This is a genomic window from Kangiella taiwanensis, from assembly GCF_020005165.1.
GTDB lineage: Bacteria > Pseudomonadota > Gammaproteobacteria > Enterobacterales > Kangiellaceae > Kangiella > Kangiella taiwanensis.
Genome location: NZ_JAHCLT010000001.1, coordinates 114,439 through 172,109, shown reverse-complemented (window position 1 = coordinate 172,109; position 57,671 = coordinate 114,439). Strand labels below are relative to the sequence as shown.

The window sequence follows — 57,671 nt, the reverse complement described above, 5'->3', positions numbered from 1 at the left end:
TAATTGAGCAGAACGTTAATCAAGAAGGTGAAAGAAAACTTCTGGCTAACATGCTGTTTTATATAGCACAGCTGGACAGCGAGGATGAAGCGGTAAGAGAAGTACAATCACGCTTTAAACTCAATCAGTTGCTAGAATCGCTTGGTGACTTTGAGGCAGAAACTGAGCAGCTACAAGCGCCAGGTGCGGAAAGTTTGCGAATTGCGCTAGGCGTTATCAGCCAAGACTTATCAGAAATTAAAGAGTCACTGGATCTGTACATTCGTACAAAGTCCCAAGACGATGAACCACTTGAAGAAATGTTGCCTGTTATGCGGAAAATTTCCGATACGCTAGCAATGTTAGGCTTAAATGAGTCGCGCGAAATCGTCGAGCAAAAGATGAAAGCGGTTTCTGACTTAGTCGACGGTACCCAAACCGATCGTCATCAAGGTTTAGTTTCGATCGCAGAGACGGTGCTTAAACTTGAAGATTATATCCAGCGTGCCCAATCGATGGATAGCCATCAGCTTGCCCGTGAAACCAAGGGTTCTGATATTGATGATTCGCTGCAATTAGTCAATGCGCGTTATCAGCTGGTACAGGAAAGCCGAGGCAACCTGTATAAAGTGAAAGATTCGATTACTGACTATCTTGACGAAAGTCACAACATTCGACGTTTGGAGCGTGTACCTGAGTTGTTATCTGACGTTGAGGGAGCGCTTAGCTTTGCTCAGCTAGATAGCTTGTTAGAAGTGGTGCAAAAAACCAACCGCTTTATTAGCAAGTACTTGATTAGTGAGAAAGTTGTATTAAGTGATCGCGAAGTAGAAACTCTGGCGGATGCCTTGAGTTCCGTAGATTATTACCTTGAAGGGTTAATGTCTTCCGGTTTACACGGATTGCCTATTGTCTTGCAGCGCGCTGTGGATAGTATTGAAGAGCTAGAAAATCATTATGGAAGTTTAGAGTCAGACTCACTGCCAGTGCTGGAAGATTCGTTGGATATGCCGGACATTGAAATGGTCGGCACCAAAGAGCCTGAAGAAGACTTGATTGATGATAATTATGGCTCAGGCGATGCAGCAACAGACGACACTGAAAAAACAGTAACAACTTCTGAAGTCGACGACGATGATGATTTAATCGACGATGAAGTTCGTGAGATCTTCATCGAAGAGGCTGATGAAGTACTAGAAGAGATGCACAGCTTATTGCCTGTGTGGAAAAACGATCAGACTAACGAAGATGCGTTGACGACAATTCGCCGAAACTTCCATACCCTGAAAGGTAGCGGAAGGATGGTTGGTGCGACTGACATTGGTGAGTTGAGTTGGTCTGTAGAGAATATGCTTAACCGATTAATCGACAATAGCATTGATTACAGTACACAGTTGATGGACACGGTTGAGTCTGTGGCTAATATTTTACCTGGCATGGTGAAAGATTTTGCTGAAGGGACAACATCTGCATACCCACAAGAGTTAGCGGATAAAGCCGACAAGATTAGTAAAGGTGAGCTGGTTGATACAAGTGAAGCTAGTGAGCCTGTTGAGCAAGAGCAAGAAGAACCCGCTGAGAAGGATGTTGAGGAAACTGTCGCCAGTGAAGACATCGAAGCTGATGAACAAACACCTGAGCAAGAGTTGTTTGAAGTCTTTAAGCAAGAAGCTGACGATCACATTGCCAACCTTGATGCCTTTGCAAGACAGCTTGATCAAGGAATTACACAAAGCCATATCAACGATAACTTATTGCGCTCGCTTCATACTTTAAAAGGCGTGGCGCATATTGCAGACCTTAAGTCGTTAGCAAACGTCATTGATCCTGTAGAAAGCTATTTCCAAGAGCTTAATGCGCGTGGAATTATGGCTGAAAAGGAAGACATGGCTTTGGTCGCACACACCAAAGAATTGCTGCAGCACATTATAGATGCACCAGAAGATGATTCTGTAATTGAAGCTCATGAAGCTGCTTTACTTGAACAGCTTGCGAAGGCAAGAAGCCGATTTGATAGTCGTGAGGATGCTTCCGATGAAGGCCGTGACCCAGAGCTTCTCAAGGATGTATTTAATATTGCAGCGGATGTACTCGCTGATATTGACGCAACTAACTTACATGAAACACCGAAAGAAGAGCGTTCTGATACGGTTGCTAATATTTTAGCCTCCGTTGATCGACTTTCAGGGATTTTAATGGAGTTAGACATTGATGAAATTCAAACTGTAGTTGATAGTTTGAGTGGTGCTTTACAGCGCAATATGGCAGCCCCAGAAATTGATACATCACTGGGGGTGTTACTATCTGAAAGCTACACACAACTAGAAAGTCAGTTTGATTGCCTAGCCGCAAATTTATCAATTCCGGCAGCTAAAGATTTAGTACAAGCCTTAGACACTTGGACTCCAGAGGTTACTTCAGAAGAATCAGAATTTGATTTCCTAGATTTAGAGCTGGATGATCTGGATGCAGATGACGCTTCTGAAGCGACGGAAGAAACAAATGAGTCGGTGGAGCTAGAGAGTGCGGAAGAGTCAAAAGATGAAGAAGTGGAAGATACTGACTCTGGTTTAGAGTTACTTGATGACGCTATATTCGGAGAATCTGAGTCGGATGATATTGATAAAGTTGAGGCTGATGACGCGGAAACAACTGACTCTAAAGATGATGAAGATAGTTCACAAGATCTCGAAACCGAGCTTGATGGGCTTGGACTCGTTGATTGGTCTGATGATACTGCATCAGAAGTTGAAGAAGATACAGTAGATTCTACAGATGAGCTTCACGACCTAGATTGGGAGCTTGATTTAGCAGGGATTGATGTCGAGGATGCTGCGGATAAGCCAGTAACTGAAGAAACTTCTGCAGTAGAGGAAGCTCAAGAAGAAACACCAGAAATTGAACTTACAGATGTGTCGTTGGAAGACGAGGCTATTGAAGTCGACGAGACTGAAGAAACAAGCCTATCAGAAGAGACTGTTACTGAAGATACTGAGCAGTTGGCAAGCGAAGAAGAACTAAGTACTGATGGCGATAATTCGGATGATGAGGTTGCGGACGCTGAAATTGACACAACAGAAGATGATGTTTCAGAGCTCGAAGAGCCGGTAGAGCAAGAAGATGAAGCAGATGTCGAAGAGATTGAGCCACAGGAAGAGCCCGAAGAAGAACTAGAGCAAACTGCCGCTAAACAAACGGCTGATACGGTGAGTCTTGATTTTGAGATGGACGACGAGTTACTAGAAATCTTTACCGAAGAAGCTGAAGAGTTGTTTGACAATGATGCTCAGCTTCTAGAGCAGTGGAAAGATAGACCTTCTGATATTTCACCAATTGGTGAGCTTCAGCGTAACTTGCACACCTTGAAAGGTAGTGCTCGTATGGCAGGCTTTACCCCGATTGGCGACTTAGCTCATGGCTTGGAAGATCTTTACACTGCGATTATGGAGAAGCGAATTACCGCTTCGCCTCAAGCGATTCAGTTAGCGACCAAAGCTGAAGATAAGCTGATGCAGATTTTTGCTGCTAGGAATACTCCTGAGAGTATACCTTCTCCTCAGGATATGCTTGCTGAAATTGATCGCTTTATTGAGATTGAAAAATCGGGTGGCACTGCTACGGTTGAGACAGAAAGTGCCGTTGAGGCCCCTGAAGAACCTGTTGAGGAAGCTTCAAAAACTGAGCCAGCAGAAGTAGCAGAACCAGAACAAACTGAGCAAAAACAAGAAGATGAAATTTGGGAGCAAGAGCTAGTTGACTTGTTCCTCGGAGAAGCACCAGAGTTACTCAGCGGTCTTTATACTGCGGTCGAAAATTGGTCGAGCAACTTCTCCAAAACAGAACCGCTACGAGAGGCTCACCGAAGTCTACATACTCTGAAAGGTGGGGCTAAGCTGGCTCTCATCAAGCCGATTGCTAACATTGCAGACTCTTTAGAAGACTGCGTTGAGCTCTTACAACGTGATGCTCGTGCAGGGGATCAGCGTTGGGCTGAACTATTGAAGACAGGCCATGAGCAGTTAAGTGATATGGTTGAGGCTGTGAAAGATGGCCGAATGCCAGCCACCCCGTATGATTTTGAGCGTCGTCTATCGAACGATCATGATGCGATTAGAGCGCAACTTGATCGCTTAGACAAACGAGATCTTGCAGAGTCTGATGAGCAGGCCGATGTAAATGTAGTATCATTACTTGATCGTCAAAAAGAAAAAGAAGAAGCCGCTAAAGATGCTGCAAGCCGCGATGTTATTCGTGTTCGCTCAGAAATCCTAGATAACCTAGTGAATTTGTCAGGTGAGAGTTCGATTTTCCGCTCACGCCTAGAGCAGCAAGTTGCTGACCTTAATTTCAACTTAGGTGAGATGTCATCGACTGTTGATCGTTTGAGAGATCAGTTGCGTAACTTAGAAATCGAAACGGAAGCGCAAGTCTTATATCGTCGAGAAATTTCAGGTGAATTTGATGACTTCGACCCACTGGAAATGGACCGATATACACGTCAGCAGGAATTAACACGAAGCTTACTAGAAGCCGCGAGTGACTTATTGTCGATTCAAGAAACACTTGAAACGAAAGTTGGTGATGCGGAAGCGACGCTTTTAGCGCAGGGCCGAGTCAATACCGAGTTACAGGATCGTTTGATTCGAACTCGAATGGTTCCGTTCAACAGTATTGAAAGCCGATTACGTCGAATGGTTCGCCAAATTTCGAGCGAGCTTAATAAAGATGTCGATTTGATTCTTACCTCTGAAGGTGAGATGGACCGTACGGTAATTGAGCGTATGGTTGCACCGCTTGACCATATGTTGCGAAACGCAATTGACCACGGTATTGAAAGCAAAGAAGAGCGCAAACGTGCCGGTAAGCCTGCCAAAGGGCAGGTGAAATTGAACCTAAGCCGTCGTGGTAATGAAGTTTATATCGAAATCCAAGACGATGGCGCAGGTATCCGCAAAGATAAAGTTAAAGCACGTGCTGTGGCGCAAGGGATGATCGATGAATCTTACCAGCCTTCTGATCGTGAATTGTATCGTTTGATTTTACAGCCTGGTTTCTCTACCGCTGACAAAGTGACACAGATTTCAGGTCGTGGTGTCGGTATGGACGTGGTCCATAGTGAGATTCTACAGTTGGGTGGTTCATTAAACGTGAACTCAGAAGACGGTCAGGGTACGACTTTAACCGTGCGCCTACCGTTCACTCTATCCTCTAACCAAGCCTTGATGGTAAAAGTGAAAGGTGAGCCTTATGCGATTCCATTGTCGAATATCACAACAGTAGCGCGAGTTAAGGCTGATGAGCTTCTAGAGATTTATCAGAGTAAGAAAGACACATTTGAGCACTTAGGTGAAGAGTTTGAGCTGCGCTACTTGGGCCAAATCTTAGAGCGTAACTCTGAAATCGTTCCACCAGTTGATGACTATGTGCCTGTACTTATTATTCATGGTGAAGGTAAGCCTATTGCTGTGCATGTAGATGAGTTACTGGGTTCTCGTGAGATTATCGTTAAGAACGTTGGTCGTCAGATTTCGACTGTTCCTGGCATTTCTGGAGCGTCGATTACTGGTGACGGTACGGTCGTATTAATCCTTGATATGCAGACTCTAGTTGACCGCTTCCATGAGTGGGATTTTGCTCACGAAGCAGGTCTGGTAGAAGAAGTGATTCAAGAAGACCGCATCCCAACAGTTATGGTTGTGGATGACTCGATTACAGTACGTAAAGTAACAGCACGTCTATTGCAACGTCACCAGTATCAAGTGATGACAGCAAAAGATGGTGTCGATGCGATTACACAGTTGCACGATGATATCCCAGATGTGATGTTGCTGGATATTGAGATGCCTCGCATGGATGGTTTCGAGCTAGCAACTATTATTCGACATGATGACCGTTTGAAACATATTCCTATCATCATGATTACGTCACGCACAGGTGAAAAACACCGTGAGCGTGCTCAGGAAATTGGTGTGAACCAATACTTGGGTAAGCCGTATAATGAAGAAAAGCTGCTTTCGACAATTGAGGAAATGCTGGAACTAGAAGACTAGTTCAGAAGGGACGCCGATGAATACAGTGTTAGTGTTATTAGCAGGCTCGACAGGAGGCCCTGCGGCAGTCAAAGAGTTTATTGATGCCTTGCCGCATGAGTCGCTACCGGTTTGCTTTGTGCTTGGAAATCATATTACTCAAGAGTTTTTACCAAGTCTTGAGTCTATGCTTAATGAGCACCCTTTCATTAACGCTGAGATTATTGACGGTAATAAGCCGATTCTTCCAGGTAAGCTTTATATAGCGCCAATCGACAAGAAGATTAGCTTTAACCCTGAAGGTAGAATTTACCTTTCGGAACAGCCGTGGGATGCGCCGTATGCGCCCAACATCAATCAGATGTTTGAGTCATCACTAGATTTAGCCAACGTGCAAAAGCTAGCGATTGTATTCAGTGGCATGGATGATGATGGCGCTGCCAGTGCAGACAGTCTTGACGACAGCGACGTTGAGATATGGTGCCAGACGCTAGAAACTTGTGTTCAAGCTTCGATGCCTCTGAACATGATGCGCACCGGAAAAGTCATTTATAAAGACAGCCCCAAAGGATTGGCGCGACAATTGTGTGACTTTTTAGAGAGTCACCGTTCACTTGATCAATATGCGTGAGAGATTGCATGACTGAGACAGTTAAAGATGTATACAGCTTTTTAGTACCAATGCTTGAAGATAGCTTGTTGCTACCAAACACCGTGATTGCAGAGATCGTTCCATTTATGAACGTATCGCTGGACGACAATATTGAGACAAGCGATCAGTGGAAAGTCGGTACGGTTGTTTGGCGCAATCAGACTATTCCAGTAATTGCTCTTGAGCGGTTACAAGGCAAGAAAGATTTAGGCGATATTAAGCGTTCACGAATTGCTATCTGCTACACGTTAAACGGTAATGAAGACGTGCCATTTGTCGCCCTGATGGTGCGCGGTATTCCACGTTTGGTACCGGTTGATGACGATAACTCAGAGTTTATTGCTGATGAGATTCAAGGACGAGACGATGGAGTTAAAGCTTGGGTTAATGTCGACGGAAAGAAAGCTTTGATTCCTGATCTAGACTTTATTGAGTCAAAGTTAGTGTCGGCCTAATACTGAAATAACTTACTTAATAAAAAAGCAGCGTTAAAGCTGCTTTTTTACTTTATAGACAAAGAAAAGTGTCTTTATTTGAAGTCACCCCAAAGGGTATTCATTACAGAGACAGCTGCCAAAGCCGAGGTCTCGGTTCTTAACACTCGAGGCCCCAATTGGACGGGGGTAATATTGTTATTCAGCACCTGCTCAATTTCTTTATCACTAAAGCCCCCTTCAGGGCCAACCCACAACCCAATAGAGCCGCTAGGGACTTCTTTAGAGTAGCTTATAAATGATTGCTCTGCTTCAGGGTGAAGAAAAAAGTGTTGTGAGCTATCTGTGTTTGATAGGGCTGAAGTTATATCAATGACCGGATTTAATATAGGTAATGTCGCGCGCCCACATTGTTCACAAGCACTTTGAATCACTTTTTCCCAGTGCTGTACCTTCTTTTCCCAGCGTTTCTGATCGAGCTTAACGCCACAGCGTTCGGTCAATAGCGGTGTAAACTCCTTAATACCGAGCTCTACACCTTTCTGAAGCGTTAAATCCATTTTATCGCCACGAGAGACACCTTGATAGAGATGAATATGCAGCGGAGACTCGACATCTACCGTTGATTGATCCTTAAGGTGAACACCGACTTGGTTACGGTCGATGGTTTCGATGACGCCATGATAATCGGCGCCATCACCATTAAACAGTACAACAGGGTTACCGACTTTTAAGCGCAATACGCGACTTAAATGATTACTCGCTTCGCGATCAAGCTGAAGCAACTGACCCACGTTTAATTCTTCAGCAGTGTAAATACGGGAAACGCGCACGGTAAGCCCTTACTGTTAATTAGTCTTTAGTAGCCAACTGAATGCCTTTCCAAGCGATGTCAGCCAGTTTATCAATTTCTTCCGGCGTAATAACGTATGGTGGCATAAAGTAAACCACGTTACCCAGCGGACGCAATAAAGCACCACGTGACAAAGCATACTCATAAACGCGCATGCCGCGACGCTCTTTCCAGTCGTAACCTTGACGAGTCTTTTTATCTTGAACCATTTCAGCCGCAAGAATCATGCCCGTCTGACGCACTTCAGCGACGTTTGGATGATCCGCGAAGTGAGCGGTTGCTTGCGCCATGTGCTTAGCAAGTTCTTGGTTATTCTCAATAATCGGCTGCTCGCGGAAAATTTTCAGCGTTGCATTAGCGACCGCACAACCAGTGGCATAACCTGTATAGCTGTGAGAGTGTAAGAAAGCTTTCAAGGTTTCATAATCATCGTAAAAAGCCTCGAAAATTTCTTCGCGAGTCATCATCACCGATAAAGGCAAGAAGCCAGCGGTTAAGCCTTTCGATAGACACATAAAGTCAGGTGAGATATCCGCTTGCTCACAAGCGAACAAAGTACCCGTACGACCAAAACCAACCGCAATCTCGTCGGCAATTAAATGCACACCATACTCATCACACAATTTGCGTAATTCGGTTAAGTAGACTGGGTGGTACATACGCATGCCGGTAGCGCACTGAACCAAAGGCTCAAGAATCACCGCGGCAACGGTTTCATGCTTTTCCTCGATTAACTTGCGCATGTGCACAAACTGACGGCGTGAATAATCTTCCCAGCTTTCGCCTTCTTCGCGATAGAAGCAGTCAGGCGAAGGTACCGTCATCACGTCAAACATCATGGTTTCGTAAGGCTCTTTGTAAAGCCCCACGTCTGAAACCGCTAGCGCGCCAGTGGTCTCGCCGTGATAACCGTTTTCTAAGGTCACGAACTGAGTCTTTTCTGGTTTACCTTTAAGTTGCCAGTAGTGAATGCTCATCTTCAGAGCGATTTCGACCGCTGACGAGCCATTTTCACCATAAAACACGCGGTCTAAGCCAGGTGGTGTGATTTTGACGAGATTCTCTGCGAGCTCAATCGCAGGCTCGTGTGTAAAGCCAGAGAAAATAACGTGTTCGAGCTGATCGACTTGATCTTTCATCGCCTGCGCAATGGTTGGATTGGCATGACCAAAGATATTGACCCACCAAGAACTCACCGCATCGATATAACGATTACCATCAAAATCCTCGAGATAAACACCATCGCCTTTCTTGATCGGCGTCATAGGGTATTTCTCGTAGTCTTTCATCTGACTACATGGATGCCATAAAACGGCCAGATCGCGCTCTTTCAGACTTGCGTTATTCATAAAGTAAATCTTGTGATTGAATCAATCGTGGCGCTATTATCGCGTATTTGAGAGGAAGTCTCAAAGGCTGAGGGTAGTTCGTGGTGTTCATTTCTTTGTCCGAACAAAGAAACGAACCAAAGAAAGTCGCCCCCAATATTTAGGCCAAGCAAGCTTGGCTTCCCTTTCAGTTCCTAAGCCATTATACGCACCGTGAAATACAGTCCATCCTTGGCCTGAATTTCACTATTCAAATCATCCACGATTTGAATTGCTTTGTCTTAGTCACTGAAGGCTAAATATTACGGGGTATTTGGTGCAAGTATGTTGAGTTACGTGGCCTCGAGTAGCCCTAAGGCGTATTCGAGGGAAATTAACCTCGAAATCACATACGTTCTTTCGAGGCTACGCTTGCTTTATATATTGAATAAACAAGTTGTAAAATACATATGCTCCAACGATTAGAAAAAGAAATGCATATATAAATTTTGAACCCCTGTATAAACTTAGACAAAAATTAAGTAATTTAGTAAGCACTTTGTAATACTTTCGGTGCTCAGGATGTTTATCTAATTTGGTTTGAATTTTAGATCGCCTTTCCTTCCATTTTTCTACATACTCTTTTAAGGACATCCTCCGTACGCCAACGTCGAAAAACGCAAAAAATCCACGCGGGACTTTAGGAGTTTTTTTCCATGTGTAGTGGAAAGAATCTAGGGCTACTTGAGCGAATCGGACAAATAAGGCTATAAAGTAATAACCTACAATAGGAGCGATTACAACTATTAATGCTCCGCCTACTAATTTTGCCCAATCTAGTTCTGTTAAAGATTTTGGGTCGCCGCCAAAATACAGGATAGAAACAGCAAACACTGCAATTAAAATAAGTATTAGATCCCTACCAAGGGAGACGACAGTTTGTACAAAAGCAATATTTTTTCTAAATTCTTCGTTCATTGGTTTATATCCTTAACACCAACATAAAGGGCAGACTGGAGCAACGCGTAAGGAGGTCCAGCGGAACGTAGTGGAGCAATTTTTGATGTCCTTGTTATGCATATTCTTGGCGTAATTCATTAATTACGGATTTTAACTGCCCACCATTAAAGCTTGCAGTGCAACCGCAAGAGGCGCACACGAATGGCAAACAGCTTTCTAGCGCAAACATGCCTCCATTGCATTTTAAGCAATATACAGCATCTTCAAATTTACCAGAGGGCATCCGTTTAAATTTAGCACCCTTATAATCTATGAATTCTGATTTTACTATTTGTGCTTCCACTTGCTTTTTTAAGGACTCTACTTTCTTACGAAGAAATTCGTTCTCTTTTTCAGAATTAATGAGCTTTGCTTCTAGGGCTTCGTATTTATCATTAACAAGCTCAAGCCTCTCCTTAAGAATCGTCGATGACCCATGTTCGTTAATTAGCTTTTCAATAATTGATAGCACCAAGATCTCCTTATGCATAAAATTTTATTATACGAATTCGCTCGTAACACTTTATTGTTATTGATGTTTTTTTACAAGTGCCTATTTCTAGACAGTTAGAGGGTTATCGAACCTTCAGACCGCTATATCCAGTATATTTTAGCCGTAAAAAAGCCGGCGAATGCCGGCTTTCTTACATCACAGAACTGTGATTAATAACGATAGTGTTCAGGCTTGTATGGGCCTTCGACTTCAACGTTGATGTAAGCTGCTTGCTTGTCGGTTAGCGTGGTTAAACGCGCGCCGATACGCTCTAGGTGTAGCTTGGCAACTTTTTCATCTAGGTGTTTCGGTAGGATGTAAACGTCGTTGTCGTATTTGTCACCATTTTTCCAAAGTTCGATTTGCGCTAGAACTTGGTTAGTGAAGGAGTTCGACATTACGAAGCTTGGGTGGCCTGTGGCACAACCAAGGTTTACCAGACGACCTTTTGCTAACAAGGTAATACGCTTACCGTCAGGGAATACGACTTGGTCAACTTGGTCTTTAATGTTGATCCATTCGTAGTCTTCTAAACTCGCGATATTGATTTCGTTATCGAAGTGACCAATGTTACAAACGATCGCTTGGTCTTTCATGCGCTCCATGTGCTCATGGCGGATGATGTCGTAGTTACCTGTTGCTGTTACGAAAATATCTGCTTGCTCAACAATGTTTGGATCTTCTAGGTCTACCACACGGTAGCCTTCCATCGCTGCTTGAAGCGCACAAATCGGGTCGATTTCAGTGACCCAAACGGTTGCGCCAAGGCCTCGAAGCGATTGCGCAGAACCTTTACCCACGTCACCGTAACCACAAACGATAGCGACTTTACCTGCGATCATCACGTCAGTTGCACGCTTGATACCGTCAACCAACGATTCGCGGCAGCCGTACAAGTTATCGAACTTAGATTTAGTCACTGAGTCGTTAACGTTAATAGCTGGGAACGGTAGCTCGCCTGATTTTTTCATTTGGTAAAGACGCGCTACGCCAGTAGTCGTTTCTTCAGTCACGCCTTGAATTTCAGCAAGCGTGCGCGAGTAGAAAGTATCGTCTTCGGCAAGCTTAGCTTTAATTGACTTAAATAAAGCAACTTCTTCTTCGCTACCTGGGTTATCCAATACGCTGATGTCTTTTTCAGCACGGCTACCTAGGATAAGAAGCATGGTCGCATCGCCACCATCATCTAGGATCATGTTTGGAGAACCGCCGTCACCCCATTTCATGATGCGGTGCGTGTAGTCCCAGTATTCGTCTAGCGTTTCGCCTTTATATGCGAACACAGGAATACCTTGGTCAGCCATCGCTGCTGCAGCGTGATCTTGCGTTGAGTAGATATTACAAGAAACCCAACGTACCTCGGCTCCAAGCGCGATGAGTGTTTCCATTAACATGGCGGTTTGAATCGTCATGTGCAATGAACCAGCGATACGCGCGCCTTTCAGTGGCTGCTCGCCTTCGTATTCTTCACGAATTTGCATCAAGCCTGGCATTTCGCTTTTTGCCATTTCGATTTCTTTGTGGCCCCATGAAGCGAGGCTAATATCTTTTACAATGTAATCTGTCATGTTGTTCCCAATAATTGGTTACGTGTATTTAAAAATAAAATCTATAGACCAGCGGCAGCTTTAAGCGCTTCGGCTTTGTCAGTGCGTTCCCACGTGAAAGTGTCTTCAGTGCGACCGAAGTGACCGTAAGCTGCTGTTGGTTTGTAAATAGGGTGCAATAAATCCAGCATTTGGATTAAGCCGCGTGGACGTAAGTCGAAGTGCTCACGAACCAGCTGAACTAATTTGTCTTCGCTGATTTTGCCTGTGCCAAATGTGTTGACGCTGATCGACGTTGGCTCGGCAACACCAATCGCGTAAGACACTTGAATCTCACATCGTTCTGCTAGACCTGCGGCAACAATGTTTTTCGCGACGTAACGGCCAGCGTATGCTGCGCTACGGTCTACTTTTGAAGGGTCTTTACCTGAGAAAGCACCTCCACCGTGACGTGCCATACCGCCATAAGTATCGACGATAATTTTACGGCCAGTTAAACCACAATCGCCCATTGGGCCACCGATTTCGAATTTACCGGTTGGATTAACGAAGTATTTCGTGTCGCCAGTCACCCACTCAGCAGGTAATACCGGTTTGATGATTTCTTCGATTACCGCTTCCTGTAAGTCTTTCTGTGTAATGTCTGGCGTGTGCTGTGTTGATAAAACAACGGCATCAATGCCTACAGGCTTGTCGTCTTCATAGCGGAAGGTCAGCTGACTTTTGGCATCTGGGCGTAGCCACTTTAAGCTCCCGTTCTTACGCAATTGCGCTTGGCGCTCTACTAAGCGGTGTGAGTATGTGATTGGAGCTGGCATTAAAACGTCAGTTTCATTGCTGGCGTAACCAAACATTAAACCTTGGTCTCCCGCGCCTTGAGCGTCTGGATCGTCGCGATCAACGCCTTGCGCGATATCTGGGCTTTGTTTACCAATAGCGTTCAATACGGCACATGAGCTAAAGTCGAAGCCCATATCGGAACCTGTGTAACCGATATCTTCAATGGTTTTACGGGCGATTCCTTCGATATCGACCCAAGCAGTGGTTGCGACTTCGCCAGCGACGATTACCATGCCGGTTTTGACCATTGTCTCAACGGCAACACGCGCATTTGTGTCTTGCTCAAGAATGGCATCAAGCACAGCGTCAGAAATTTGGTCAGCGATTTTATCTGGATGGCCTTCTGAAACAGACTCAGAAGTAAAGACGGAATAATTGCTCATTGTGTAACTAATACCTTAATTTGTGTGGGATACACTTACAAAAAGGCCGCCAAGTAGTCCATGACGGTCAAAAAGTAATCGAATTTTACATGCTTTGGACGTCTAAAACATCTATTTTTACATCTTTTGCCGTGAAAAACACATGAATATCTTTTATTGGGTCATAGTTTGAATATTGCAAGTATCGGTTTATGATGGCGTTACTGGATAATCACTGCTAATAATAGGGCAAAAATTACCAATGAGTCGACCGACCATTCATAAAAGATACAACTTTGACGAAGGAGAGCCGCTAGCGCCGTGGCGCGAAAAAATCCACGAGATTATTTTCGAAGCCGATACGGGCTGGGGTAAGGCTTTTGATGTATTCCTGATCATCAGTATTTTCGCCAGTGTCTTTGCAGTGATGCTGGATAGTGTTGACTCTATTTCCACCAAATATGAAGCGACCTTATTTGTGGCCGAGTGGAGCTTTACGGTTCTTTTTACCATCGAATATATTCTGCGCTTGATTTGTGTGCGAAAGCCCATGCTATACGCCAGAAGCTTTTACGGTATCGTTGATCTCTTATCCATATTGCCGACCTATTTAGCGCTGTTCTTGGCCGACGCCAAATACTTCTTAGTCATTCGTATTTTGCGTGTGCTACGCGTTTTCCGTATATTCAAGCTCGCCAGTTATATTGGCGAGGCCAGCATGATGATGAAAGCCCTTCGTAACAGTCATGCCAAGATTAGTGTCTTTTTATACACCGTCATACTGCTTGTGGTGATTTTTGGCTCAATGATTTACGTGATCGAAGGCGCCGAAAACGGGTTCACCAGTATCCCGACGTCAATTTACTGGGCCATCGTCACTTTAACAACGGTAGGCTACGGTGATATTTCCCCACAGTCGCCTTTAGGTCAGTTCTTGGCGTCCTGTATCATGATTATGGGTTACGGCTTAATTGCTGTTCCGACAGGTATCTACAGCGCAGAAATTACTCGCCAAGCGATAAAGGAACACAAAGAAAAAGAAATTACTAATAACGCCTGCCCGTCGTGCTCTTATGAAGGTCATGACGCCGACGCAGTGCATTGTAAGAAGTGTGGCGCAGAGCTATAGGAGCTCTGCTCGGCTTTCTTGTCAGTCCTACTTTTTATCAGTATAAAAAGCGGCGTCGTCTAAATAAAGTTGGCCGTAGATCTTGGCTTTTTCAGTTTCCATACGCTCAGAAGAAAGGTGTAGCTCTTCTAGGTTGCGCTGAGTAATTTTGAGTGCGCCTTCTAGGATTTTTAAGGCATTTTCCATGCTGTAGGTCATTTCATGGATTTTACCCATGTCTTGTGGTTTTAACTCTTCAGACTCAAGTAGTGCCTGAAGCTTTGGGTTGTATTCTTGTAATACGGCGATAGCCTCTTCAACCGTGTTAACGTCTTGGCCTTTGTAATGGCGGACTTCAGAGGCATAAGCGGTACTGCTTAACGCTACTATGATGGCAAATAGGCTTTTGCTTAATAGATTCATGGATGTTCCTTACGTTTGCAAATAATAATCATTCACATTATAGGGCATGTGATGGCTTTTAGGGAACCACAGAGTGACATTTATTAGGACAAGTCTGTACTAAATGTAATAAACCGTGCTGGTCATGACCTTGGACATGGCTTTCATGCCAAGCTTTATAGGCTTAGGGAGTTCGGCAGCGCCATTATCAATTGCGGTGGTGGCGTGCTTGAGCTCTTCAGTGTGCATTTGCGACAAGATTGCTTTGCTCTTGTAGTCTTGCTCGGGCAGTTTGTCGAGATGACTTTCGAGATGTTTACAGACTTGGTTTTCCGTTTCTGCAACAAAGCCCAGACTCCACTTGTCGCCGACTAATCCAGCGACGGCGCCGATCGTAAAGGAGCCTGCATACCACAGTGGGTTGAGGTAACTGTCGTGGCTATTGAGTTCAGTGAGGCGTTCGCTACACCAAGCGAGGTGATCCACTTCTTCTTGTGCAGCATGCTCCATTTCTTGGCGGATCTCAGGCAGCTTGGCGGTCAGGGCTTGACCTTGATACAAGGCTTGTGCGCAGACTTCGCCGGTATGGTTGATGCGCATTAAGTTGGCGGCATGCTTTTGTTCATCAGCCGTCATACCTTGCTCTGCAATGTCCTCAGCAGGACTTGTACGCGGAGCCGCATCATAGATCCCTTGAGTTGTTTTTAAAGCAGAATCGGCTACCATACATAGGCGATCAAAAAAGCTGTACTGGCGCATCATAAACCTAGTGAAAACCTCTAATGGGCTTATTTTAGCGCTAATTGATAATAAATAGAAATGATGGAGCACGATTAGGAACCATGGCGAGTATTACTGAGCAGAATGACCTTCATATTCTGATTCGTTCGAAGAATCCGATATTGATTATCGAAACTCATGAAGAGAATCGAGCAATGCAGCTGATCAATCAGGTGGCATTTAATATGAATAAGCCGGTGTTTGGTTGGCATTTGACCGAAGGGTTAAGACGCTTGGAAGTTAAGGGCGATCATTTTGCACCGTTGAAAGATACGCAGACGGCAGATGACTGTTTGTCACATATTAAGCGCATGGAACGAGAGGGGCTGTATGTTCTTTTTGATATGCACCCTTTCATTAGCGCAGAGCATCCACAAAATATTCGTTTGCTACGTGATATTGCACTGTCATACCCACAACACAAACAAACCATTATTCTGATCAGTCACAAGCTTGAGCTTCCTGACGAATTGAAGAGGTTAGCGCGGTCATTCAGTTTAAAGTTACCTGATGACGAAGAGTTGGAGAGCATTATTCGCAAAGAGGCTGCGCGTTGGGGCGTTAAAAATCCCGATAAAAGAGTGCGCATGGATAAGTCCTTATTATCGCGACTTGTGAAAAATTTACGGGGTCTGACCTGGGCTGACGCTGAGCAGATGGTGAGGAACCTAATCTATGACGATGGCGTTATCAGCAAAGATGAAGTGGAAGAGGTCAACCAGGCGCGTTATAAACTGCTGGATTTGGACGGAGCAGTTCACTATGAGTATGAAACTGCGCACTTTGCTGAAGTCGGTGGTATGGCCAACCTAAAGAAATGGCTACAGCTACGACAGAAAGTCTTTTTAAGCGATAAAGAGATAGGTTTAGACATACCGAAAGGTATTTTATTGATGGGGGTACAAGGCAGTGGTAAGTCGTTAGCCGCTAAGGCGGTTGCAGGCATGTGGGAGATACCGTTACTGCGTTTAGACTTCGGTGCCTTGTACAATAAGTGGCACGGTGAAAGTGAAAAGAACTTACGTGAAGCCTTGAAGATGTCGCAAACCATGTCGCCCTGTGTTTTGTGGCTTGATGAGATAGAAAAAGGCTTAAGTACCTCCGATAGCGATGGCGGCACATCGAAACGGATGCTGGGTACTTTACTAACATTTATGCAGGAAAACGATTCCCCTGTATTTTTCGTGGCGACAGCGAATGATATTAGTGCGCTACCACCAGAACTGATTCGAAAGGGGCGTTTTGATGAGTTGTTTTTTGTTGATCTGCCGGAACCAATGGCGAGGCAAGAAATATTCCGTATACATTTAGAAAAACGTAATCAGTCTGGAGTGAACTTTGATTTAGTCTTGCTATCAGAAAAAACAGATGGCTTTAGTGGTGCTGAAATTGAGCAGGCAGTGGTAGCGAGTTTATATGCTGCACATTATCAAGACAGCACCTTGACGACTGAAATGATTCTAGATGAAATCAGTCAAACCAAGCCGTTATCCGTCGTGATGGCTGAGAAAATATCAGCCTTAAGAGCATGGGCCGATGAGCGGGCGGTTAAAGCTAATTAGATTACAAGTTTAGTGGAGAGACAATGAAACTGATTTATTCTGATGCATCACCTTATGCTCGTACTGCTCGAATTGCGGTGCGTGAGCTGGGGTTAAGCGCGAAAGTCGAAGAAATTGCGCACCATCCTTTTGATAATCCCAAAGAGTTGGTTGAGGCAAATCCTTTATGCAAAGTACCGTGTTTAATCAACGACACGGGGATGGCTCTTTTCGACAGCCAAGTCATCGGTGAATATTTAGATGCCCAAGCGGATGATGGCACTTTGTTCAGCGACATTAATAAGGATTGGCAGTTAAGGACGCTATATTCATTGACGCGAGGGCTACTCGATACCGCTGTGGCATTGCAGCAAGATAAAATGCGTGGCGAAGGGCAGTCTGAGTTTTGGCAAGAGCGCTTTTATGGTGCTTTGGATCGTGGCTTAGCTTACTTACAGCAGCATTTGGCAAGTTACCCAAAACGCTTTGAAATACTATCGATTAATACGGTAGCGCTAGTGGATTATTTGAGGTTTAGGCATCCGGAGTATAAAAAGCTGGATGGTTTTACAAAGCTTAATATGTGGTTTGATGAACAGCAGAACCGTCCGAGTGTGACCCAGACGGCTCCGAAATAAGGGGTGGAAATGATTGGCTTTGGCAGATTACTTCTTCTGCCAGCCGCCCCCCACTTTAATGTAGTGACCCGATTGAGTGCGGTCAATATTACGTCGAGCAGCGATCGCCTCAATTTCTGCAATTGATTTGTTATTTTTCTTTGCTTGGTCAGCATAAATTTGACGACGCTTGTCGTTAACGTCTTCGACCAATGCTTTAACTTCTGGTGTCGCTTTGTTTTGGGCGACGATGCCGACATAGCCGTTAGACAACTCACCGACGATACCGTCATCTTTAAGTTGACCTAGGTTTGCAGCAAAAGCTTGGGCACTTAACAGTAAGCCCGCGGTCAGTGTTAATGCTAATTTTGTTAGAGTCTTCATTTTACTCTCCTAATCATCCACCTGTACTGAATTAGTGCTGGATAAATTAAAAATCAATGTCCGTGGTAAAGATATTTGTTGAAGTTAATCTAGAATAAACCAGACTCTTCGGTTAACGCTTGATCCAGCGCCTTCTCAACCTTGACTACCACTTCGTGCTTAATGGTGAAGTCACCGATGATATGGATAGGCTTGTCTGGAGCTTCGAGCTTTACAGTGCATCCGCTGAGCGCTAACAAGGCCGCACAGACGGTACTGAAAGCAATGTTTTTTGTTTGGGTCATAACCAATTCCTTTCGTCAAAACACTTTGTAGACGTAGCTTACAGTGTAAAACAATAACATGAATTATGGCTGAATGTTGAGAATTTGTTTTTGTTGTAGATCATCCAGAATCGGTTTGGTCATATCGCCACTGATGAGCATCGAGTAGAGCATCTCTGGTAGCGTTCCACGCAAGGTTAAGTCCAGCTTAATTGGGAATCCATTATACAAATTAGGGTTGGAACCCAATACTTTAAGCTCAATGACGTAATCGCCTTTGGCATCGTAATTCAGGTTGCCTGAAAACTCTTTGTAGTGAAAGTTTTCCAACGCTTGGAAGGCTATATTGGCATCTTTACCTTTGTCAGATTTGAGTTGAACTACACCTTCACTAAGCGCTTTAAACTGGCCGTTATGGATTTGTTGACCATTTTTGTTAATGGTTAGTGGCAAGGTAAAGTCAAATCGTCCTGTGAGCTTGAGTTTCTCACTATTTAAGGCGTTTAGTAACGCGCCAATATCAATCGCTTTTAGATAGGCGGTGAACGGCGACACGCCATCATCGTTAATGGTCAATTGAGGTACTTCAATATGGCCTTTTAGCAAGTTACCCTTGAGATTCGTAATAACCAAACTGTTGATGGTGTGAGGCATTAAAAAAGAGACATCGGTAATCGAGATATCAGTAGCAAGCTCGATTTCTTCAATGTGACTCTTCAGAGTACCACCGAGCTTTGAGTTTGAAGTTAAGGAGTCTTCAATGGTCCAGTTTTTGACGTAAAACTCGTCATAGCTTAAGTTAAAATTGTCGAGTTTAATTTTGCCATCAAATAATAGACCAATCGGATCGCCATCTAATGAGTCGACCTCAAGCTGTCCAGAACTGAAGCGCAGTTGTGGGTAATCCTTGAGTAGTGTGACCCAGTTCGTGATCGTCGAAATGGGCAAGGAGGATTGTTTGATCTTTAAGTTATGCCGAGATGTTTTTAAATTAAAGGTGTAACTGAAAGGAACCTTCGATTGCTGATGGTTTAGGGCTCCTTGGGCGACAAAGCTATTATCCTTTTTACTCCAATCCACAGCACCAGAAATATTGGAAACGCCAATTTGTTGGCTGTTGTAGCGAGCATTAGCAAATGTAAGTGTGCCCTTGGGCGACTGGTTGGTAATAAACTGTAATGAGCCTTTGAGATCATTAAGCTTTAAAGGTTGCTGCTTAAGTCCTAAGTCGGCTACTTGATAGTTGCCAGTGATGATCCCTGATGGGTGTTTTGAGTCTTGGGTAACATTCAGCTTCGCGGAGACAGCGTTGGCAGTGAACTGCTCTTTGTCTAGATTTAAGGTGCTATTCATCGGAATATCGGATTGTAGCGACCATTGATGGTAGGGCTTGCCTTGCTCAGACAACTTAATGGTTGATTGGCCTTTTACAGACCAAGCATTTTTAGAAATATGTGCGGTGGAGTTTTTCCCCGCGTAGCTCACCGAGTCTAGATAGACTTTACCTTTTGCGTCAGAGACAGCTAACGATGCTTCATTCAGCTTGATGTTGCTGCTGAACGACAAGTTGAGATTGTTTGTGCTGGCCTTGTGTTCAGGGGAGCTAAAGTTTGCTGCTAGGTTTTTCGCGAACATACTGAGCGTCGCTTCAGCCTTTTGCATAGGCGCAGTCAACGGATGATTAAGATCTAAGCTGACGTTTGAAAGCGAGGCGGAAGCAGTAATCGCAGGGTTAGTAATTGCGAGGTCTAAAGGCCCGTCGTTAATCAGCAACTGCTGTGTATCACCTTCATAGGTGATTTGTGTCGGCTCTTTGGGCGAAACGACTACTTGATACTCTGGCGGTAGTTTATGAAGATTGGTTGAAACATAGTAGCTTTTCAGCAGTTCAACTAGGTTAGGCACTAGCCCCAGTGATGAAGCATTGATGTTAGTGATAATCTGGCTTTCGGGCGCTAACACTAACTGAACGCTGTCCTCGAGATTAACCGAGCCCTGCAGTCTGACATTAATAGGTTCAACGCCCTCAGGGTGGCTATCTTCTGACGGATAAAGCTCAGTAAGATTGAGCAAACCATTACCATCAAAGTCCCAATGCTTGCTATTAATTGGGGAAGCAATTACTTGCAGTCGATTGTTACCTTGTAGAATATTTGTATCAACCGTATCGAGCCATTTATCGGAGCGTGTCGCTGTCGCCTTAATGTTGAAGGTTCGATCGAGAAAGTGAACATCGGTGGTGACTTCTGCCGTGTTCTCACGATCGGCTATCTTAATATTATTCGCTACGATGTTTTGAAGAAATAGACCTTCGATAGTGAGCTGTTCAAGCGACATTTCAGCGACAGGAAGTGTTGGCAGTGGAATTTGCTCAAGCGGTGGTGACTTTTGATTTGAGGGTAAAGCTTCTGGCCAAAGAATATGAGCCTTGTCCGCTGAAATAGACGTTAGTTTACGTTGCCATAATGAGTAACCCAGCTCGACCTGGTTTAGAGTAACTGTATAGGGAGATTCCTCACCTAGAATGAGCGTCAACTCATCAATGTGTGTTGAAGTGAGACCGGGGCGTTTAAACTCTAAATTTTGAAGTTTTATGGATGCGGGGAGAAACTTTTGAAGCTGGCCAGGTACCCAAGAGGGTGCTGTCCAGTAAGCAATAGCCAAAGCAAGCGCTAGGACGAGGATAGTCCATATCAGCACTTTTACTGTTGTTTTTAGCCAAGAGCGTTTGTGGGTTGCTTCTGGTTGCACTCTAAAACCTGTAAGTCCTTGTTATTGCACGGCCTGTTTTGTCTAGTCAGTGTAACATGACCAGTCTAGCGGGTTAGACTGAATCTGTAATGAATCGTTTCAAGAAATCGAGCCTATGTGCTACATGTTAGTAATAGATAATAAAAAAGGCGCCGAAGCGCCTTTAGTCAACTCATAGAGTTTTATTGTTCACGAGCAATGGCTCGGTGACCAATGTCAGTACGATAATACACTTTGTCCCAAGTGATTTTATCAACTGCTTGGTAGGCTTTTGCTTGTGCTTCAGTCACGCTATCACCTAGTGCAACAACACATAGCACACGTCCACCGCTAGTGACGATATTACCATCTTTTTCTGAGGTACCTGCGTGGAAAACCTTGCCAATAGTACTGATATCATTGACTGCATCGAGTCCAGAAATAACATCACCTTTCGGATAGCTCTCAGGGTAACCGCCAGCAGCCATTACCACACCAATAGCTGCGCGAGGATCCCAGTCCGCTGTAGTGGTATCCAATTTGCCATCAATCGCTGTCAGGCAAAGCTCAACCAAATCTGAGTTTAGACGGCTCATAATCGGCTGCGTTTCTGGATCACCGAAGCGACAGTTGTATTCAAGTACTTTAGGCACACCGTCAGAGTCGATCATGACGCCAGCATAAAGGAAGCCTGTGTACGGGTGACCTTCAGCAGCCATACCTTCAACAGTTGGCACAATCACTTGCTCCATGATGCGGTCATGCATCTCAGCCGTGACCACTGGCGCTGGAGAATATGCACCCATGCCACCGGTGTTCGGACCTTTGTCTCCGTTGTCGCGAGCTTTGTGATCTTGTGATGAAGCGAGTGGCAAGATGTTTTTGCCATCGACCATCACGATAAAACTGGCTTCTTCACCTTGTAAGAACTCTTCAATCACCACACGATGACCAGCATCACCAAACTTGTTACCTGCTAGCATGTCATCAATCGCAGCGTCGGCTTCTACTTCAGTTTGGGCGATGATCACACCTTTACCAGCGGCTAAGCCGTCAGCTTTAATCACGATTGGCGTACCCATTTCGCGGACGTAAGCCTTAGCGGGCTCGATTTCCGTGAAGTTTTGATAAGCTGCCGTTGGGATCTTATGGCGTGCTAAGAAGTCTTTGGTGAAAGCTTTCGAGCCTTCCAGTTGTGCTGCGCCTTTGGTTGGGCCAAAGCACTTTAAGCCAGCATTTTTAAAAGAGTCGACGACGCCAATGACCAGCGGTGCTTCTGGGCCAACGATGGTCAGCTCGACGTTATTGTCTTTGGCAAAAGCAACCAACTCGTCGATGGCTTCGACGCCAATCGCTACGTTTTCAACTTTTGCTTCAAGCGCTGTACCAGCGTTACCTGGGGCAACAAATACTTTAGACACATTATCTGACTGAGCGGCCTTCCACGCCAAAGCGTGTTCACGACCACCGTTACCGATAATTAATACGTTCATATCGAATTCCTTACCGATTAATGACGGAAATGACGCATGCCTGTGAAGACCATGGCCATATCGTTTTCATTCGCTGCTTCAATCACTTCGTCATCACGAATTGAGCCGCCTGGCTGAATGACAGCGGTGATACCCGCTTCTGCAGCGGCATCAATACCGTCACGGAACGGGAAAAATGCGTCTGATGACATGACTGAACCACGGACTTCTAAGTTTTCGTCTGCAGCTTTGATGCCAGCGATTTTAGCACTGTATACACGACTCATTTGGCCTGCACCAACGCCAATAGTTTGGCCGTTCTTGCAGTAAACGATAGCGTTCGACTTTACAAATTTGGCAACTTTCCAGCTGAACAACAGGTCACGCATCTCTTCTTGAGTCGGCTGACGCTTGGTAACGATACGCAGATCGTCTTCAAACACCATGCCTAAATCGCGGTCTTGAATCAGTAGGCCGCCGTTAACGCGTTTATAGTCGTAAGAAGGAACTGCTTGGTCCCATTGACCGCACTCTAATAAGCGAACGTTCTTTTTCTCAGCAACAACCGTTTTGGCTGCGTCGTTAATGCTTGGCGCAATAATGACTTCCACAAATTGGCGATCAACAATCGCTTTTGCTGTTTCAGCGTCTAATTCGCGGTTGAAAGCAATGATTCCGCCAAACGCAGAGGTTGGGTCAGTGGCGAAAGCTAAGTCATACGCTTGGCCGATAGTGTCTGCGATAGCGACGCCACAAGGATTGGCGTGCTTAACGATGACACAAGCTGGTTCTTCAAAGCTTTTGACGCACTCAAGTGCCGCATCGGTGTCGGCAATGTTGTTATACGATAAAGCTTTTCCTTGAAGTTGCTTCGCCGTTGAAACGCTGGCTTCTTTAGGATCATGCTCCACATAAAACGCTGAGTTTTGATGTGGGTTCTCGCCGTAACGCATGTCTTGCGCTTTTTTGAATTGCACAGAATAGGTCGGCGGGAAATCGCTACTATCTTCAGCAGCTTGTACACCAAGATAGTTCGAAATAGCTGCGTCATAACGAGCCGTGTGAGCAAAAGCTTTTGCTGCCAAACGGAAGCGAGTCTCTTTATTGACCGCGCCTTTTTCTTCGATTTGAGCTGCCACCAAGTCAAAATCTTCATTTTCAACGACGATAGTGACATCTTGGTGGTTTTTAGCAGCAGAACGCACCATGGTTGGTCCGCCGATGTCGATGTTCTCGATAGCGTCTTCTAGCGTTGAGTCGCTTTTCGCAATGGTGCTTTCGAAAGGGTATAGATTCACCACGACCATATCGATACCGATAATGCCGTGTTCTTCCATGACCTTATCATCCATACCACGACGGCCTAAGATGGCGCCATGAACTTTAGGGTGTAAGGTTTTCACGCGGCCATCCATCATCTCTGGAAAGCCCGTGTAATCAGCAACGTCGGTTACTGTAATATCGTTGTCGCGTAATAGTTTTGCAGTACCGCCTGTTGAAAGGATTTCAACACCCTTACTAGCAAGAGTTTTGGCGAATTCAACTACTCCAGTTTTATCAGAAACGCTGATCAGGGCGCGTTTCACCGGACGATAGTTTGACATGTTGTAGCTCCTTAAAAAGTAGGGGCCCTATCAAAGACCCCTATTTTAATTGGTAGATTTTACAGTAGGTTGTAACGTTTTAACTTTTTGCGTAGCGTGCCACGGTTTAGACCTAGGACTTTCGCTGCTTTAGTTTGGTTGTTACGAGTGTGTTCCATGATGGCACGCAGAAGAGGTTCCTCAACTTGAGTTAACACCAAGTCATAAACATCGCTCAATGGCTGACCTTGCATTTGCTTGAGGTATTGTTGCATTGAAATGGCAACGTGCTCACGCAAGGTTGGGTTAGATTGAAAGCTTGTAGAGTCGCTAGTCGTTCCTTGATTTAGAGACGCTGTTTGGTTGTTAATTGTCGTATCAAAAATTGTCATGCTGCTTTAGCCTGTTGCTTTTGTTCAAAATAAAGGTTTAAAACGTCTATTTGCTCGGCGCCTTCATCAATACGATTGAAAGTGCTGCGGAATTCTTTGCTGTCAGCCTGTTCTTGTAGGTACCAAGTGACATGCTTTCGAGCAATTTTGGGACCCATAACCTCACCGTAAAATTGATGAAGCCCTTTAACGTGACGAACCATCACGTCGCGAACTTCTTCAATGCTTGGTGGTGCTAAAAGCTCCCCCGTCTGCAAATAGTGCCAAATTTCGCGGAATATCCAGGGGTTCCCCTGCGCCCCTCGACCAATCATCAATGCGTCTGCACCCGTATGCTCAAGTACAAACTTCGCCTTCTCAGGATTGGTGATATCACCATTCGCAATCACAGGAATTTCAACCGCCTGTTTGATTGCTGCAATCGTGTCGTATTCGGCAAATCCTTGAAACTTACACGCTCGGGTTCTGCCGTGCACTGCCAAGGCTTGGATGCCATTGTCCTGTGCAATTTTCGCAATATCGACACCATTGCGATTGTCAGGATTCCAACCTGTTCTTATTTTTAATGTTACTGGCACATCCACCGCACCAACCACGGCCTTGACGATATCTTCGACGAGGTCAGGATGTTGCAGTAGTGCTGAACCAGCAGCTTTCTTACAAACTTTCTTCGCCGGGCAACCCATGTTGATATCAATGACTTCAGCACCATTATCAACGTTATGCTTGGCGGCCTGCGCCATCATCTCAGGTTCTGCACCAGCTATTTGAACCGAACGAATACCAGGCTCGCCTGTATGATCACTGCGCATCAGGCTTTTCTTGGTATTCCACAGCTTAGGGTTCGACGCGATCATTTCTGATACCGTCATGCCAGCGCCAAGCTCTTTGCACAACAAACGAAACGGACGATCCGTCACTCCCGCCATCGGCGCGAGAATCAGAGGGTTGTCGAGTTCGTATTGAGCAATTCGCATGATTGTGGTTATTTCACCCGATTACGTTACCCAGTTTCGTGAGACATAAGCTCTCTACACGAGGCAATTATAAAAATACGCCTAATGTCTGAGAATAGGGCTGTAGGTTCAAATTAAGGTCGCCGATCATACACTTTTTTAAAGTGCTTTTGAACGGAAATTGTTTAAAAAACCAACAATATTTTGCTTGACAATTGAGCAGCTATAACTAAAGCACTGATTGTTTGTGGCCTATTTCACTAACTCGACCTGATACCCGCTGTAATCACTGATTTCATTGGTAAAGGTGAACGCAATGTGTACCGACTGATTAGGTTTTATCAGATCATTGTGATTGACCTCAGGCAAGTAGTGCTGAGGCTTATAGGTTGGGCTGGGATACTGGTTACCTTTGATGTCACTTAGAATGACGCGCACTTTAGGGTAGGGTTGCGCGAAGTTAGCGACATTTTTAAGCACCATGCTGACTTCTTGCTGTCCATTACGGGTGGTGTTGACCTCAATAGCATTAACTCGATACTGCTCAATGTCCTGGCGGGGAGCTAGTTGGCAACCGAAGACAGAACATGAGAATTGATAAACGGGACGCCAGCTGGTGTCTTGAGCCAAAGTGGCTTTATTGGGCCATAAATATAAGAACCAAAATGCCAAGTAGAGCAAAATTAGACTGGCTACCCCGTAAAATAGCCACTTAAAGCTAAAAGATTTGGAGTGAGCGGTTTCTGTTTCATCAACTGCAAGTTGATAATGTTCAGACTTGTCAATTTCCGTCAGCTCTGGAATCGATTGCGAGACAATTTTCTCTTCCGCTTCTTCAACCGACTCGGACATCTGAGCTTTTTGGCTTTCTTTATCAAGAGACACCAGCGAGTCGGTGGCGAGGAATAATGAGTGACAGTTACCACAACGGACGTGCCCCGAAGCAACTTCAAGGTGCTCCTTACGCAGTTTAAACACTGATTTACAGTGGGGACAGTTGGTTAAAAAGGTTTCACTCATAATGCGTTATTCAATCATCAAGCCAAAGGCAGAAGGTTATTATTGTCTAAGGTGTCGCTAATTTTTGGCCAGAAAGTCGCGCCCAGTCTTCTTCTTTGGCTACTGGGTCCATAGTAAACCACTGACTGTAAAGCTGTTTTAATTCTTCGGCCTGACTTTCGAGCAGACCCGATAATACCAGATTTCCACCGCTTTGCACCGAGTTTGCAATAGATTCTGCCAACTGGCGCAAGGGTTCAGCTAAAATGTTGGCAACTAAGATGTCAGCTTGTGGTAATTCCACGTCGTTCGGCAATCCTAGGACAAGGCGTTCGCTTTGAATGGCGTTACGCTCTAGGTTCTGCTTAGTCGCTTCGATGGCTTGCGGATCAATATCGACTGCGTACACTTTGTCGGCGCCTAGCAATAGCGCTGCAATAGCCAGAATACCTGAGCCGCATCCGTAATCGATGACTGTCTTTCCCGTTAAATCAGCGCTATCAAGCCACTGAAGGCAAAGAGAGGTCGTCGGGTGAGTGCCCGTGCCAAAAGCCAAGCCCGGATCGAGCTTGATGTTCACTGCATCAGGCTCAGGAGCATCGCACCAACTCGGCACAATCCAAACCCGCTCGCCAAACTGCATCGGCTTAAAGTTATCCATCCAGCTCCGTTCCCAATCTTGGTCGCGAATAATTTCCCACTCATAACTGTCGCCAAAGTGCTGATAAAAGTCGCTATGTTTGAGCAAGTTATCCATCATCGAGGTATCAGTTTCAGCGTCAAATAACGCTAGCACGATCAAATGTTCCCACAAAGGCGTCTCGCCCGGCAAAGGCTCAAGGATCGGCTTGTCCTCTGCATCTAAAAAGGTCACCGCCAGAGCGCCAAGCTCCATCAAGTGGTCACTTAAGGTGTCGGCATCGGCATGTTTGTAATCGAATTTAAGTTGGATCCAAGCCATTACTGTTGGAAAGTAGGGAAAAAGTTGGTTTATTATAGAGTTAGTGACACACTATTATCAAAACAATGGTAAAACTTAATTGGATTTTAACCCTAAAATAAGGAGATTGATTAGGAATGTTTGAAACTATTCTTGGGATACTATTTATATGCTTGTCTGTTTATCAAGTATATGCCTTTATCAAAGGAAAGCCTGTTTTTATTAAAAATTCGATTTGGCTATTACTTTTATTAGCAGCAATGGTGACCAACCTTTATATTGGTAAGGTAATGGATGGGGAGGCACTAACAATAACGGCAAATAGCTTGCTTATTTATCTCTTATCATCTGTTATTATTGCTGTGCTAGAAAGGTCAAAAAAAGAAAACCGAACAGTGAATCATAAAAAAGCCGGCATTTGCCGGCTTTTTACTTACTTTTAACAGTCGTTTAGTCTTTATCACCAAACATTTGACGTTCCAAGTAGTGGATGTTGGTTCCACCTTTTTGGAAGTTGGCGTCGGCTAGAATGCGTTTTTGTAGCGGTATGTTGGTTTTAATACCGTCAATAACGATTTCTTCGAGCGCCATTTGCATACGCTGGATCGCGACTTCGCGTGTTTCGCCATAGGTGATCAACTTACCGATCATTGAGTCGTAGTAAGGTGGTACCTTGTATGAGGCGTAAATGTGCGAGTCGATACGGATACCTGGGCCACCTGGAGCGTGGAAACGCTTGATAACACCTGGTGATGGGATGAAGGTATCGGGATCTTCTGCGTTGATACGGCACTCAATGGCATGGCCTTTCAGCTGGATGTCTTCTTGCTTGAATGACAATGGCTGGTTGCTGGCGATGCGAAGCTGTTCTTTGATGATATCAACGCCAGAAATTAATTCTGACACTGGGTGCTCTACCTGAACACGAGTGTTCATTTCGATAAAGTAGAACTCGCCTTTTTCATACAAGAACTCAAAAGTACCTGCGCCGCGGTAGCCGAGCTGTTTACACGCTTGAACACAGCGCTCACCAATATGCTTACGCATTTGGTCAGTGATGCCTGGTGCTGGTGCTTCTTCAACCACTTTTTGGTGACGTCGTTGCATCGAGCAGTCACGTTCACCAAGGTGAATTGCGTTGCCATGACCGTCAGCTAAAACTTGAATTTCGACGTGACGTGGCGTTTCTAGGAATTTCTCCATGTACACCATGTCGTTCCCGAAAACCGAGCCTGCTTCTGACTTAGTCAAAGAGATAGATTTCAATAAATCTTGCTCTTTGTGTACCACGCGCATACCACGACCACCGCCGCCGCCGGCAGCTTTAATGATCACTGGATAGCCGATACGCTTAGCCATCGCGAGGTTATCTTTTTCATTATCGCCTAATGGGCCGTCAGAGCCTGGTACGCAAGGTACGCCCGCTTTTTTCATGGCGGCAATGGCTGAAACCTTGTCGCCCATCAGGTTAATGACTTCTGCGCTTGGGCCGATGAAAGTGAACCCGCTTTTTTCGACTTGTTCTGCGAAGTCAGCGTTTTCAGCTAAGAAACCGTAACCCGGGTGAATACCCACGGCATCGGTAATTTCTGCGGCTGAGATAATCGCTGGAATATTGAGGTAGCTGTCGGTAGCTGACGCAGGGCCGATACATACGGATTCGTCGGCAAGACGAACGTGCATCAAGTCTTCATCGGCTGTTGAGTGAACGGCAACAGTTTTTATTCCCAGTTCACGACAGGCTCGCAATATGCGCAACGCGATCTCGCCACGGTTGGCTATGACCACTTTTTCTAACATAACTCTTTACCTATTCGTTAGGGAATTTACTCAATGATGAACATTGGCTCGTCGTATTCAACAGGCTCGCCATTTGACAATAGAACGGCTTTAACCGTACCTGAAACATCCGCTTCGATTTGGTTCATCATCTTCATCGCTTCGACGATACATAGAACGTCGCCAGCATTCACTTTCTGACCTACTTCAACGAAGTTCTTTGCGCCAGGTGATGGAGCTGCATAGAAAGTACCGACCATCGGTGAGCGAACTTGGTGACCGCTTACTTCTTCTTTCGCAGGTGCTGCGTCTGCCGCTGGAGCCGCTGCAGGAGCTGGTGCTGGTGCCGCTGGCTGTGGTGCAGCTGCATATTGAACTGGAGCTGGTGCAGGGGTGCTTGATGAGCGCGAGATACGTACCGACTCTTCGCCTTCTTGAATTTCAAGCTCAGCAACGCCTGACTCTTCAACCAACTCAATAAGTTTTTTAATTTTGCGTAAATCCATAATCTCTACCTATGATTTTTTGGTGATGATATTGATAGCAGCATCGAGAGCATATCGGTAACTATCCGCACCAAACCCAGCGACCACGGCTTCAGCCACGTCGCTAAAATACGAGTGGTGACGAAATGGTTCTCGGCGGTGTGGATTGGAAAGATGTACTTCGATGAAAGGAATGTCTACGGCCAACAGCGCATCACGAATCGCAACGCTGGTGTGAGTGTAGGCCGCGGGATTAATAACAATTAGCGACACTTTATCGGCTTTTGCTTGTTGAATGATCTCAACTAATGCCGATTCTGAGTTGCTTTGATGTGTCGCAAACTCGATCTTGGCATCTGTAACCTGTTTTTGAGCCGATTTATTGATGGCATCTAAACTCAGATCGCCATAGATGTCGGTTTCTCGCTGACCGAGAAGGTTAAGGTTGGGACCATGTAAAAGCAGTATCTTTGCCATCTTGTCTTTAAATGTTGTTAAAATCTAATAAAGTTTAGCAAAATGCTCTATAGAGTAAATTTCGCTTCGCTGATGTTAAAAAATCAACCCGTTGAGGTCATTTTTTAATGTTCGCGCATTTTACAGTAAGTTACCAACAAATAACTACTTTTTGCAAGCCTGGTCGGACTTGATCTGATATTTATTGACTGAAACCTTAAAAGTACAATATGGCATTTTACATTTGTTTAAAATCTGATAGCTTTAGAAAAGGTACTATATTTGGGCTATTTAGATAGGAGCTAACGGCTCACCTTTGTTCGAATAATAAGAATTTTTTGGAAAGGAGACACCATGTCCCAAGATTTAAAGCTGCTTTATCTTGAAGATGATCAAACCCAAGCAGACGCTTTACTCGCAATTTTGCAAGACTCTGGTTATGAATGTACTCACTGTCAAAACGCAGAAACGTTTTTAGAGATTTTGAAAACAGATGAATTTGATCTGTTAATTTTAGATTGGGAACTGCCTGATATGTCAGGTATCGAAGCGCTTGAGCGTGTTCGTTCTTTTATGGATTGGCGAGGTCCTGTTCTTTTTGTTACTAACCGGGATGCTGAGCAAGATATTGTGGCCGCCTTAGAAAAGGGAGCGGATGATTACATGGTGAAGCCTTTCAGGCGCTCAGAGCTTCTTGCTCGATTAAATGCTCTGGTTCGTCGCGCGGGGTTATTGGATGATAGTGATCAAGTTGAAGTTGGGCCTTTTACAGTTGATCAACAGCATCGCCGCATATTGGTGGATGGTGAGGCCGCAACATTAACCACTAAAGAGTATGAGTTGGCGTTGATTTTGTTTAAAAACGTCGGTCGCTTGTTCTCAAGAAAATATTTGCTGAAGCATATTTGGGGAATTGAGTCTGAAATTAGCACTCGTACTGTTGATGCCCACGTCAGTTCACTACGACGCAAATTAAATATCCGAGCTGAAAGTGGTTATCGTATCAAGACCGTATATCAGCATGGCTACCGTCTGGAAGAGTTAATCGATTCGGGCGCAGTGATTTAAAAGTTGTATAAAAAGAAGTACCTGAGTACCTCTATCGTTTTCAAACTCTATTGAGGATTTTTGGATGAAGCCATTGGGTTCATGGTCGCTAGTTTGGGCAATATTTGCCGCGTTAATCATGGTCGTGCCACAGTCTATGGCTGAGGATTGGCTCTACACGGTTCGAAAAGGGGACACCATTTGGGGCTTGTCACACAAATACCTTAAAGAGCCTTTGAAATTCCAAGAAATTCAAAAATACAATGATGTGCAGCTTGATCGTCAAATCCCACCCGGCGTGACTTTGAAGTTTCCAATGGAATACCTAAAGTTCGCCCCAACAGAGGTTGAAGTAACCGCTATTAATGGCACAGCGCACTATGTTCGACGCGGGATTAAAGAGCAATTGAAGCTTGAGCACCAATTAGTCCTTGATGATATTTTGCTAACCGATAAAGATTCCAGTGTGGCATTGTTGTTTGCCGATGGCTCAGAGTTGCTATTGGGTGAAAACTCAGAGCTGGTATTCGATGTGCAAACAAAGTGGGGCGAGACCGGCATGGTCGATAGCCGCATGAGATTAATGAAAGGTTCTGCTGAGGGCCGGGTAAGGCCACTGATTGGTCCTGGCGCGAACTTTGAAGTTCAAACACCGTCTGCTGTTGCAACTGTCCGGGGTACAGAGTTCCGTGTTCGAGTTGATGAGTCTGATTCTGGGATTGTATTTAATGAAGTTGATGAAGGCACTGTCTCTGTTCAGCTTCATGAAAACCAAGCCTCTGTAAAACAAGGTTTCGGCCTTAAGACGGCAACCAATCTGCCGATGTCGAAACCGAAAGCTTTGTTACCAGAGCCCGTTTTTGTTAATGCTCAAAGCAAATACCCAGGACACCCAGTGACCTTAACGTGGCAACCGATAGATGGAGCGCAGGGTTATTATATAGAGCTGTTTGGAGATGTGGCGATGACCAAACTAGTGCATAAAGATTTTGTTAATCTGAATCAAACACAGCTTCCAGAGGTTGCTTTAGGTGAATACAGTGTTAGGGTGAGAGGCGTCGACCAAGAAGGTTTGCAGGGACTAAATAGTTCTCACCGTTTTGTCATTTCGCCTGTACCATCAAGCCCTGCTGTGCAATTTGAGCATGAAAAGTTACTCGCGGGAGAGCCGGTGCATTACCGCTGGACGAGTAAAGCCGGTGCTTCACAGTACCGTTGGCGTCTAGCTAAAGATAAGCAGTTCCGTCGAGTGGTTGAAGAGCTTGAGCTGCAAACAACTGCTTATCAACAACCTCAAGGATTGCCTGCTGGCACTTATTACTGGAAAGTTGCTGCGGGTAATGAGAACGGTTATGGCCAAGATTCAGACTTGGTGAGGTTTGATGTGAGACTACCTGTCGTGCCGACGATTAAGCCGATAGCAAGCGAAATATCTTCTGATGAGGCTTTGAGCTTTCACTGGAGTGCTGTCGAGCTAGCTACAGAATATCACTGGCAAATCGGTACTGACGATCGCTTTGAAAATGTGATAGATGAGGGGCTTACCGCAGACACCCGTGTAACGGTCAGTGAGCTGCCCGAACAAGAGTTGTTTATTCGGGTCGCGGCCAAAGGCCCTTATAATCAGAATCGTTATTCTGACGTTTCGACAGTTGAGGTAGTTGAACCAAGCGATGGCAAAACTGCATTTAGTATTGGTTCGATTCTTTTATTCATCTTAATGCTCTAGGGCTTTTTGTGTTAGAAAAACGACGTTTTTTTACTAAAGGTGGTATTCTTTTTGCCACCTTACTTGCAGTCACCGCTTTCTTTTTATCCTACTTTAAGGTGTTCCAGCCAGTGGAGTTGTTAGCATACGATCGGATGCTGCGACTTCAATCAACCAACTATTCAGACGACGTGGTTATCGTCGCCATGGATGAGAAGAGCCTACAAGAGTACGGGCCTTTGCCATGGCCTAGAGACATTCATGCAAAGGCAATCCAGCAGTTGACCAAAGCCGATGTTAGGGCGATTGGCTACGATGTTCTATTCAATAAAGAAAAAGATGAAGGTGATGCGGTATTAACGAAAGCCGTAGCTGAAAATGGTCGTGTCGTATTTCCTGTGGTGATTGATGAACTGAAACAAGATGGTCAATTGATTGAGCTACAGCCATACCCACAGCTCTACCAAGCGAGTAAAGAGCTGGGCATGGTGCATTTTGAGTTGGATAGTGACAATATTGCGCGTGGAGTATATTTAAAGTCGGGTCTGGGCGAGCCTTATTGGCGGACGTTTGCGGCAGAAGTCCTGGATGTGGCGAATGGAGAAGAGACGTTTGAATTGCCCTTTGATGATCCAAAAGAAAGAGCTCCCTCATTTAACCTCACGAAAATTGAGAAAACACATTACGCATTAATTCCTTATAAGAAAAACAAAGATTACTTTTCAAAGATAAGCTTTACCGATTTGGCCGAAGGTAAGATTGAGCCGAGTTTGCTGAATGGTCGTGTCATCTTTGTTGGTGTAACAGCGACTGCGGCTCGAAATGCTGACTTTTTGCCTGTGCCAGTTAATCGTGATGGGCAAATAATGTCAGGCGTGGAGATTAACGCTACTTTGTACGAAGGTTTGAGCCAAGGTGAGTTAATTCGCCCTATAGATACGTTGCTGGCAAGCATTATTTCTGGAATTCTGGTTTTCTTCTTATTCATGCTGATCCCACGCTCAATGCCTCGCCACAATGTTTACCTCGTATTTTTGTTGGCATTTACCCTAATCTTTGTGAGTTGGGTGATGTTACATGGGGCAGGTCGCTGGTTACCGATGGTGACGCCTGGAATAGTGATGGTTGCAGGTTATTTCTTGTGGGTGTGGCGTGCGGTAGTAACTAATATGGCGTTCTTCCGACGTACAGTGAAGCGTTTGCAATTGGAGGTGAGTAACAGTTTCGAGCCTGACGTTAAGTCGACTTTCGAGCAACATTTCCAATTTTGGAAGCGTTTAAAACTTATCCGTGGCTGGTCGAACAACGAAAGAGATATTGTCGACTTCGAGCGCAGCATACCCGTTGAGGTCAATAATAAACCTTGGTTAGTGGAGTTAGACTCTCATACTGAAGAAGAAAAACGACTGTTTTATAAATTATACGAGCAGTCGACTCTGACGGAGGAGACTGAAGATATACAAGGTAGTGTGATTGAAGATAAGGTCGCGCAAGTAAAAAAAGCCATAGCCAAGGTCAACTTTCTAAGGCGGTTCGTTGAAAAGACCATGGATCGTATGTCAGACGGTATTGTGTTGTTAGATATGGCAGGCAGGGTGTTTTACGCGAACTTAGAAGCCAAAAAATATTTAGATGTCAAAGATGGTGATGATGTATTTCGTGTTTTAGACCAGCTGAGTTTGCAATCCAGTACTGAATGGGCGGATGAAATCAAGCAGGTCATGCTGACTGGCATTGGTCGCGAAGTTCAAGCTATTAATCGTTTTAAAAATTATTATAAAGTTGGTTTCTCACTTTTGGATAATATCGAGGGCCAAGACTTCATCATCATCAATCTAGCAGATATTACGTCAGTAAAGCGCGAGCAACAGCGACAATTGGAAATGATTGACTTCATTTCTCATGATTTACGGTCACCGATGACATCAGTATTGGCTTTGTTAGGACAATATAGAAGTAAAACGAGTCGCTTAACTATTGAGGAACTCAATGCAGAGGTAGAACGCTTGACGCAGTCGAGTCTATCTCTTGCTGAGCACTTCTTAATGCTTTCCCGAGCTGAAAGCGGTATTGAAATGCCGCTTTACCCTGTGGAATTATTAAACAGCATTGACAATGCCCTAGCCGTTGCACGACCCATTGCCATGGAAAAGGCAATACGATTGAAGTTCGCGTTTTCAGATTATGAGGATACCTGGCTCGAAGCAAACGAAGATCTTCTTGAACGAGTGATATTAAATTTATTAACCAATGCAATTAAATACTCTCCTGATGAGAGTACGGTTGAACTGTCGCTAGAGGAAGACGAGAGCGGTGTAAGACTCAAAGTATGCGATCAGGGAGAAGGTATTGACGAAGAGCAGATGGAAACGATATTCAAACCATTCTCAAGAATTCGACGTCATGAAATCGCTAAAATTAAAGGGATTGGACTGGGGCTACGTTTTGTCAAAGCAGCCATGGAGCGTTTTGGCGGAGAGGTTTCAGTGCAAAGTAAAGTAGGCCACGGTTCCTGTTTTATCCTAACCTTTCCGCACTCGGTTGTGGTTGATGATGAAATGACAGGGATTAGTTAAAGTAATCATGCCAATGAAAAAAGATCGTTTTTTTTATCAGTAATAGCTCACTAGAATAAACTCTCGAATATAGATATTGACCTCACGGGAGGCAAGCCATGTATAAAAACGTTCAGAAGCATTTGGCCATGATTGGCTTGATTAGTGCTATTGTCTTGTGGGCGGCTTCCTTCGTCGCTATGAAGTATGCCATTGCGGAATTTGGGCCAATTCTGACCGTATTTTTACGCATGATTTTGGCGGCGGCTGTGCTGATTTTCTTCTTACCTCCTATGGCAAAAAAGCAAAAGTACCAAAAAGGTGACTGGTGGTTGCTGCTGTTGCTTGCGCTTTGTGAGCCTTGTCTTTATTTTATTTTCGAAAGTTATGCGCTGACTTATACCACAGCTTCAGAAGCAGGAATGATCACATCCCTACAGCCAATTATGGTCGCCGTGGCGGCGTATTACTTTTTAAAGGAAGAGTTGAACAGTCGATTGATAGTGGGTTGTTTAATGGCGGTTGCCGGCGTGGTGTGGTTAACCTTGAGCGGCGAGAGCTCTGAGCATGCGAGTAATCCGATGCTGGGTAATGCATTGGAGTTTGGCGCCATTACAGCTGCAGCTGCCTATTGTTTGTTGGCTCGCAAATTATCGCAACGCTATTCGCCTGTGTTTTTGACTTTGTTGCAAATGATCATGGGTACTCTATTCTTTTTACCGTTTTTGTTAGTGCAAGATACTGTGATCCCGACGGATGTGTCAGCTGAAGGGGTTATGGCGATATTATTCTTGGCATTTGGCGTGAATATTTTTGCATTCACTTGCTATAACTTCGCCTTTAAGACCATGCCTGCAAGTAAAGTCGGTAGCATGATGAATTTATTACCGATCGGAACCCTGTTCTTTGGCTGGTTGGTTTTAGATGAGCAGCTAAACGGCGTGCAGTATATGGCTGCTGGATTGGTGTTGTTTGGTGTGATTTGGTCACAAACCAAACCAAGAAGTACAGTATTCGTTGAACATTATGTAGTGCGTAAATCGATGCGAGAGCGCGCCAAGGAAAAAATGCGCCGGTTACGCTTTAAGCAAGCGGATGTCTAGTGCGAGTCTTTGATTTAATAAAAAGCCCTGACTATTCTGAAAAAGGTAGTTAGGGCTTTTTTTGAGTTTAATGGTCTATGAGATTATTGAAGATTAAAAGCCGCTTTAATTCGCTGCTCAAACTGTCGGGCATCTTCAAATCCCGTTGCTCTAAAGCTTGGCAACTCATTGCCATCGGCATCAAAGAACATAATGCTCGGCAGTCCTAAAACGTCGTAAGCTTGCATTAACTCAATATCATTGGCGTTATTCTCCGTGACGTCGGCTTGCAGTAAGACAGTGTTACTGAGCGCATCGATAACCTTGGTATCGGTAAAGACTTTCTCCTCAAATTCATAGCAAGCTGCGCACCACTTGGCGAAAAAGTCGAGCATTACGGTCTTGCCCTGAGCGTTAGCTTTTTCAACTTCAGACTGCAGCTCATCCAGCGTTTTAATCTGTTTGAAACTAAGGTGGCCAGATTGTTTTGCAGCATTTGACGTTGGTGCTTCTGATGTTTGAATCACTTTTCCCAACGGTTGTAACAAGTTTTTCTGTCCTTGTGCGCCACCAATAAATAATAAAGCACCATACAGCATGGCAACCAACCCAAGTCCTTTGAATAGTGTGCTCCAGCCTTCTCGTGGCAGTTTATTATTAAACAAATAGTAGCCTGGAATAACGGCTAAGAGACCCCAGCCATACATGTATAAATAGCTTGGAAGTAGATGTTTTACTAGGTAAAGGGCAACACCGAGCATGGCGACACCAAAGGCTGCCTTGATACCATCCATCCATGGGCCAGCTTTAGGCAGGAACTTACCGCCTGTGACGCCGATAATAATAAGCGGGATCCCCATGCCAACACCCAGACCGTAGAGCGAGACAGCGCCAAGAAGAATATCGCCGGATTGTGCTATCACAAGCAAGATGGCGATTAGTGGCACGGTCACGCAAGGCGAAACGATTAAGGCTGAAATGGCCCCCATCACGGCCGTTCCAAGGTAGCTGCCTTTTTTCTGCTCATTGCTTCGCTGGCTGAGTTTTGCTTGCAAGCTGGATGGCAATTGCAACTCATAAAATCCGAACATGGATAGTGATAACAAAACAAAGATGACTGCTGCAGTAATCACGACCGCTGGGTTTTGGAAGTAGCCGGAAATGGACTGGCCAGCTAACGCCACTACGATACCAAGGATGGTGTAAACAATCGCCATAGCTTGTGTGTAAGTCAGTGACAGGCCAAAAGCTTTTCGCGTGGTGATGTCCTTTCCTTGGCCAGCAATAATCCCTGAGATAATCGGCATCATAGGGAATACGCAAGGAGTAAACGCTAGGCCAATGCCTAAAAGTAAGAAGGAAAAGAAGTTAGCAATCAGACCTGAGTTCTTAAGCTGTTCAGACAGTTTTTGTTGTTCACTGACGTAGCCTGATGAGGCTTGACTTGTTGAAGCCGGTGGTGGCGTGTCTTCAGCGCCTTGTGAAGGCATCGATGCCCCAGTCGTATGATTTAACGCTACCTCGGTTGTTGTTGGCGGGTAACACAACCTATCTTCGGCACACCCTTGATAATCAACAACTAATGTGAAGTCACCGTTTGACTGTTTGATAGGTATTGAGGCTTCAAGAAAATTGTAATGGACCTGTGTCAGGCCAAGGTAAGGGTCATCTTTTTCTTTACCCTCTGGAATGTTGGCTTCACCTAAAGTGGCATCCGGACTCGACAGTTTGAGACGTTCGGAGTACATATAGTAGCCGTCCGCAATCTCGAACTTGACTAAAGCTTTGTCATCAACGATATCAACGCTTAATTGGAAAGCCTCATCGACCTTAAGAAGAGCCTCTTGCTCTCCCATAATGTCGCTGAGATCAATAGTATTTGTTGCATGCGCGCTAAGAGTTGTTAGCGTCAGCAGAAAAGCCGCGAATAGCTTTAGCAGGTTATTCATAAGTCGCATCTTTGTCATTGGTTAAAAATCCACCGCTATAATACCAGTTTGTTCGGGAAAAACTGAGGATTTACAAGGCATTTACAAATAGGGTTGAAGCTTAAACCGTGTCATCAAGCCATTGCAGGTAAGCTGTTGCTGCTTGCTCAATGTTACAGCTGATCAACTCAAACACCTCGTAAGGATGGTGCTCATTAAGTAACTCCTCTAAATCCGCCATCAATTCTTCGGCGGTTTTTATCACCATCAGAGCTTCAGAATCTTTCTCAATATCTCCTTGCCACTGGTATACACTGGTTATTGTAGGAATGATATTGACGCACGCAGCTAAATTTTGTTTCACCATTTTTTCAGCTAATATTTCTGCAGTGTCAGTATCGGGTACGGTACACAGTGCAACCTGAAAGTTTCGTTCGCCATCTTTGGACTTTGAAAACGCCATGAGCTAGAACCTGCTTTGAACTTGTGATTGAGTTGAGTGTCCCCATTATAACGGTATAACGTATTGCATACACTTAGCACTCATAGCTGCCAAGGAGCAGTAACAGACATTATGGTTTTTCGGTCTTTTTTCTTTTTATTTATTGCTTTAGCGGTGGCAGAAATTTATGTGCTGATCACAGTCGGTGGGCTGATTGGCACTTTGCCGACGATTGTCCTGATCCTATTGACCGGGGTGATTGGCGTGGCCATGCTCAAGCAGCAGGGGTTTAGTGTCTTTGCGCGTCTTCAGGAGAAGATGCGACAAGGGCAAGCTCCTGCTCAGGAGATGGTGGAAGGCGTGCTACTGATTATCGCTGGTGCATTTCTGATTACGCCAGGCTTTGTCACCGATACCATCGGTTTTTTATGGCTGCTCCCACAAACGCGTGAGTATTTCGCTAAGCTATTGATTAGTAAAGGCATGTTCAAAGTGCAAAGTATGAGTGCTGGAGGTTTTCACCAGGGCGGAGGTGCCCCTTTTGACCAGTCGCACTCCCCTCAAGATGACAATACCGTTGATGGCGAGTATGAGCGTACGGACAATAAGCCTAAAGATCGCCTCGAAAAGTAGAAAAAAATTTCAAAAATTAGCACTCGATCCCCTTGAGTGCTAAAAAATTGACCCCATATCTTTCCCAAACGATTTTTCGTAGTAAGTAAAACACTTTCTATTAGGAGAAAAAACATGAGCTTACGTCCATTACATGACCGCGTCATTGTGCGTCGTTTAGAAGAAGAAACTACAACTGCTGGCGGTATCGTCATTCCAGACAACGCTAAAGAAAAGCCAAGCCGTGGCGAAATCATCGCTGTCGGTAACGGCAAGCCGTTAGATTCTGGTGATGTTCGTGCCCTAGACGTAAAAGTTGGCGATAAAGTCTTGTTCGGTAAATTCGCTGGTACAGAAGTTAAAGCCGATGGCGAGGAGCTTCTTGTATTACGCGAAGACGACATTATGGCTGTCATTGAAGGCTAATAAGAATACATTCAACGAATTTAGAGGAATTTAATCATGGCAAAAGACGTACGTTTTGGTGATGAAGCCCGTAAAGGTATGTTGCGTGGTGTTAACACGCTAGCAAACGCAGTACGCGTTACTCTAGGCCCAAAAGGTCGTAACGTAGTATTGGATAAATCATTTGGCGCGCCAACCATCACAAAAGATGGTGTTTCTGTGGCGAAAGAAATCGAACTAGAAGATAAGTTCGAGAACATGGGCGCACAGATGGTTAAAGAAGTTGCATCGCAAACCAACGATATCGCTGGTGACGGTACAACGACTGCAACTGTATTGGCTCAATCTATCGTCAACGAAGGTTTGAAGTCAGTGGCTGCGGGTATGAACCCAATGGACCTAAAGCGTGGTATCGATAAAGCGGTTGCAGCTGCAGTTGAAGAATTAAAGACCATTGCTGTTCCATGTGAAGACCAAAAAGCGATCTCGCAAGTCGGTACCATCTCAGCTAACTCTGACGAGAACGTTGGTAAAATCATTGCAGAAGCAATGGAAAAAGTTGGCAAAGAAGGTGTTATCACTGTTGAAGAAGGTTCAGGTCTACACAACGAACTAGAAGTTGTGGAAGGTATGCAGTTTGACCGTGGTTACCTATCGCCATACTTCGTAACTGACACAGAAAGCATGGTTGCTGATCTTGAAAACCCATACTTGCTATTGGTTGACAAGAAAATCTCAAACATTCGCGAATTGCTTCCAACGCTAGAAGCAGTGGCTAAATCAAGCCGTCCGCTATTAATCGTAGCAGAAGACGTTGAAGGCGAAGCGCTAGCGACACTCGTTGTGAACAACATGCGTGGTATTGTAAAAGTTGCAGCAGTGAAAGCTCCAGGCTTTGGTGACCGTCGTAAAGCCATGCTAGAAGACATCGCTATCCTAACTGGCGCCACAGTGATTTCTGAAGATTTAGGCATGAGCCTAGAAAACACAGAGCTAGCACAGCTAGGTGAAGCGAAGCGTGTTCAAATCAGCAAAGACAACACAACCGTGATTGACGGCGCTGGTGACAAAGGTCAAATCGAAGGCCGCGTTAAGCAAATCCGCGCGCAAATCGAAGAAACTTCGTCAGACTACGACAAAGAAAAGCTTCAAGAGCGTGTAGCTAAACTAGCTGGTGGTGTTGCGGTCATCAAAGTTGGCGCAGCAACAGAAGTTGAAATGAAAGAGAAGAAAGACCGTGTTGACGATGCTCTACACGCGACTCGTGCAGCCGTTGAAGAAGGCGTTGTAGCGGGTGGTGGTACAGCGTTAGTACGTGTACTGTCTAAACTGGGTGAACTTCGTGGCGACAACGAAGAGCAAAACGTGGGTATTAAAATTGCTCTACGTGCGATGGAGTCTCCATTACGTCAAATCGTTTCAAACGCTGGTGCAGAGCCTGCGGTTATTGTTGCTAAAGTTAAAGAAGGCGAAGGTAACTTCGGTTATAACGCAGCAACTGGCGAGTTCGGTGATGTGATGGAAATGGGTATCCTAGACCCAGCAAAAGTCACGCGTAGCGCGTTACAAAATGCAGCATCTATCGCAGCGTTGATGATTACTACTGAAGCCATGGTAACCGACCTACCGAAGAAAGATGAACCTGCTGCTCCAGATATGGGCGGTATGGGTGGCATGCCAGGTATGATGTAATTTAACTGGCTGTTTTGATTTGTAACTTTGTTGCAGGTCTAATTGCGGTGCTCATTGGCTAGAGCCAACTCCGCGCCTCATTACGACCTGCGTCGCGTTACAAAACCAAAACATCTGCGTTAAATCTTCCTTTAAAGGCTCTGCATTGCAGGGCCTTTTTTTTGGGGGCACTATAATAGAGTGCTGATTAATAGTAAGCTCCGCTACTCGCAAACTCCATGTCTAGCCAGCGAACAAAAATATTGAGTTAAAATTTAATCGGTTATTTTGCCTCGAACTGAAGCAGACTAACTGCGTTAAATAGTTATAAAAAGCCTCGCGATTGCGGGGCTTTTTTATTGGTGAACGTTGGTTCAGTACTACCTATGACATGTTGCAAAGTGTGAAGCTAAGGCCACAATGCAATAGGTCAGTTAACCTTGGGTAGTGTCAGCTTTGAGTAAATGGGTTGGATTATTAAGTCCTGCCTGTTTAGAGTAAAGGAAAAGATATATCTACATAAGGATAAAGGATGAATAGCGTGATAAAAATTGTTATTGGAATTGCACTTGGGGCCGTCGGTACCTGGTTTTTCCTTAAACCTGCTACCTTAAACACAACGAGTGCATCTGGTAACAAGCAGTCTACTCAGCAGGAAGAACGGGGTAGTGATAGTACATCGTCAGCTCTGGACTCGACAAAGGGAAATATCCAGCAACTTGGTGCTGAGCGTTCTGAGTCTGTCGAATTAGATTCGAAAGAAGCACTCAAAGCTCAGGTTCAAAGTTTGCAAGCAGCATTAAGGGAGAAAGAGACACAGCTCATCATGGAAAGGCAGAGTAAAAAGTCGGCTCAATCGAAACTGAAGCAATTGGCAGGTGAAGATGTCGAGCTTGGTACTGGTGAGGCTTCAAAAGGTAATAAGTATTTTGATGATATTCCTGAAGACTACCATAAGCTACTCGATCCACCAGAGAGACGTAAAGACTTACCCGAGTTGCACCGAGATTTGGTTGATGAGGAGCAGGATTTAAACTGGGGGTTAGCGATGGAGCAACAAATTAAAAGTTTTGTGATGAATCACCCGCACTCAAATTACCTTTTAGATTTTAGGGTTACTTGTAAGACAACCATGTGTGAGATGATGTCTAAGATGCCGGTTGAGCATACAAAAAAGTGGCATGATTTGTGTAATGAAATGGTTAAAGATGGCTGGTGGGATTTCGGTCGAACCAGTAGCTCTGGCACTTACACTGATGATAAGAAGAACTACATAAATATCCGGCTGATGACTAGAAAGCAATAATCCTAATCTGATAATGCTGAGAACTGAATAAATTCCGTGTTATGATATAGGGAAGTTTTAATCAGCATTTAAAAAGAAACATGAGCGACATTAAAAAACTACTTGAACAAAATCGTCAATGGGCGGCAGAGACAGCTGAGCAACAACCGGGTTTTTTTGATGACTTGTCGGAGGGACAGGCGCCGAAGTACTTGTGGATTGGTTGTTCCGATAGCCGCGTACCTTCGACTCAAGTGACAGGTTTGATGCCAGGTGAAATATTTGTTCACAGAAACATCGCTAACCAAGTATCAACTAGTGACTTAAGCTGCATGTCAGTTTTACAGTATGCAGTTGAAGTATTGAAAGTAGAGCATGTGATTGTGTGTGGTCATTACGGTTGTGGCGGTGTTAATGCCGCGATCAGCAACCAGCAGTTTGGTTTGATTGATAACTGGCTGACCAAGATTAAAGACGTTTACATTAAAAACGAGACCAAGTTTACACCAATTACGGATGAGCAAGAATGCTCGGACTTGATGTGTGAGTTGAATGTGATGGAGCAGGTTAAGAATGTTTGTAACTCGACTATCGTTCAAAATGCTTGGAAGAACGGCCAGTCGCTTAGCGTGCATGGGTGGTGCTATCGATTAAAAGATGGTCATATAAAAGACCTCGAGGTGTCGACTGACAACGCTTCCAATAACCACAGCGTTTACCAGTATCAAAGTTAACGAAAAGGCCAGCAATTGCTGGCCTTTTTTGTAGGAAGGGTAAAAAAGAGGGAGCGATAGATTTAAAGCAGGTAGAACAAAGCTTAATAGTAAATATGGGGGAAGTTTTGGCTAGTTTACCGGAAAAACAAGCCACAGAGTGGCGATATCGGTTGATGTCACCGATGGGTGTATATCCTAATAGCAGTGTTCATGTTGATGGTGCTTCATTGGTGATAACTGAAGGCTTAGTTTCATTAGCTTGCCTAGAGTCTGAAAATTGCATTGAGATAGGCCTCAAAATATCGATACTATGCTCCTCTGTAGAGGCTAGTGACACTTTCAAGTTTTATTCATTTCCCAGCTATCATCAATTATTAGACCCTTGTCTACCCTCCGAACTGGCCGATACGCTGTTATTTGATGTGCAACAGAAGCAAGCTGGCGAGTACGCCGATCAGGGTGAAACGATTCCAGAGTTTGACTGGTATGAGAATTCGAAGGGGGCTTCACTGCCGCCCATATTGGGTGGGACCGAGTATCATAAAGTGAATCTCGAGCTAGACATGGACGTGATTAAATCGTTATATCAATCATGGAAAGACAGGCCGTGTGCAAAGTTACGAAGTGCGGTAAGAGCGATCATAGGTTGTAACGCCTTAAGCTGCCATCATCAATTCCGACAAGAAGCCTGTGGTTTGCTGCTAGATGGGTTAAGGCTATTACAAGAGGTGGAAGGGTTCCATTCTGACAGCGCCTACCTTTCAACTGTGTTAGCGCAACTTGGCGACAATGCAGAGGATTATTTAATTTCTAGGCAGCAAATGTCAGAAAAAATTGGCCCAATAGACTTCCATCGTTTATTTGTACAGTCCTGTACACAACTGAGGAAGTATTTACTGGGCCATTAGGCTCAGGCAGTATTATCGGCCGACCCAGATTTCAACGCGCTGGTTCTTGGCTTTACCATTTGCTGTTTTATTGGACGCAATGGCGCCACGGCTACCGTATCCCTGTGTGTAGAAAGGCGTAATGCCTTCCGCTTTAAGTTTTTCATTGATTTGGTTGGCTAACTCCTCGGACAGTGCCTTGTCTTTTTTAGTATCACCGCTTTCAGCACTAAAGCCGAATACAAATAAGTCTTTTAGGCGACGATTTTTGACGTATTCTGCTAAACGCTCGATGTCACGCTTACCCTTATTATCGAGCTCAAGATTTTGATCAAAGTGGAACGTAATGGACAAACGTTTTGACTCACGGATCATGTTTAAATAACGAGGAGGGTAGTTTCGGTTAAAGCGTACTGTGGCGTCATTCACCATGAGTGAAATTAAGTTATTTTCTTCAACGACTGCTTGCGCTTTGTTTTTCAAAACAAACTCCATGAAGTCACGAGCATGTGGGTTGCTATTATTACTAGGGTAATAAAGATACAGGCGACGACTTAGGACATAGTCTTCTGTACTCACAGTGAATTTGTTGGGTTTAAAAGATAAAGCGACTCCAGCTTCTGATACCGCGATGGCCTTTGCTTTGTTCACGTAAGGTAGAGCGACAAAACCTATGGCACCGTAGGTTGAGCTGACTTGCTCAGACAGTTCGCCTGAGGACTCATAACGTTTGGCAAACTCTGATAGCTTGACGTTATGGCGCTTTAATACCAGCGATTTGAAAGTGTCATAAGTACCTGAGTTATCATCGCGCGCAAAAATACTGATAGGTTGGTTGTCACCGCCAAGCTCGCGCCAGTTAGTAATGTCACCTGAAAAAATCATCGACAACTGCTTGGTGTCGAGTTGTTTTATGTTGAGTTCAGGGTGAATGATAACGGCCAAACCATCTACAGCAATGGTGTACTCATTATCTAAAGCCATTAAATCACCATAACGGCTGATTAAACTTTGACGCTCTTTATCTTTAACACGACGCGATGACATGGCGATATCTGTAGCGTTGTCAGATAACGCTTTAAATCCCGTTGAGGACCCATGTGCTTTAATATCGACTCCCTTAAGGCTTCCATCGGACATGGTACCTACTACCACTTTTTCGACCATGTGAGTTTGTATAACCTCGGTGCTAGTCGCGCCTTGCTCTATGAGATACTTGGCGGCTAATGCAGGAGCGAGTTTTTCACCAATGGTGTTAGACCCCTTCATAGTAAATAGGATCTCAGTTTTGTCTAGAGTGTCAGCTTGCTGCTGACTGATTTCTATAGTGTCGGCAAAAGAAGGTAGTGATAAGCATAAACAAAAGGCCGCAATCGCACGGCTGTATAGTCGATGAAACATTGTGATAACCCCAGCAAGGTATTCGGGAACGGTAATAATTCTGGGGACAATTATAGTCAGTGTCACTCAGTCGAGTGTGACAGTTTTATGACACCGCGCGCCTTAATAGAGTCTGCATTAACACTGATAATGCAGTGGTTTAGCTTTTCCCTACCAGCGCAAAGTTAGCATTGAGTAACGCTTTTATGTCACCCGACTCGACCACGTTGATGGTAAGGTTTAACCGCGCTCGGTTCTTGCGCTCAAAGGATTGGATGAACGTATCTAACTGTGCCGGATCATCAACAGAGCAGTGGGCCACAATATCGCCATTGATAGGTTTCTTGTACTGGATATCAGCTTTGGCTAAAACCACGGATCCCTGGAGATCATGATGATGAGCAATGTGACTCACCAGTGACCAGCCGGCAATTGTTGCCACTGTGTAAATGCTGCCAGCAAAAGCAGTGTTGTGGATATTTTTGTTGGCTTCAAAAGGCGCCATGACTTTTATGCTGGTGGCACTGAGCTCTGCGATGCGGATGTCCAATGCTTTGGTGATTGGAATCTCTTGATGGACAAGGTTTTCTAGCTGTTTGTGGTTCATGAAAGAGAGTGGCTTTTCGTTAATTGAACTCACTGTAGCAACTTTTATAAAAAAGTTAACCCTTTTTAGGTACGACCACGTTTATAGGGGTATTGATTGATGTAACTGACTCAAAAATACCCACGTAAGGAGCTCGTCATGAAACAGAAAAAGGTAGTACAACAATTTAAATATAGCTTGGTCGCAGGCTTAGTCATCATGGGATTAGGTGCTTGTCAGAGTGCTCATGATCAAGAAAGAGACCACGAGTTGAGTGATGCCGTTGCGGCCAAGCAAGCCCAGGCCGAGCGGCAACAGCAAAACGTTATGCGTAAGGAGCGTAAAGAAATGCGGGCAGCTCATGAGGCTGAAATGATAGTGGTCACAGGTTCTCGTGTGAGTAGAGCTGACGCTAATTTAGCGCCACAGAAGGTCATGATGCCGGCGCCTCGCAACCCCGCGAGTTATTCCGACGTCAATAGGGAGCAGTATCAAGAAATTGAACCGTCAGACGTTCACTCAACGCTAGAGCAGCCAGTGTCCACCTTTAGTATTGATGTCGATACCGGTTCTTACTCGAACGTGCGTCGCATGTTGAATGATGGTTATTTGCCGCCGAGTGATGCCGTACGGCTAGAAGAGTTTGTGAATTACTTCAATTACGATTATCCAAATCCAGACAGTGAGGAGATGCCATTTTCGGTATCTACTGAAGCTATGAAGGCTCCTTGGAATGATAGTGCACATTTGGTGCAAATCGGGATCAAGGGTTATGAAGAAAAGCCTGTGGATTTGCCTCCGTCAAATTTGGTGTTTTTGGTGGATGTGTCCGGATCGATGCAAAGTGACGATAAATTAGGTTTGGTCAAGAAAGCCTTGAAAATGTTGGCCAAGGGAAGCCGCGCTGAAGACAAAATATCTTTAGTGGTCTATGCCGGGGCATCGGGTGTGGTGCTAGAGCCCACCGCTGCCAACAACCGTGTGAAGATTGAACAGGCGCTGGATAGTCTGACTGCGGGTGGCTCGACGAATGGCGGTGCAGGGATTGAATTGGCCTACAAGATGGCGGAGCAAGCTTTTATAAAAGGTGGGATTAATCGAGTAATTTTGGCGACCGACGGCGACTTTAACGTTGGTACCGTGAGCCGTGACCACCTAATCGACATGGTTGAGCGCAAACGTAAAACGGGGATTAGTTTTAGTGCCCTGGGCTTTGGTACAGGAAACTACAATGAGCACTTAATGGAACAGTTGGCCGACAAAGGCAACGGTAATTACGGTTACATTGATAATTTACTGGAAGCCAAAAAGTTATTGGTCGATCAGCGAGCGGGGACTTTGATGACGATTGCTAAGGACGTCAAGATTCAAGTCGAGTTTAATCCTGCGGTGGTTGCAGAATACCGACTATTAGGTTATCAAAACCGCATGCTAGAGCGCGAAGATTTTAATAACGATAAGGTTGATGCTGGTGAGATTGGAGCTGGACATACCGTAACTGCTTTGTACGAAATCGTGCTGCAAGATTCCGATGGCAAGCGTATGGAGCCGTTACGGTATTCAGATAATCACCCTCAAGACGGAAAAGCTATGGCTAAGAATTTGGAAGAGGCTGCTATGATCAGCTTGCGCTATAAACTGCCTGATCAGGATAAAAGTACTCTGTATAGGGATTATCTAACGGCGGCTCAGGTTAACGCAGCAAAAGGCGGCGACAACATCCGGTTTGCAGCTAGTGTGGCGAGTTTTGCTGAGTTACTACGCGGAGGTAAGTTCCTTAGCGATTGGAGCTGGGACGATGCAAAACGTTTAGCACAACAATCGAAGGGGGATGATGCCAATGGTTATCGCGGAGAGCTTATTCAGCTTGTCGGTATGGCGCAGGTCTTGGATGAGCAGTCTGCAACAGGCAGTCGCTAGAGGGTAATTATCGGATGGCGTTAACCAAGGCGCTTGCACAAACGGTAGCTAGCGGTCACTATAAAGAGGTTGAGTTAACCTATTATAATGTTGCAAAGGCTGCGGTGTTGAAAGAAAGCGCGAATTATAGCGAGTCAGAAAGTCGAGTTGAAGAACCAGCCATTAGTGATGAAGCTTTAATGGCTGGCTTCGCTTCAGGCAATATGCAGGCTTTTGAGACTTTGTATAAGCGCCACAAAGATCCGTTACTGCGTTTTTTCTTGCGGCAAATGAGTAACCCAAGTGAGTGTGAAGAACTATTCCAAGACACATGGCAGCGACTGATTAAACACAGCAAAAGCTATAAGAGTTCTGCTAAGTTTACGACTTACCTCTACCACATCGCCCGAAACCGCTTGATTGATCATTACCGAAGCCAAGGCCGGCAGCAGGAATTTACGCAGTCACAAGAACGCTGGGAAGACAATACGAGTGTTGAGCCTAGTGCTGAACCACCACAACAATTGGAGCATGAGCGGTCGAAACAGCGGTTTAGAGAAGCTATCGAGCGGTTGCCTGCTTTGCAGCGTGAAGTGGTAGTGATGAAGTTTGAGACTGGCATGACGGTGAATGATATCGCAGAGATTGTTGAGGAAAAGCCTGAAGCGGTTAAAAGCCGACTCCGCTATGGAATGGACAAGTTAAGACATTTTTTACGTGATCTTGAGCAAGAAAGCGAGGTCGCATCATGAGCAATGACATGAACAACGAGCAAAATAAAGCGGCTGAGCGAGAGTTAGAGAAAAAGCTCAACAAAGCCTTTGACGACGTTAGTGAAGAGACGACTTCGCCGCAGCTTGATGCCTCGATTATGGCAATGGCACAACAAGAGGTCGAAGCTCGTGATTCAGGAAAAGCGAAAAAAAGTTGGTGGGATCGTTTAAAGATGCCGGTTTCATTAACCGCTGCCTTAGTCGTAACGGTCGGTATCGCACGTTTTATGGTGGAATTGGGTTACTACAGCCCTAACTCAATATCAGAAGGTGAGAACTTAGCACAACCTTCTGATTTTAAAAAGGTTTCGGCCGACAGCATGGTTGTTCTCAGCGACGAATCATCTGAGCTTGAGCCTGTTGCTTCCTCTGTACCAGCATCAAAGCCTGCTCCAACAGCGATGGCTGAAGAACGTCTTTCTGCTAGACAACAATCTGATGCCGAGGCAGCGGCAAGGGAACGTGACGTAGCCTCTCAAGCAAAAATAAAAAAAGAGGCTCTTGATGCGGCTCGCCGACGTCAAATCGAAGAGCAAAAAACGATTGCAGAGCGAGAAGCAGAGCTATATTTGAGTAATAGAACGGCTAGTGAGTCGCTCAATATCGCTGACAATCAAGTCGTCCAAGACACTATTCAAGAAGATCAGCGCAATAGTGGTGAAGCTTTTGTAAGCATATCGAACGTGGGAGAGCGAGAAACTCCTACAGTAACAGGGGTCGGAGAGGTCGCCTCTAACGAGCCTGAAACAATTGTGGTTGTTGGCTCTCGAGTTAAAGCGTCCGACATTGAGCGTACAGAGCAGTCTGAGAATAGGGCCAGCGAGGTAGCTGAAGACGCGATCAATAATGACAGTGGAAATACCTCAACTGATAAAGGTCAAGAGTCGATAATTGAGCCGCCCTATTTGCCAGCTGAGGAGTGGCTACAGCAAATCAACACCTTGCTGGGGGACGATAAAGCTAGAGAAGCTAAAGAGCAGTGGGTGAAATTTAAGCAGGTTTACCCGGATTATAATGTTGAAAAGTCCTTGTACCAACGCTTGGAGAGCCTATAAAAGCATTTCTTCCTGATTTAAGTGTTAGGAATTATTACAGATCACCTAGTTTTTCTTACCTCAGTCGAGTAAAATGGCGACCCTAAAATTTTGACCCAAGCTATTGGAAGCTGTTTCATGCCAGTGAGACGGGGCTTTTCAGTGTTTGGGACGTTTTGTTTGATAATAAGTTCCGCATTCGCGGTTAAACTGTAGTGGAGAGAAGAGCATGTCATTGTTCCGCAAAATGGCTCTGATTATTGCCGCTATCTCAGTAGCTGTTCTGAGTGGTTGTAGTGGTCAAGAGTACAACATGCGTGAAGGTGTGACCGAGATCAGTAGAGAAGTCTACGATCTACACATGATCGTTATTTGGGTCTGTGTGGTGATCGGTGTTATCACGTTCGGCGCTATGTTCTATTCGATGTTCGCGCATCGTAAAAGCAAAAACCCTAACCCAGCTAAGTTTTCTCACAGTACCACTGTTGAGATCATCTGGACGGTTATTCCTTTCATCATCCTTATCGCGCTATCTATTCCAGCGGTCAGCTTGTTGATTAAAATGGAAGACGCCAGTAATTCAGAGCTGTCTGTTATGGTTAAAGGTTATCAATGGAAGTGGGAATACAAGTACATTGATGGCGATGACAATTTAGGCAATGACGTTAGTTTCTTCTCAAACCTAGACCAAGCGTCGCGTGATTTATCAAACAACGCGGGTTCTGGTTTCTCTGGTGTTGAAATCACTGATGAAAACTACTTATTAGAAGTCGACAACCCATTGGTTATTCCTGTGGATACTAAAGTTCGCTTCTTAGTAACAGCTGACGACGTTATCCACTCGTTCTGGGTACCTGATTTCTCTGTTAAGAAAGACGCGATCCCAGGCTTCATCAACGAAGTTTGGACAAAAGTCGACGAGCCAGGCATCTACCGCGGTGTGTGTGCAGAGCTTTGTGGTAAAGACCACGGCTTCATGCCTATCGTAGTGAAAGTGCTTCCTAAAGAAGAATATGAAGCTTGGTATGCTGAAAAAGTTGCTGAAGCGGAAGCTGGCCCTGATTTGAATGAGCGCACTATGAGCCAATTAATGGCTGAAGGTGAAGTGGCTTATAACAAGTACTGCTCTTCATGTCACATGCCTAACGGTGAAGGTAATGGTCCATTCCCATCACTAGTGGGTACTGAAATGGTGACTGGCGAAGGTACTATCGAGCAGCATATTGACGTTGTATTGAACGGTGTTTCTGGTACAGCGATGCAGGCGTTTGGCAACCAGCTAACAGAAGCTGAGATTGCTGCCATTATCACTTATGAGCGTAATGCTTGGGGTAACGATACTGGTGATAAAGTTCAGCCTCAAGAAATTCACGACATTCAAAATGGTGGAGGGGAGTAATCATGGCTGACCATAAACCAAAAGGTATTTCGCGTTGGTTGTTTACGACCAACCACAAGGACATTGGTACGATGTACCTAGTGTTCTCGTTCATCATGTTCTTGATTGGTGGCGCTATGGCAATGGTTATCCGTGCCGAGCTTTTCCAACCAGGTTTGCAGTTCGTTGATCCGAACTTCTTCAACCAGATGACCACGCTACACGGTCTGATCATGGTATTTGGTGCCGTGATGCCAGCGACAGTGGGCTTGGCTAACTGGTTGATTCCAATGATGATTGGTGCGCCAGATATGGCTCTACCACGTATGAACAATTGGAGTTTCTGGATCCTTCCAGCGGCCTTCGGTCTTTTATTATCATCATTATTCATGGAAGGCGGTGCGCCTAACTTCGGTTGGACATTCTATGCGCCTCTTTCAACAACCTATGGTCCTCCATCGACTGACTTCTTCATCTTTGGTGTTCACTTGATGGGTATTTCATCTATCATGGGCGCTATTAACGTTATCGTGACTGTGTTCAACATGCGCGCACCAGGTATGACGTTGATGAAGATGCCATTGTTCGTATGGACTTGGTTAATTACAGCATTCTTACTAGTCATGGTTATGCCAGTACTAGCAGGTGCGGTAACGATGATGTTGACCGACCGTCACTTCGGCACCTCGTTCTTCGATGCCGCTGGTGGTGGTGACCCAGTATTGTTCCAGCACGTATTCTGGTTCTTCGGTCACCCAGAAGTTTACATCATGATCTTACCAGCGTTTGGTATCGCGTCTGCGATTATCCCAACGTTCGCACGTAAGAAACTGTTTGGTTATTCTTCAATGGTTTATGCAACTGCGTCAATCGCATTCCTATCGTTCATCGTATGGGCACACCACATGTTTACAGTGGGTATGCCGGTTAAAGGTGAGCTATTCTTCATGATTGCGACCATGTTGATTGCGGTACCAACAGGTGTGAAAGTATTTAACTGGATCGCGACGATGTGGCAAGGTTCGATTACGTATGAAACACCAATGCTTTATGCTCTAGCATTCGTGATTCTATTTACGATCGGCGGCTTCTCTGGCGTGATGCTAGCGATGACTCCAGTTGACTGGCAGTACCACGATACGTACTTCGTTGTAGCGCACTTCCACTACGTTCTATTCCCTGGTGCAATCTTCGGTACTATGGCGGCAGTTTACTACTGGTTGCCAAAGTGGACAGGTCGTATGTATGACGAGAAGTTGGCGAAATGGCACTTCTGGTTATCGATCGTATTCGTTAACTTGACGTTCTTCCCAATGCACTTCTCAGGTCTTGCGGGTATGCAGCGTCGTGTTCCTGACTACGCGATCATGTTCTCAGACTTCAACATGATGTCGAGTATTGGTGCTTTCGGTCTTGGTTTAATGCAGTTACTTTTCGCTTGGATTCTGATTAAAGTTTGTATCCTTGAGAAAGGTGAAAAAGCAACTGACCAAGTTTGGGAAGGTGCAGAAGGTCTTGAGTTTACTCACATGCCTTCGCCAGCGCCGTATCACACATTTGATACGCCACCTAAAATCGATTAATAGACTTTTTTAAGATAAAAGTTGCAAAGACGTAACCGAGGTTTAAAGCAATGAGCCAAGAGCAAACACAAACTGAAAACAAGGTGATGACTAAGAAGTTATTCGTCGTTGTGATCATTATGATTGCTTTTGGCTTTGCGATGGTGCCTTTGTATGATGTTTTTTGCCAGATCACAGGCCTTAACGGTAAAGTTAATGGTCTAGCGGTTTATGAAGAACAGGAACCGGATACCAGTCGTGAAATTAAGATTCAGTTCATGACTATTAACAAGGCGAACATGCCTTGGGACTTCCGCCCTGTCAAAACAGAAATCGTGGTTCATCCTGGTAAAGAATACGAAGTTCTTTTTGCAGTCAAAAATCGTACTGGTAAGAAAATGGTCGGTCAGGCAATTCCGAGCTTTTCTCCTAATTTAACGGCTCAGTATTTCAATAAAACGGAATGCTTCTGCTTTAATCAGCAGACTCTAGCCGCGGGTGAAAGCGAAGAAATGCCAATGCGTTTCTTTGTCGATAAAGACATTCCAGAGCGTTACGATACGATTACTTTGGCGTATACATTACACAACGTCACACCAGACGACGAACAACTACAAGCCGCGCAATAAGCTTAACCGCAAGTGGCGACGTCTTTAACGGAGACATAAACATGAGTGAACAACAAAATACAGAATACGAAAAGTATTATGTACCAGAGCAGAGCAAGCTGCCGGTTATCGGCTCGGTTGGTCTGTTACTAATCGCATTTGGTGCTGGCCACATGGTACAAGGCAACTCAAGCTTGTCTTGGATCCTGTACTTAGGCTTAGCCGTAATGATTTACATGCTGTCTACATGGTGGTCGAGCACAATTCGTGAGTCGCACGATGGCCTTTACAGCGCACAAATGAGCCGTTCATTCCGTCAAGGTATGATTTGGTTCATTACATCAGAAGTGATGTTCTTCGCAGCCTTCTTTGGTGCACTATTCTATGGCCGTGTTTTAGTCATGGAATGGTTAGGTGGTAGCAGTAACAACGCTGCAACACACGACTTCCTATATCCTGACTTTGTACCGGCTTGGCCAATGACGTCAAACCCAGGTGAGTTGGATAATGGTGCTCCTGCAACTTGGGAAGCAATGGGCGCATGGGGCTTGCCTGCGATTAACACGGCAATTCTATTGTTCTCGTCGTTTACATTGACCATTGCACACCACGCATTGATCGAGAAGAATCGTCAAACGTTGATTCTATTCACCTCAATCACAGCATTGTTAGGTGTTATCTTCATGATGCTACAGGTTGAAGAGTACATCCACGCTTATACTGAAATGGGCTTGACCCTAGGTAGTGGTTTCTACGGCTCAACCTTCTTCTTATTAACAGGTTTCCACGGCTTACACGTAACGGTCGGTACGATTTTCCTTATCGTAATGGCGCTGCGTTGTGCAAAAGGCCACTTTACGCCAAAAGACCACTTCGCCTATGAAGCGGGTGCTTGGTACTGGCACTTTGTTGACGTGGTATGGGTATTCCTATTTATCTTTGTTTATATTCTGTAAACACAAGATTGATGTGATACTAAAAAACCGCCTTCGGGCGGTTTTTTTGTTAGATAATTCAGAAGCTACTCTGCCCAGTGTCTGAGTAGGTTGTTATAGCTTTTACTTAAACGGTCATACTGGTGTGTTTTGCCACGTTGATCTAACTCTTCAGACATGGAACACTTTAAATCAAACAGCAGTTCGCGTTGTTCAGCACTTCGTACATGACTTTGAATCCAGCCGACCATGGCTAGTCGTTCTCCAGCACGAACCGCATTGACATGGTGAAGATAGTGACTTGGGTAGACTAACAGATCACCACTGCCAAGTTTCCAGCTGCGTTCCCCCGTGGTATCTTCAATAACCAGCTCGCCGCCTTGATAGTCATCGATTGGGCTTAGCCCTAAAGTAAATGAAATATCGGTTCTGATGTGCCCCATCAGCGCATCATCAACGTGCAAACCGTACTCTTGATTCGTTTGATATTGGTTGACCATGACGTTAACGAATTGCTTGGCAAAAGTTACGCCAGAAAACAGAGGGTTCTTTTTGAGATGATTCAGGAGCATGAGTAACGCAGCAGGTTTGTCGTTTTGTAGACGAAGCTGTTGATTATTTTTGACTTGTTTAGCGGCGCGCCCAGCGGTTTCAATGCCATCAGTGAAGTGCTCATTGCGCAGCGACTCGACAATAGCGTCCAGCGTTCCAGGTTCTACAGCATTTTCAATATGTAAAATCATGCATCATCAACTTTTGAATAGATTGGTATTGAGAATTATTCGCATCTGTGAAATCATAGCCAGTATATCAACTCTAATGATTAAAAGGTAACTCTATGGTTAAAAAGAGTATGTCTAAAAAGCGCTTTGAGAAACGTAAAGTATGGGCTGGCGTGGGCACGGCTTTATTAGCGACTAGTGCTGCAACTGCGACAGCAGAGCAAAGCGATACTGATACTTATACAGCACTATCAAGCTCTGTTTTCAGTTATTCTGCGATGTCTCTCGGTGAGGGAGGAGAAACCGGTGGAGAAGGTGGCGAAGGCGAGGGTGAAGGAGAGGGCGCTACGAAGGCTGACCTCAGCTCTGACAATGCGGCCTACCTTGCTCGCTTAGGCTTAATTCGAGGCCACCTATGGGTAGGGCTTAAACTGTATCGTGAAGGTCACTTGGCGATGGCTAAGACTCACATGAAGCATCCGGAAGATGAACTTTACGCGGGTCTAGAGCCTGTATTTGAAGCGCGTGGTGTTAATGGATTCGGCCAAGAGCTAAGCGACTTGGCTGATGCCGTAAACAACGAACAAGGCGATGAAGCGGTGGAGCTAGCATACAGCAAGCTGTTAGGGGCTATCACGGCGAGCGAATCTATGGCTAAGATGACAGCGAAAGAAGCGCTTCTGAGTATCAGCCAAATGATTCGAACGGCAGCAGACGAGTATGCAATTGGAGTCAAAAAGGGCGAGATTGTGAATGTGCATGAGTATCAAGATGCTTACGGCTTTACAGAGATTGCGATTGAGCGCTTGGAGCGTTTAAGTGATGAGCAGAAAGCGCAAGCACAAAGTGACATCGACAATGCCAAAACGATTTTAGTGAAGTTGAGAACCTTGTGGCCGACGGTGAATCCTGAGGGTGATGTAGAAGGCGAAGCATCACATCTGTACGGAGCTGCGGCGAGAATTGAGTTATCAGCTTTGAACTAGCATACCCCGCTAATAAAAAACCGCCTTAGGGCGGTTTTTTTATGTTTATAGTAGGGTACTTGCTTCCTTGGCAATAAAGTCATCGAGCCAGCTTCGGAGTCTACGATTTTTAATGTAGCCGCAATGACCGCCATACTTTGTAAGGTACTTGGTGAGGTAAGGGCTGTCAGGAAGTGAGTAAATATCCTGATATTCAATGATTGGATCATCTTTGCTCATCAGAATGGTGGTCGGTGAGCTAATCTGGCTTAAACGATCACCGCAGATATTATAACCGTCAAAATAGTCATTAATGGTTTCATAGTCTCCGTAATACTGTACCAACTTTTCAGTTAATTCACGCATGGAGTCGGTCTTTAGGTCATCTTCTAAATCATAAATATCAGGGAATAATTGTTGTTTTTTTCGAATGGAGCGTTTCCATTTCAGCATAAAATATTTGATATAAAGCGACAGGCTGGTTTCTAGCTTTATAAGAATATCGGCGGGGTCCAGCGCGGGACAGACCGCAATGGTTTTGTCCAGAGTGATACCCGCTTGTTTGGCACGATTAGTGACACGAAGAGCGAAATTCCCTCCGAGCGAAAAACCACACAATAGTCGTTTGGGAGCTGGGAACTCTTGCTGAATCTTTTTAACCGCCTGTACCACTTCATCAATTCGGTTAGAGTGAAATAGCTCTTGGTTAAGATGGTGGCTAGTGCCATGATCGCGCAGGTTCAGCCGAACGACTGTGAAACCTTGCTGGTATAATGTGTGGGCAGAAGACAATAAATACAAAGACTCGTGACTGCCTTCCCAGCCATGAATTAAGATGGCGAGCGGTGCAACAGGCTGACCATCACGGTGTGGTTGACGGGTAACGAAACTCTGTAATTTAACGCCATCATCACAATCGATAATCCACTCTTCCGTGTTTTGGATCAGCTTATGTGCACGCTTTTTTATGTTGTTACGGCGTAGTTTGACGGTCGCCAACAGCGATTGTATGTGGGTGTTTCGGCACCAACGAGGCACAGGGAATGTGATGTTTTGAACAGATGACTCTGACATGATGAAGAGGCAGTTGAAAAGAGTCTGCTTACTCT

Annotated in this window: 51 protein-coding genes (1 of these 51 running past the window's edge); 25 read left to right on the top strand and 26 right to left on the bottom strand. The window is 44.9% G+C overall.

Translation table 11 applies throughout. The annotated features are described in order from the left end of the window. The 3 genes in view from KFK88_RS00820 to KFK88_RS00810 are tightly spaced (at most 16 nt apart) and all read left to right on the top strand, a layout consistent with a single transcriptional unit that may run on beyond the window. A protein-coding gene (locus KFK88_RS00820; protein ID WP_223576758.1) for an Hpt domain-containing protein crosses the window boundary here: on the top strand, positions 1-6,029 show its 3' portion. Its footprint begins 739 nt before the window's first position; 6,029 of the gene's 6,768 nt are visible here — the last part of the coding sequence; its start codon lies off the left edge, out of view; the stop codon is at positions 6,027-6,029. A 16-nt stretch (positions 6,030-6,045) separates the two neighbouring features. After that, on the top strand, positions 6,046-6,639 hold the full coding sequence (locus tag KFK88_RS00815) for a chemotaxis protein CheB (RefSeq protein ID WP_223576757.1): 594 nt from the start codon (positions 6,046-6,048) through the stop codon (positions 6,637-6,639). Positions 6,640-6,647: 8 nt separating this feature from the next. After that, positions 6,648-7,115 (top strand): chemotaxis protein CheW, encoded by a 468-nt coding sequence (locus tag KFK88_RS00810; protein WP_223576756.1) that lies wholly within the window; start codon positions 6,648-6,650, stop codon positions 7,113-7,115. Positions 7,116-7,189: 74 nt separating this feature from the next. Here the strand turns inward: KFK88_RS00810 and KFK88_RS00805 are convergent, their stop codons facing one another. The 6 genes from KFK88_RS00805 to metK all read right to left on the bottom strand — a co-directional run bounded on the left by KFK88_RS00805 (position 7,190) and on the right by metK (position 13,516). Beyond that, positions 7,190-7,927 (bottom strand): 16S rRNA (uracil(1498)-N(3))-methyltransferase, encoded by a 738-nt coding sequence (locus KFK88_RS00805; protein WP_223576755.1) that lies wholly within the window; start codon positions 7,925-7,927, stop codon positions 7,190-7,192. A gap of 19 nt (positions 7,928-7,946) precedes the next feature. Further along, positions 7,947-9,296 carry an adenosylmethionine--8-amino-7-oxononanoate transaminase gene (locus KFK88_RS00800; RefSeq protein WP_223576754.1) on the bottom strand — a complete coding sequence of 450 codons (1,350 nt, stop codon included), beginning with the start codon at positions 9,294-9,296 and terminating at the stop codon, positions 7,947-7,949. A gap of 384 nt (positions 9,297-9,680) precedes the next feature. Further along, entirely contained in the window at positions 9,681-10,232 is a 552-nt protein-coding gene (locus KFK88_RS00795) for a hypothetical protein (protein ID WP_223576753.1), read from the bottom strand. Positions 10,233-10,326: 94 nt separating this feature from the next. Then, on the bottom strand, positions 10,327-10,725 hold the full coding sequence (locus tag KFK88_RS00790; protein ID WP_223576752.1) for a hypothetical protein: 399 nt from the start codon (positions 10,723-10,725) through the stop codon (positions 10,327-10,329). Between the two features lie 191 nt (positions 10,726-10,916). Next, the gene (gene ahcY, locus KFK88_RS00785) at positions 10,917-12,314 is read right to left on the bottom strand and encodes an adenosylhomocysteinase (protein ID WP_223576751.1); all 1,398 of its coding nucleotides are present in this window, start codon (positions 12,312-12,314) and stop codon (positions 10,917-10,919) included. Positions 12,315-12,355: 41 nt separating this feature from the next. Beyond that, the gene (gene metK / locus KFK88_RS00780; RefSeq protein ID WP_223576750.1) at positions 12,356-13,516 is read right to left on the bottom strand and encodes a methionine adenosyltransferase; all 1,161 of its coding nucleotides are present in this window, start codon (positions 13,514-13,516) and stop codon (positions 12,356-12,358) included. 241 nt (positions 13,517-13,757) lie between these two features. Between metK and KFK88_RS00775 the strand changes: the two genes are divergently transcribed. Next, positions 13,758-14,624 (top strand): ion transporter, encoded by an 867-nt coding sequence (locus tag KFK88_RS00775; RefSeq protein WP_223576749.1) that lies wholly within the window; start codon positions 13,758-13,760, stop codon positions 14,622-14,624. 27 nt (positions 14,625-14,651) lie between these two features. On the opposite strand, the gene KFK88_RS00770 is transcribed toward KFK88_RS00775, so the two are convergent. Then, entirely contained in the window at positions 14,652-15,026 is a 375-nt protein-coding gene (locus tag KFK88_RS00770; protein WP_223576748.1) for a DUF6746 family protein, read from the bottom strand. Between the two features lie 99 nt (positions 15,027-15,125). Further along, on the bottom strand, positions 15,126-15,764 hold the full coding sequence (gene coq7 / locus KFK88_RS00765; RefSeq protein WP_223577652.1) for a 2-polyprenyl-3-methyl-6-methoxy-1,4-benzoquinone monooxygenase: 639 nt from the start codon (positions 15,762-15,764) through the stop codon (positions 15,126-15,128). An 83-nt stretch (positions 15,765-15,847) separates the two neighbouring features. Here coq7 and KFK88_RS00760 point away from each other — a divergent pair, with 83 nt between their 5' ends. Next, complete coding sequence (locus KFK88_RS00760; protein WP_223576747.1) at positions 15,848-17,347, top strand: AAA family ATPase; 1,500 nt, start codon at positions 15,848-15,850, stop codon at positions 17,345-17,347. Between the two features lie 23 nt (positions 17,348-17,370). Further along, positions 17,371-17,964, top strand: a complete 594-nt coding sequence (locus tag KFK88_RS00755) for a glutathione S-transferase (protein ID WP_223576746.1) — start codon at positions 17,371-17,373, stop codon at positions 17,962-17,964. Between the two features lie 27 nt (positions 17,965-17,991). On the opposite strand, the gene KFK88_RS00750 is transcribed toward KFK88_RS00755, so the two are convergent. The 9 genes from KFK88_RS00750 to prmA all read right to left on the bottom strand — a co-directional run bounded on the left by KFK88_RS00750 (position 17,992) and on the right by prmA (position 27,683). After that, positions 17,992-18,327 carry a YdbL family protein gene (locus KFK88_RS00750; protein WP_223576745.1) on the bottom strand — a complete coding sequence of 112 codons (336 nt, stop codon included), beginning with the start codon at positions 18,325-18,327 and terminating at the stop codon, positions 17,992-17,994. A gap of 89 nt (positions 18,328-18,416) precedes the next feature. Next, positions 18,417-18,611 (bottom strand): YnbE family lipoprotein, encoded by a 195-nt coding sequence (locus KFK88_RS00745; RefSeq protein WP_223576744.1) that lies wholly within the window; start codon positions 18,609-18,611, stop codon positions 18,417-18,419. A 63-nt stretch (positions 18,612-18,674) separates the two neighbouring features. Beyond that, entirely contained in the window at positions 18,675-21,341 is a 2,667-nt protein-coding gene (locus tag KFK88_RS11985; RefSeq protein ID WP_223576743.1) for an intermembrane phospholipid transport protein YdbH family protein, read from the bottom strand. A 182-nt stretch (positions 21,342-21,523) separates the two neighbouring features. Further along, positions 21,524-22,813 carry a phosphoribosylamine--glycine ligase gene (gene purD, locus KFK88_RS00735; protein WP_223576742.1) on the bottom strand — a complete coding sequence of 430 codons (1,290 nt, stop codon included), beginning with the start codon at positions 22,811-22,813 and terminating at the stop codon, positions 21,524-21,526. Positions 22,814-22,830: 17 nt separating this feature from the next. Beyond that, the gene (gene purH / locus KFK88_RS00730; RefSeq protein ID WP_223576741.1) at positions 22,831-24,396 is read right to left on the bottom strand and encodes a bifunctional phosphoribosylaminoimidazolecarboxamide formyltransferase/IMP cyclohydrolase; all 1,566 of its coding nucleotides are present in this window, start codon (positions 24,394-24,396) and stop codon (positions 22,831-22,833) included. A 59-nt stretch (positions 24,397-24,455) separates the two neighbouring features. Beyond that, on the bottom strand, positions 24,456-24,767 hold the full coding sequence (gene fis, locus KFK88_RS00725) for a DNA-binding transcriptional regulator Fis (protein WP_223576740.1): 312 nt from the start codon (positions 24,765-24,767) through the stop codon (positions 24,456-24,458). Further along, entirely contained in the window at positions 24,764-25,744 is a 981-nt protein-coding gene (gene dusB, locus KFK88_RS00720; protein ID WP_223576739.1) for a tRNA dihydrouridine synthase DusB, read from the bottom strand. Before dusB ends, fis begins: the two co-directional genes overlap by 4 nt. 231 nt (positions 25,745-25,975) lie before the next feature. Then, a complete protein-coding gene (locus tag KFK88_RS00715; RefSeq protein WP_223576738.1) occupies positions 25,976-26,743 on the bottom strand; it encodes a zinc-ribbon and DUF3426 domain-containing protein in 768 nt (255 codons plus the stop codon). A gap of 46 nt (positions 26,744-26,789) precedes the next feature. After that, entirely contained in the window at positions 26,790-27,683 is an 894-nt protein-coding gene (gene prmA, locus KFK88_RS00710) for a 50S ribosomal protein L11 methyltransferase (protein WP_223576737.1), read from the bottom strand. A 116-nt stretch (positions 27,684-27,799) separates the two neighbouring features. Here prmA and KFK88_RS00705 point away from each other — a divergent pair, with 116 nt between their 5' ends. Further along, positions 27,800-28,105, top strand: coding sequence for a hypothetical protein (locus KFK88_RS00705; protein WP_223576736.1), 306 nt, complete (start codon positions 27,800-27,802; stop codon positions 28,103-28,105). A gap of 7 nt (positions 28,106-28,112) precedes the next feature. On the opposite strand, the gene accC is transcribed toward KFK88_RS00705, so the two are convergent. The 3 genes from accC to aroQ are packed head-to-tail and all read right to left on the bottom strand — an operon-like array spanning position 28,113 to position 30,403. Next, complete coding sequence (gene accC / locus KFK88_RS00700; RefSeq protein WP_223576735.1) at positions 28,113-29,462, bottom strand: acetyl-CoA carboxylase biotin carboxylase subunit; 1,350 nt, start codon at positions 29,460-29,462, stop codon at positions 28,113-28,115. 26 nt (positions 29,463-29,488) lie between these two features. Then, positions 29,489-29,947: an acetyl-CoA carboxylase biotin carboxyl carrier protein gene (gene accB / locus KFK88_RS00695; protein ID WP_223576734.1), complete on the bottom strand. Its 459-nt coding sequence runs from the start codon at positions 29,945-29,947 to the stop codon at positions 29,489-29,491. A gap of 9 nt (positions 29,948-29,956) precedes the next feature. Then, positions 29,957-30,403, bottom strand: a complete 447-nt coding sequence (aroQ, locus tag KFK88_RS00690) for a type II 3-dehydroquinate dehydratase (protein WP_223576733.1) — start codon at positions 30,401-30,403, stop codon at positions 29,957-29,959. A gap of 333 nt (positions 30,404-30,736) precedes the next feature. On the opposite strand from aroQ, the gene KFK88_RS00685 reads away from it, so the two are divergent. The 4 genes from KFK88_RS00685 to KFK88_RS00670 all read left to right on the top strand — a co-directional run bounded on the left by KFK88_RS00685 (position 30,737) and on the right by KFK88_RS00670 (position 36,795). Next, entirely contained in the window at positions 30,737-31,450 is a 714-nt protein-coding gene (locus KFK88_RS00685; protein ID WP_223576732.1) for a response regulator transcription factor, read from the top strand. Positions 31,451-31,514: 64 nt separating this feature from the next. Then, positions 31,515-33,158 carry a FecR domain-containing protein gene (locus KFK88_RS00680; RefSeq protein WP_223576731.1) on the top strand — a complete coding sequence of 548 codons (1,644 nt, stop codon included), beginning with the start codon at positions 31,515-31,517 and terminating at the stop codon, positions 33,156-33,158. 8 nt (positions 33,159-33,166) lie between these two features. Continuing rightward, the gene (locus KFK88_RS11980; RefSeq protein WP_223576730.1) at positions 33,167-35,713 is read left to right on the top strand and encodes a CHASE2 and HATPase_c domain-containing protein; all 2,547 of its coding nucleotides are present in this window, start codon (positions 33,167-33,169) and stop codon (positions 35,711-35,713) included. Between the two features lie 98 nt (positions 35,714-35,811). Beyond that, a complete protein-coding gene (locus KFK88_RS00670) occupies positions 35,812-36,795 on the top strand; it encodes a DMT family transporter (RefSeq protein WP_223576729.1) in 984 nt (327 codons plus the stop codon). Between the two features lie 83 nt (positions 36,796-36,878). Here KFK88_RS00670 and KFK88_RS00665 read toward each other — a convergent pair whose 3' ends face one another. Both KFK88_RS00665 and cutA read right to left on the bottom strand, forming a co-directional pair. Further along, entirely contained in the window at positions 36,879-38,723 is a 1,845-nt protein-coding gene (locus KFK88_RS00665; RefSeq protein WP_223576728.1) for a protein-disulfide reductase DsbD, read from the bottom strand. Positions 38,724-38,823: 100 nt separating this feature from the next. Further along, positions 38,824-39,165, bottom strand: a complete 342-nt coding sequence (cutA, locus tag KFK88_RS00660; protein WP_223576727.1) for a divalent-cation tolerance protein CutA — start codon at positions 39,163-39,165, stop codon at positions 38,824-38,826. Positions 39,166-39,276: 111 nt separating this feature from the next. On the opposite strand from cutA, the gene KFK88_RS00655 reads away from it, so the two are divergent. The 6 genes from KFK88_RS00655 to KFK88_RS00630 all read left to right on the top strand — a co-directional run bounded on the left by KFK88_RS00655 (position 39,277) and on the right by KFK88_RS00630 (position 44,741). After that, entirely contained in the window at positions 39,277-39,777 is a 501-nt protein-coding gene (locus tag KFK88_RS00655; RefSeq protein ID WP_223576726.1) for an FxsA family protein, read from the top strand. 114 nt (positions 39,778-39,891) lie between these two features. Then, positions 39,892-40,182 carry a co-chaperone GroES gene (gene groES, locus KFK88_RS00650; protein ID WP_068993694.1) on the top strand — a complete coding sequence of 97 codons (291 nt, stop codon included), beginning with the start codon at positions 39,892-39,894 and terminating at the stop codon, positions 40,180-40,182. 33 nt (positions 40,183-40,215) lie between these two features. Then, the gene (groL, locus tag KFK88_RS00645) at positions 40,216-41,853 is read left to right on the top strand and encodes a chaperonin GroEL (protein ID WP_223577651.1); all 1,638 of its coding nucleotides are present in this window, start codon (positions 40,216-40,218) and stop codon (positions 41,851-41,853) included. Between the two features lie 511 nt (positions 41,854-42,364). After that, positions 42,365-43,138, top strand: a complete 774-nt coding sequence (locus KFK88_RS00640; RefSeq protein WP_223576725.1) for a hypothetical protein — start codon at positions 42,365-42,367, stop codon at positions 43,136-43,138. A gap of 80 nt (positions 43,139-43,218) precedes the next feature. Beyond that, positions 43,219-43,851 carry a carbonate dehydratase gene (can, locus tag KFK88_RS00635; RefSeq protein ID WP_223576724.1) on the top strand — a complete coding sequence of 211 codons (633 nt, stop codon included), beginning with the start codon at positions 43,219-43,221 and terminating at the stop codon, positions 43,849-43,851. Between the two features lie 107 nt (positions 43,852-43,958). Beyond that, positions 43,959-44,741 carry a hypothetical protein gene (locus KFK88_RS00630; RefSeq protein WP_223576723.1) on the top strand — a complete coding sequence of 261 codons (783 nt, stop codon included), beginning with the start codon at positions 43,959-43,961 and terminating at the stop codon, positions 44,739-44,741. A 12-nt stretch (positions 44,742-44,753) separates the two neighbouring features. Here the strand turns inward: KFK88_RS00630 and KFK88_RS00625 are convergent, their stop codons facing one another. Both KFK88_RS00625 and KFK88_RS00620 read right to left on the bottom strand, forming a co-directional pair. Beyond that, entirely contained in the window at positions 44,754-46,121 is a 1,368-nt protein-coding gene (locus KFK88_RS00625) for a substrate-binding domain-containing protein (RefSeq protein ID WP_223576722.1), read from the bottom strand. Positions 46,122-46,260: 139 nt separating this feature from the next. Further along, the gene (locus tag KFK88_RS00620) at positions 46,261-46,740 is read right to left on the bottom strand and encodes a YiiD C-terminal domain-containing protein (RefSeq protein ID WP_223576721.1); all 480 of its coding nucleotides are present in this window, start codon (positions 46,738-46,740) and stop codon (positions 46,261-46,263) included. Between the two features lie 105 nt (positions 46,741-46,845). Here KFK88_RS00620 and KFK88_RS00615 point away from each other — a divergent pair, with 105 nt between their 5' ends. The 7 genes from KFK88_RS00615 (at position 46,846) to KFK88_RS00585 (ending at position 54,896) form a co-directional block, all read left to right on the top strand. Continuing rightward, positions 46,846-48,606 (top strand): vWA domain-containing protein, encoded by a 1,761-nt coding sequence (locus tag KFK88_RS00615; protein ID WP_223576720.1) that lies wholly within the window; start codon positions 46,846-46,848, stop codon positions 48,604-48,606. A 14-nt stretch (positions 48,607-48,620) separates the two neighbouring features. After that, on the top strand, positions 48,621-49,337 hold the full coding sequence (locus tag KFK88_RS00610; protein ID WP_223576719.1) for a sigma-70 family RNA polymerase sigma factor: 717 nt from the start codon (positions 48,621-48,623) through the stop codon (positions 49,335-49,337). Beyond that, positions 49,334-50,413 (top strand): hypothetical protein, encoded by a 1,080-nt coding sequence (locus KFK88_RS00605; protein WP_223576718.1) that lies wholly within the window; start codon positions 49,334-49,336, stop codon positions 50,411-50,413. Before KFK88_RS00610 ends, KFK88_RS00605 begins: the two co-directional genes overlap by 4 nt. A gap of 208 nt (positions 50,414-50,621) precedes the next feature. After that, positions 50,622-51,791 (top strand): cytochrome c oxidase subunit II, encoded by a 1,170-nt coding sequence (gene coxB / locus KFK88_RS00600; RefSeq protein WP_223576717.1) that lies wholly within the window; start codon positions 50,622-50,624, stop codon positions 51,789-51,791. Between the two features lie 2 nt (positions 51,792-51,793). Beyond that, complete coding sequence (gene ctaD, locus KFK88_RS00595) at positions 51,794-53,353, top strand: cytochrome c oxidase subunit I (protein ID WP_046562001.1); 1,560 nt, start codon at positions 51,794-51,796, stop codon at positions 53,351-53,353. 50 nt (positions 53,354-53,403) lie between these two features. Next, complete coding sequence (locus KFK88_RS00590) at positions 53,404-53,961, top strand: cytochrome c oxidase assembly protein (RefSeq protein WP_223576716.1); 558 nt, start codon at positions 53,404-53,406, stop codon at positions 53,959-53,961. Positions 53,962-54,002: 41 nt separating this feature from the next. Continuing rightward, the gene (locus tag KFK88_RS00585) at positions 54,003-54,896 is read left to right on the top strand and encodes a cytochrome c oxidase subunit 3 (RefSeq protein WP_223576715.1); all 894 of its coding nucleotides are present in this window, start codon (positions 54,003-54,005) and stop codon (positions 54,894-54,896) included. 65 nt (positions 54,897-54,961) lie between these two features. Here the strand turns inward: KFK88_RS00585 and KFK88_RS00580 are convergent, their stop codons facing one another. After that, positions 54,962-55,618 (bottom strand): Fe2+-dependent dioxygenase, encoded by a 657-nt coding sequence (locus KFK88_RS00580; protein ID WP_223576714.1) that lies wholly within the window; start codon positions 55,616-55,618, stop codon positions 54,962-54,964. Between the two features lie 95 nt (positions 55,619-55,713). On the opposite strand from KFK88_RS00580, the gene KFK88_RS00575 reads away from it, so the two are divergent. Further along, entirely contained in the window at positions 55,714-56,583 is an 870-nt protein-coding gene (locus tag KFK88_RS00575) for a hypothetical protein (RefSeq protein ID WP_223576713.1), read from the top strand. A 45-nt stretch (positions 56,584-56,628) separates the two neighbouring features. Here the strand turns inward: KFK88_RS00575 and KFK88_RS00570 are convergent, their stop codons facing one another. Further along, positions 56,629-57,636, bottom strand: a complete 1,008-nt coding sequence (locus KFK88_RS00570) for a YheT family hydrolase (RefSeq protein WP_223576712.1) — start codon at positions 57,634-57,636, stop codon at positions 56,629-56,631. Positions 57,637-57,671 lie beyond the last annotated feature (35 nt).

Excerpts from the sequence above, each read along its gene's own strand:
- KFK88_RS00750 (WP_223576745.1), bottom strand. The coding sequence starts at position 18,327 with ATGAAGACTCTAACAAAATTAGCATTAACACTGACCGCGGGCTTACTG.
- KFK88_RS00680 (WP_223576731.1), top strand. The coding sequence starts at position 31,515 with ATGAAGCCATTGGGTTCATGGTCGCTAGTTTGGGCAATATTTGCCGCG.
- KFK88_RS00640 (WP_223576725.1), top strand. The coding sequence starts at position 42,365 with ATGAATAGCGTGATAAAAATTGTTATTGGAATTGCACTTGGGGCCGTC.
- KFK88_RS00605 (WP_223576718.1), top strand. The coding sequence starts at position 49,334 with ATGAGCAATGACATGAACAACGAGCAAAATAAAGCGGCTGAGCGAGAG.
- dusB (WP_223576739.1), bottom strand. The coding sequence starts at position 25,744 with ATGCGAATTGCTCAATACGAACTCGACAACCCTCTGATTCTCGCGCCG.
- KFK88_RS00665 (WP_223576728.1), bottom strand. The coding sequence starts at position 38,723 with ATGAATAACCTGCTAAAGCTATTCGCGGCTTTTCTGCTGACGCTAACA.
- groES (WP_068993694.1), top strand. The coding sequence starts at position 39,892 with ATGAGCTTACGTCCATTACATGACCGCGTCATTGTGCGTCGTTTAGAA.
- KFK88_RS00655 (WP_223576726.1), top strand. The coding sequence starts at position 39,277 with ATGGTTTTTCGGTCTTTTTTCTTTTTATTTATTGCTTTAGCGGTGGCA.
- KFK88_RS00610 (WP_223576719.1), top strand. The coding sequence starts at position 48,621 with ATGGCGTTAACCAAGGCGCTTGCACAAACGGTAGCTAGCGGTCACTAT.
- KFK88_RS00755 (WP_223576746.1), top strand. The coding sequence starts at position 17,371 with ATGAAACTGATTTATTCTGATGCATCACCTTATGCTCGTACTGCTCGA.
- metK (WP_223576750.1), bottom strand. The coding sequence starts at position 13,516 with ATGAGCAATTATTCCGTCTTTACTTCTGAGTCTGTTTCAGAAGGCCAT.
- KFK88_RS00770 (WP_223576748.1), bottom strand. The coding sequence starts at position 15,026 with ATGAATCTATTAAGCAAAAGCCTATTTGCCATCATAGTAGCGTTAAGC.
- purH (WP_223576741.1), bottom strand. The coding sequence starts at position 24,396 with ATGTCAAACTATCGTCCGGTGAAACGCGCCCTGATCAGCGTTTCTGAT.
- KFK88_RS00580 (WP_223576714.1), bottom strand. The coding sequence starts at position 55,618 with ATGATTTTACATATTGAAAATGCTGTAGAACCTGGAACGCTGGACGCT.
- KFK88_RS00760 (WP_223576747.1), top strand. The coding sequence starts at position 15,848 with ATGGCGAGTATTACTGAGCAGAATGACCTTCATATTCTGATTCGTTCG.
- purD (WP_223576742.1), bottom strand. The coding sequence starts at position 22,813 with ATGAACGTATTAATTATCGGTAACGGTGGTCGTGAACACGCTTTGGCG.
- coxB (WP_223576717.1), top strand. The coding sequence starts at position 50,622 with ATGTCATTGTTCCGCAAAATGGCTCTGATTATTGCCGCTATCTCAGTA.
- KFK88_RS00570 (WP_223576712.1), bottom strand. The coding sequence starts at position 57,636 with ATGTCAGAGTCATCTGTTCAAAACATCACATTCCCTGTGCCTCGTTGG.
- KFK88_RS00815 (WP_223576757.1), top strand. The coding sequence starts at position 6,046 with ATGAATACAGTGTTAGTGTTATTAGCAGGCTCGACAGGAGGCCCTGCG.
- coq7 (WP_223577652.1), bottom strand. The coding sequence starts at position 15,764 with ATGCGCCAGTACAGCTTTTTTGATCGCCTATGTATGGTAGCCGATTCT.
- fis (WP_223576740.1), bottom strand. The coding sequence starts at position 24,767 with ATGACAATTTTTGATACGACAATTAACAACCAAACAGCGTCTCTAAAT.
- KFK88_RS00705 (WP_223576736.1), top strand. The coding sequence starts at position 27,800 with ATGTTTGAAACTATTCTTGGGATACTATTTATATGCTTGTCTGTTTAT.
- KFK88_RS00670 (WP_223576729.1), top strand. The coding sequence starts at position 35,812 with ATGTATAAAAACGTTCAGAAGCATTTGGCCATGATTGGCTTGATTAGT.
- ahcY (WP_223576751.1), bottom strand. The coding sequence starts at position 12,314 with ATGACAGATTACATTGTAAAAGATATTAGCCTCGCTTCATGGGGCCAC.
- aroQ (WP_223576733.1), bottom strand. The coding sequence starts at position 30,403 with ATGGCAAAGATACTGCTTTTACATGGTCCCAACCTTAACCTTCTCGGT.
- KFK88_RS00810 (WP_223576756.1), top strand. The coding sequence starts at position 6,648 with ATGACTGAGACAGTTAAAGATGTATACAGCTTTTTAGTACCAATGCTT.
- KFK88_RS00625 (WP_223576722.1), bottom strand. The coding sequence starts at position 46,121 with ATGTTTCATCGACTATACAGCCGTGCGATTGCGGCCTTTTGTTTATGC.
- accB (WP_223576734.1), bottom strand. The coding sequence starts at position 29,947 with ATGGATTTACGCAAAATTAAAAAACTTATTGAGTTGGTTGAAGAGTCA.
- KFK88_RS00685 (WP_223576732.1), top strand. The coding sequence starts at position 30,737 with ATGTCCCAAGATTTAAAGCTGCTTTATCTTGAAGATGATCAAACCCAA.
- KFK88_RS00585 (WP_223576715.1), top strand. The coding sequence starts at position 54,003 with ATGAGTGAACAACAAAATACAGAATACGAAAAGTATTATGTACCAGAG.
- cutA (WP_223576727.1), bottom strand. The coding sequence starts at position 39,165 with ATGGCGTTTTCAAAGTCCAAAGATGGCGAACGAAACTTTCAGGTTGCA.
- KFK88_RS00745 (WP_223576744.1), bottom strand. The coding sequence starts at position 18,611 with ATGACCCAAACAAAAAACATTGCTTTCAGTACCGTCTGTGCGGCCTTG.
- KFK88_RS00775 (WP_223576749.1), top strand. The coding sequence starts at position 13,758 with ATGAGTCGACCGACCATTCATAAAAGATACAACTTTGACGAAGGAGAG.
- KFK88_RS00590 (WP_223576716.1), top strand. The coding sequence starts at position 53,404 with ATGAGCCAAGAGCAAACACAAACTGAAAACAAGGTGATGACTAAGAAG.
- KFK88_RS00715 (WP_223576738.1), bottom strand. The coding sequence starts at position 26,743 with ATGAGTGAAACCTTTTTAACCAACTGTCCCCACTGTAAATCAGTGTTT.
- can (WP_223576724.1), top strand. The coding sequence starts at position 43,219 with ATGAGCGACATTAAAAAACTACTTGAACAAAATCGTCAATGGGCGGCA.
- prmA (WP_223576737.1), bottom strand. The coding sequence starts at position 27,683 with ATGGCTTGGATCCAACTTAAATTCGATTACAAACATGCCGATGCCGAC.
- accC (WP_223576735.1), bottom strand. The coding sequence starts at position 29,462 with ATGTTAGAAAAAGTGGTCATAGCCAACCGTGGCGAGATCGCGTTGCGC.
- KFK88_RS00800 (WP_223576754.1), bottom strand. The coding sequence starts at position 9,296 with ATGAATAACGCAAGTCTGAAAGAGCGCGATCTGGCCGTTTTATGGCAT.
- KFK88_RS00575 (WP_223576713.1), top strand. The coding sequence starts at position 55,714 with ATGGTTAAAAAGAGTATGTCTAAAAAGCGCTTTGAGAAACGTAAAGTA.
- KFK88_RS00795 (WP_223576753.1), bottom strand. The coding sequence starts at position 10,232 with ATGAACGAAGAATTTAGAAAAAATATTGCTTTTGTACAAACTGTCGTC.
- KFK88_RS00615 (WP_223576720.1), top strand. The coding sequence starts at position 46,846 with ATGAAACAGAAAAAGGTAGTACAACAATTTAAATATAGCTTGGTCGCA.
- ctaD (WP_046562001.1), top strand. The coding sequence starts at position 51,794 with ATGGCTGACCATAAACCAAAAGGTATTTCGCGTTGGTTGTTTACGACC.